The 57,671-nt window shown below is 47.9% G+C and carries 48 protein-coding genes (1 of these 48 running past the window's edge); 17 read left to right on the plus strand and 31 right to left on the minus strand.

Annotation, left to right across the window (positions count from 1 at the left end):
- The 8 genes from K7G70_RS17360 to K7G70_RS17395 form a co-directional block, all read right to left on the minus strand.
- Window positions 1-226: hypothetical protein (locus K7G70_RS17360; protein ID WP_223789927.1), on the minus strand; the 226-nt coding region annotated here is incomplete at its 3' end.
- A gap of 513 nt (window positions 227-739) precedes the next feature.
- Window positions 740-8,284 carry a PKD domain-containing protein gene (locus K7G70_RS17365; protein WP_223789928.1) on the minus strand — a complete coding sequence of 2,515 codons (7,545 nt, stop codon included), beginning with the start codon at window positions 8,282-8,284 and terminating at the stop codon, window positions 740-742.
- Between the two features lie 115 nt (window positions 8,285-8,399).
- Window positions 8,400-9,398, minus strand: coding sequence for a hypothetical protein (locus K7G70_RS17370; protein ID WP_223789929.1), 999 nt, complete (start codon window positions 9,396-9,398; stop codon window positions 8,400-8,402).
- Window positions 9,391-11,532: a TniQ family protein gene (locus K7G70_RS17375; RefSeq protein ID WP_223789930.1), complete on the minus strand. Its 2,142-nt coding sequence runs from the start codon at window positions 11,530-11,532 to the stop codon at window positions 9,391-9,393. The genes K7G70_RS17370 and K7G70_RS17375 overlap by 8 nt, the downstream gene beginning before the upstream one ends.
- The gene (locus K7G70_RS17380; protein WP_223789931.1) at window positions 11,525-12,490 is read right to left on the minus strand and encodes a TniB family NTP-binding protein; all 966 of its coding nucleotides are present in this window, start codon (window positions 12,488-12,490) and stop codon (window positions 11,525-11,527) included. Before K7G70_RS17380 ends, K7G70_RS17375 begins: the two co-directional genes overlap by 8 nt.
- 1 nt (window position 12,491) lies before the next feature.
- Window positions 12,492-14,435, minus strand: a complete 1,944-nt coding sequence (locus K7G70_RS17385) for a DDE-type integrase/transposase/recombinase (RefSeq protein ID WP_223789932.1) — start codon at window positions 14,433-14,435, stop codon at window positions 12,492-12,494.
- Window positions 14,432-15,145: a Tn7 transposase TnsA N-terminal domain-containing protein gene (locus K7G70_RS17390; RefSeq protein WP_223789933.1), complete on the minus strand. Its 714-nt coding sequence runs from the start codon at window positions 15,143-15,145 to the stop codon at window positions 14,432-14,434. Before K7G70_RS17390 ends, K7G70_RS17385 begins: the two co-directional genes overlap by 4 nt.
- A gap of 342 nt (window positions 15,146-15,487) precedes the next feature.
- On the minus strand, window positions 15,488-15,742 hold the full coding sequence (locus K7G70_RS17395) for a hypothetical protein (RefSeq protein WP_223789934.1): 255 nt from the start codon (window positions 15,740-15,742) through the stop codon (window positions 15,488-15,490).
- Window positions 15,743-15,877: 135 nt separating this feature from the next.
- On the opposite strand from K7G70_RS17395, the gene K7G70_RS17400 reads away from it, so the two are divergent.
- Window positions 15,878-16,801: a hypothetical protein gene (locus K7G70_RS17400; RefSeq protein WP_223789935.1), complete on the plus strand. Its 924-nt coding sequence runs from the start codon at window positions 15,878-15,880 to the stop codon at window positions 16,799-16,801.
- Window positions 16,802-16,866: 65 nt separating this feature from the next.
- A complete protein-coding gene (locus K7G70_RS17405; protein WP_223789936.1) occupies window positions 16,867-17,682 on the plus strand; it encodes a hypothetical protein in 816 nt (271 codons plus the stop codon).
- A 41-nt stretch (window positions 17,683-17,723) separates the two neighbouring features.
- On the opposite strand, the gene K7G70_RS17410 is transcribed toward K7G70_RS17405, so the two are convergent.
- A complete protein-coding gene (locus K7G70_RS17410; RefSeq protein WP_223789937.1) occupies window positions 17,724-18,194 on the minus strand; it encodes a PH domain-containing protein in 471 nt (156 codons plus the stop codon).
- 64 nt (window positions 18,195-18,258) lie between these two features.
- On the opposite strand from K7G70_RS17410, the gene K7G70_RS17415 reads away from it, so the two are divergent.
- On the plus strand, window positions 18,259-18,492 hold the full coding sequence (locus K7G70_RS17415) for a helix-turn-helix domain-containing protein (protein WP_223789938.1): 234 nt from the start codon (window positions 18,259-18,261) through the stop codon (window positions 18,490-18,492).
- A 169-nt stretch (window positions 18,493-18,661) separates the two neighbouring features.
- Here K7G70_RS17415 and K7G70_RS17420 read toward each other — a convergent pair whose 3' ends face one another.
- The 3 genes from K7G70_RS17420 to K7G70_RS17430 are packed head-to-tail and all read right to left on the minus strand — an operon-like array spanning window position 18,662 to window position 21,008.
- Window positions 18,662-19,798: a hypothetical protein gene (locus tag K7G70_RS17420; RefSeq protein ID WP_223789939.1), complete on the minus strand. Its 1,137-nt coding sequence runs from the start codon at window positions 19,796-19,798 to the stop codon at window positions 18,662-18,664.
- A gap of 7 nt (window positions 19,799-19,805) precedes the next feature.
- On the minus strand, window positions 19,806-20,666 hold the full coding sequence (locus K7G70_RS17425) for an ImmA/IrrE family metallo-endopeptidase (RefSeq protein ID WP_223789940.1): 861 nt from the start codon (window positions 20,664-20,666) through the stop codon (window positions 19,806-19,808).
- Window positions 20,667-20,681: 15 nt separating this feature from the next.
- On the minus strand, window positions 20,682-21,008 hold the full coding sequence (locus K7G70_RS17430) for a helix-turn-helix domain-containing protein (RefSeq protein WP_223789941.1): 327 nt from the start codon (window positions 21,006-21,008) through the stop codon (window positions 20,682-20,684).
- A 147-nt stretch (window positions 21,009-21,155) separates the two neighbouring features.
- On the opposite strand from K7G70_RS17430, the gene K7G70_RS17435 reads away from it, so the two are divergent.
- Genes K7G70_RS17435 through K7G70_RS17445 form a run of 3 tightly spaced genes read left to right on the plus strand, consistent with a single transcriptional unit; the run spans window position 21,156 to window position 22,163 of the window.
- On the plus strand, window positions 21,156-21,419 hold the full coding sequence (locus K7G70_RS17435; protein ID WP_223789942.1) for a DUF3892 domain-containing protein: 264 nt from the start codon (window positions 21,156-21,158) through the stop codon (window positions 21,417-21,419).
- 17 nt (window positions 21,420-21,436) lie between these two features.
- Window positions 21,437-21,676 (plus strand): DUF2188 domain-containing protein, encoded by a 240-nt coding sequence (locus tag K7G70_RS17440; protein WP_223789943.1) that lies wholly within the window; start codon window positions 21,437-21,439, stop codon window positions 21,674-21,676.
- 43 nt (window positions 21,677-21,719) lie between these two features.
- The gene (locus K7G70_RS17445; protein ID WP_223789944.1) at window positions 21,720-22,163 is read left to right on the plus strand and encodes a hypothetical protein; all 444 of its coding nucleotides are present in this window, start codon (window positions 21,720-21,722) and stop codon (window positions 22,161-22,163) included.
- A gap of 218 nt (window positions 22,164-22,381) precedes the next feature.
- Here the strand turns inward: K7G70_RS17445 and K7G70_RS17450 are convergent, their stop codons facing one another.
- From K7G70_RS17450 to K7G70_RS17460, 3 genes are all read right to left on the minus strand, one after another.
- On the minus strand, window positions 22,382-23,635 hold the full coding sequence (locus K7G70_RS17450) for a ribonucleotide-diphosphate reductase subunit beta (RefSeq protein ID WP_223789945.1): 1,254 nt from the start codon (window positions 23,633-23,635) through the stop codon (window positions 22,382-22,384).
- Window positions 23,636-23,844: 209 nt separating this feature from the next.
- A complete protein-coding gene (locus K7G70_RS17455) occupies window positions 23,845-26,730 on the minus strand; it encodes a ribonucleoside-diphosphate reductase subunit alpha (RefSeq protein WP_223789946.1) in 2,886 nt (961 codons plus the stop codon).
- 247 nt (window positions 26,731-26,977) lie between these two features.
- On the minus strand, window positions 26,978-28,330 hold the full coding sequence (locus K7G70_RS17460; protein ID WP_223789947.1) for an MATE family efflux transporter: 1,353 nt from the start codon (window positions 28,328-28,330) through the stop codon (window positions 26,978-26,980).
- Window positions 28,331-28,397: 67 nt separating this feature from the next.
- Between K7G70_RS17460 and K7G70_RS17465 the strand changes: the two genes are divergently transcribed.
- Complete coding sequence (locus K7G70_RS17465) at window positions 28,398-29,414, plus strand: NAD-dependent epimerase/dehydratase family protein (protein WP_223789948.1); 1,017 nt, start codon at window positions 28,398-28,400, stop codon at window positions 29,412-29,414.
- Window positions 29,411-30,118, plus strand: a complete 708-nt coding sequence (locus tag K7G70_RS17470; RefSeq protein WP_223789949.1) for an HAD family hydrolase — start codon at window positions 29,411-29,413, stop codon at window positions 30,116-30,118. Before K7G70_RS17465 ends, K7G70_RS17470 begins: the two co-directional genes overlap by 4 nt.
- Before the next feature lie 945 nt (window positions 30,119-31,063).
- Here the strand turns inward: K7G70_RS17470 and K7G70_RS17475 are convergent.
- Complete coding sequence (locus K7G70_RS17475; RefSeq protein WP_223789950.1) at window positions 31,064-31,633, minus strand: hypothetical protein; 570 nt, start codon at window positions 31,631-31,633, stop codon at window positions 31,064-31,066.
- A 165-nt stretch (window positions 31,634-31,798) separates the two neighbouring features.
- On the opposite strand from K7G70_RS17475, the gene K7G70_RS17480 reads away from it, so the two are divergent.
- Both K7G70_RS17480 and K7G70_RS17485 read left to right on the plus strand, forming a co-directional pair.
- A complete protein-coding gene (locus K7G70_RS17480; RefSeq protein WP_223789951.1) occupies window positions 31,799-32,113 on the plus strand; it encodes a hypothetical protein in 315 nt (104 codons plus the stop codon).
- Window positions 32,114-32,246: 133 nt separating this feature from the next.
- Window positions 32,247-32,837: an ECF-type sigma factor gene (locus K7G70_RS17485; RefSeq protein ID WP_223789952.1), complete on the plus strand. Its 591-nt coding sequence runs from the start codon at window positions 32,247-32,249 to the stop codon at window positions 32,835-32,837.
- Between the two features lie 120 nt (window positions 32,838-32,957).
- On the opposite strand, the gene K7G70_RS17490 is transcribed toward K7G70_RS17485, so the two are convergent.
- The 11 genes from K7G70_RS17490 to speD form a co-directional block, all read right to left on the minus strand.
- A complete protein-coding gene (locus tag K7G70_RS17490) occupies window positions 32,958-33,494 on the minus strand; it encodes a hypothetical protein (protein ID WP_223789953.1) in 537 nt (178 codons plus the stop codon).
- A gap of 14 nt (window positions 33,495-33,508) precedes the next feature.
- A complete protein-coding gene (locus K7G70_RS17495) occupies window positions 33,509-35,248 on the minus strand; it encodes an OPT family oligopeptide transporter (RefSeq protein WP_223789954.1) in 1,740 nt (579 codons plus the stop codon).
- 976 nt (window positions 35,249-36,224) lie between these two features.
- A complete protein-coding gene (locus K7G70_RS17500; RefSeq protein WP_223789955.1) occupies window positions 36,225-37,175 on the minus strand; it encodes a hypothetical protein in 951 nt (316 codons plus the stop codon).
- Window positions 37,165-38,517: a hypothetical protein gene (locus tag K7G70_RS17505; RefSeq protein WP_223789956.1), complete on the minus strand. Its 1,353-nt coding sequence runs from the start codon at window positions 38,515-38,517 to the stop codon at window positions 37,165-37,167. Before K7G70_RS17505 ends, K7G70_RS17500 begins: the two co-directional genes overlap by 11 nt.
- Window positions 38,514-39,185 (minus strand): hypothetical protein, encoded by a 672-nt coding sequence (locus K7G70_RS17510; RefSeq protein WP_223789957.1) that lies wholly within the window; start codon window positions 39,183-39,185, stop codon window positions 38,514-38,516. Before K7G70_RS17510 ends, K7G70_RS17505 begins: the two co-directional genes overlap by 4 nt.
- 214 nt (window positions 39,186-39,399) lie before the next feature.
- Window positions 39,400-40,746: a hypothetical protein gene (locus K7G70_RS17515; RefSeq protein WP_223789958.1), complete on the minus strand. Its 1,347-nt coding sequence runs from the start codon at window positions 40,744-40,746 to the stop codon at window positions 39,400-39,402.
- Between the two features lie 100 nt (window positions 40,747-40,846).
- Complete coding sequence (locus K7G70_RS17520) at window positions 40,847-41,704, minus strand: substrate-binding domain-containing protein (protein WP_223789959.1); 858 nt, start codon at window positions 41,702-41,704, stop codon at window positions 40,847-40,849.
- Between the two features lie 93 nt (window positions 41,705-41,797).
- On the minus strand, window positions 41,798-41,992 hold the full coding sequence (locus K7G70_RS17525) for a hypothetical protein (protein ID WP_223789960.1): 195 nt from the start codon (window positions 41,990-41,992) through the stop codon (window positions 41,798-41,800).
- Between the two features lie 155 nt (window positions 41,993-42,147).
- Window positions 42,148-43,347 carry a type III PLP-dependent enzyme gene (locus tag K7G70_RS17530; RefSeq protein WP_223789961.1) on the minus strand — a complete coding sequence of 400 codons (1,200 nt, stop codon included), beginning with the start codon at window positions 43,345-43,347 and terminating at the stop codon, window positions 42,148-42,150.
- Entirely contained in the window at window positions 43,344-44,189 is an 846-nt protein-coding gene (gene speE / locus K7G70_RS17535; RefSeq protein ID WP_223789962.1) for a polyamine aminopropyltransferase, read from the minus strand. Before speE ends, K7G70_RS17530 begins: the two co-directional genes overlap by 4 nt.
- Window positions 44,186-44,668, minus strand: a complete 483-nt coding sequence (speD, locus tag K7G70_RS17540) for an adenosylmethionine decarboxylase (RefSeq protein ID WP_223789963.1) — start codon at window positions 44,666-44,668, stop codon at window positions 44,186-44,188. The genes speE and speD overlap by 4 nt, the downstream gene beginning before the upstream one ends.
- Window positions 44,669-44,954: 286 nt before the next feature.
- Between speD and K7G70_RS17545 the strand changes: the two genes are divergently transcribed.
- Complete coding sequence (locus K7G70_RS17545) at window positions 44,955-45,707, plus strand: type 2 periplasmic-binding domain-containing protein (protein ID WP_223789964.1); 753 nt, start codon at window positions 44,955-44,957, stop codon at window positions 45,705-45,707.
- A 16-nt stretch (window positions 45,708-45,723) separates the two neighbouring features.
- Here K7G70_RS17545 and K7G70_RS17550 read toward each other — a convergent pair whose 3' ends face one another.
- Together K7G70_RS17550 and hemL are read right to left on the minus strand one after the other, a co-directional pair.
- Complete coding sequence (locus K7G70_RS17550) at window positions 45,724-47,619, minus strand: DedA family protein (protein ID WP_223789965.1); 1,896 nt, start codon at window positions 47,617-47,619, stop codon at window positions 45,724-45,726.
- A 2-nt stretch (window positions 47,620-47,621) separates the two neighbouring features.
- On the minus strand, window positions 47,622-48,896 hold the full coding sequence (gene hemL / locus K7G70_RS17555; protein ID WP_223789966.1) for a glutamate-1-semialdehyde 2,1-aminomutase: 1,275 nt from the start codon (window positions 48,894-48,896) through the stop codon (window positions 47,622-47,624).
- Between the two features lie 104 nt (window positions 48,897-49,000).
- On the opposite strand from hemL, the gene K7G70_RS17560 reads away from it, so the two are divergent.
- The 6 genes from K7G70_RS17560 (at window position 49,001) to K7G70_RS17585 (ending at window position 55,975) form a co-directional block, all read left to right on the plus strand.
- Window positions 49,001-50,416, plus strand: a complete 1,416-nt coding sequence (locus K7G70_RS17560) for a gamma-glutamyltransferase (RefSeq protein ID WP_223789967.1) — start codon at window positions 49,001-49,003, stop codon at window positions 50,414-50,416.
- A 72-nt stretch (window positions 50,417-50,488) separates the two neighbouring features.
- Window positions 50,489-52,150: a hypothetical protein gene (locus K7G70_RS17565; protein WP_223789968.1), complete on the plus strand. Its 1,662-nt coding sequence runs from the start codon at window positions 50,489-50,491 to the stop codon at window positions 52,148-52,150.
- 168 nt (window positions 52,151-52,318) lie between these two features.
- On the plus strand, window positions 52,319-53,497 hold the full coding sequence (locus tag K7G70_RS17570) for a coiled-coil domain-containing protein (protein ID WP_223789969.1): 1,179 nt from the start codon (window positions 52,319-52,321) through the stop codon (window positions 53,495-53,497).
- Window positions 53,494-54,666, plus strand: coding sequence for a heme biosynthesis HemY N-terminal domain-containing protein (locus K7G70_RS17575; RefSeq protein WP_223789970.1), 1,173 nt, complete (start codon window positions 53,494-53,496; stop codon window positions 54,664-54,666). The genes K7G70_RS17570 and K7G70_RS17575 overlap by 4 nt, the downstream gene beginning before the upstream one ends.
- On the plus strand, window positions 54,663-55,331 hold the full coding sequence (locus tag K7G70_RS17580; RefSeq protein WP_223789971.1) for a thioredoxin domain-containing protein: 669 nt from the start codon (window positions 54,663-54,665) through the stop codon (window positions 55,329-55,331). The genes K7G70_RS17575 and K7G70_RS17580 overlap by 4 nt, the downstream gene beginning before the upstream one ends.
- Complete coding sequence (locus K7G70_RS17585) at window positions 55,328-55,975, plus strand: CAP domain-containing protein (RefSeq protein ID WP_223789972.1); 648 nt, start codon at window positions 55,328-55,330, stop codon at window positions 55,973-55,975. Before K7G70_RS17580 ends, K7G70_RS17585 begins: the two co-directional genes overlap by 4 nt.
- A gap of 793 nt (window positions 55,976-56,768) precedes the next feature.
- Here the strand turns inward: K7G70_RS17585 and K7G70_RS17590 are convergent.
- On the minus strand, window positions 56,769-57,233 hold the full coding sequence (locus K7G70_RS17590; RefSeq protein WP_223789973.1) for a hypothetical protein: 465 nt from the start codon (window positions 57,231-57,233) through the stop codon (window positions 56,769-56,771).
- A gap of 26 nt (window positions 57,234-57,259) precedes the next feature.
- Window positions 57,260-57,671: the 3' portion of a hypothetical protein gene (locus tag K7G70_RS17595; RefSeq protein ID WP_223789974.1), read on the minus strand. The gene runs 53 nt beyond the window's last position; 412 of the gene's 465 nt are visible here — the last part of the coding sequence; its start codon lies beyond the right edge, outside the window — the gene reads right to left on this strand; it ends in the stop codon at window positions 57,260-57,262.

Raw genomic sequence — 57,671 nt, forward strand, 5'->3', positions numbered from 1 at the left:
ACGCATACAACGGAGGAATGACACCCAATGAGTCAGAGCGAAAGTTCTGGCGTGAATCTAAAACCGTGGCCAAAATTACTTGACCACTACAATCTGATATTAAATAGGGCTTGATTTCATTAGAATCTTTATTTTTGTTGATTGTGGTTTTTTCCAAAATTTGATAAGTAACCTCGTTATTCCTAGGAATGCTGTTTTCGAAAAATGGATCTGTTGATATTTTCATAAAAAAAGCTTTTCTTAAAAAAAAGCCTGTGATTTCACAGGCTTTTTTTGGATATCCTGGCGCGTCGCGGCCAATGAGATTTTTGTTCTATATAAATCAATCGTTTACAAAAAGTCTCTTTAAAGTAAATGAGATTTAAAGTCACAATCGATGAGATTTATTCATTTTTACAGCACAGTTGTTGAGATTTTATGTCACTAAAATGGGTAAGAAAACCAAAACAATTTGAACGCTCAATCATTGAAGTTACTTTTCCGGTGTTCTTAAGCCATTAAATTTTTTAAAAGCATAAGATTGTCTACCCAAAAAAACGGGTTTGAATAATATAGATAAAAACCCCAGAGTGACTATCTCTGAAAATATCAAACCGTAAATGTTGTATCTTTCAATATTGATAATAAACGTAATACCAACATACAAAAAGAATAAGAATAGAATTGAGCAAAGCACTCTTGTCCTTATTGTTAATTTATCAGTTTCTTTTGCATCACTATTCATAATCTTTCCAGTTTGTTAATTAGGTATACAGACATTTTCTTTGGCAGGAGGACAGTCGCCACTACCTGAGCAAATGTATATCATTAACCCATGTTCATGATCACCTTCAATCGTATGCTCTTCAAGCGTGGCGGCTTCAGCTGTAGGCACAAATACATTAGTATCAAAGATTAAAGTCAAACCAACATCCAATGCGATTCCACCCAGTACATCAGAAATCTCTGCTGTAATCTCTCCAAGTGCTTTACCAGGATTTGCTCTCGAAAGTTTTAACACCGGAAGCGCTCCTGAAATAAAACCTGCAACAAAGCCACTTACAGCTGAGCCAAAATCATCAGTTGCATTATATGTGGCAATTGCTTGCGTCAAACCAATCACTAATCCGCCAACTACCCAATTTGCTATTTCACCATCATCATCACGGAAATTAACAGGGTCGTTAAAAACATATGTGTAAAGGTTTGAATCCTTACCGTTAAATAGAAGGGGATCTTTTGAGAGCCACCTACCTACATAAGGATCATATTCCCTCATACCAAATCGAGTTAAGCCTGTATCAGAATCATACAGACCTCCAGCAAATCCAAATGGTTGAAAACCTGGATTACTGTCGGAAATGATATTGCCCCAAACATCGTATGTGATTTCCTGTGCAACAACCCCTGTATCCACGTCAATTACCATCCTAGGAGATCCAAGGTGATCACTGATAATTCTATAGGTAGAACCATTGTTTATCATATAACTTGGAACATTGGTTTTAGTTGCATAAATAAACCTAGAAACAACAGAGCCAACATTATCTAATTCTGCTACAGGCTTTAACCCATCAAGATATAACCAGCCTTTAATCAGGTTTCCATTTAATGATTTTCCAACTCGTCTTCCCAGACCATCAAGTAAATACTGAACCTCAGTTGAATCAGGTAAAGTAACTGACCTTAACAATCCTTCTTCATCAAATGAATAGGATGTGACATCAGCATTGTCAATTTTAGTTTCCAACTCTCCATTATTGTTATATGTGTAAGTGTATTGTTTATATGTTAATAGCCTATCTTGATCATCATATGTAGCAATCAAAACCCCATCTTCATGCGTCCTGTTTCCATTCGAATCATATTGCCATGACTTGTTAACAGCGCCATTTATCTTCACCTCATTTAGTCTTCCAGATAAATCGTAGTCATAGTCATATGAAGTTATAAGTGAATCAATTGTTTCAACACTAGTATCTACTCTTCCGAGCTTGTCCATTGTGTAATCAATGTTAAAAATTGAAGTAGAATTATATTGGACATCAAACAAATCAAGTTCAGCAAAGTCTGTATAAGTATTGCTAGTTACAACGTTATTGAGTGTTGTTCCATTGACCATGCCACCCTTTTGAGTTTCTCTATTGATTGACATTGAGCCAGCATTAGTTAACAAATTATCATTATCATATTGATATAGAATTTCGTCAGCATCATTAATCATTCTTCCGGTGACTCGGAACAAGTTGTCGTAGGTACGTGACACTTTTCCATTAATTGTTCCTGACCAAGTTGTTGATGTTGGAAGAAAACCATCATACTCGTAAGCAATGTCAACTCCATCTGGTGAGGTTATTGAGCTCAACTTGCCAGAGACAGGGTCATATCCATAAACATAAGTACCAACGGACAGGGTTTTGGTTTCCATTTTTCCTGTGACACTGTTGTATGTGATGTTTACCTCTCTTCCATCAGGCGTCGTGATCTTTGTTAATTGCTGGTCAGTGTTATATTCCTTTCCAGTGGTGGCTGAAATTACACCAGCAACTAGCGGTGCTGAATAATTATTCAGTTGATCCACACCATTGTAACCAAAGTTGTGAGTTGGCCTTCCTGGCGGTGTTAAGCTAGACAGATTCCCATTTGCATCATAAGAAAATATCGCTTCTCTCGAGTCTGGAAAGATTTTTTTGGTGACTCGTCCATTGTTGTCATATTCAAATGTTGAAACATGGCCCAAAGGATTTGTAATGGTGTGTACCTCACCATTCATTGGTCCACTATCGTAGTAAGAAAAAACTGTCTCTCTCAGTTCTTGCCCAGTTCCGGTGTACATCCTCTGAACTCGACCAAATCCATCATATTCAATGTTGTAATCATTAAATCCATTTAAAGCATAGCTAATGACTTTTTTGTTATTGTTAAGCAAAGTTAGATTGGTTCGTAACTCAGGAGTGATGTTTCTAAATCCACCATCACTACCGAAGCTTTGTTTGTATTCAGCTACCCAAGGTTGGTTTTCAACAATGGAAGTTCTCGAGTATTCTGGTACAGGTGTGATTACTGCCGGAGGGTTTCCATCATAGTCATTCGCAAAAACATTCCATGTATGTTTTCTTAATCCTGATGGTGTAATAACTTCAATATCATTATCCCAGTGGTATTGAAAACCAAATCTAGAGCCTTTTGAATCTCCATTTCTGACTATGGTTCCATCTGGATATGTGGTGACGTCCTTAATTGAGTCGTGGATTTTTTCTACATGCGAAATTACTGTGCCATCTGGCTTAGTGTTTTCAAGTAAAACATTTTGGCCTAAGTATGGATATGAATCCTTAAGGAAAACATATTCACGACCTTCACCAGAAGTCATCACTACTTGATTGACACCTTCAGTATCTCCATCCGTAGAGATTAGCCAACCTCCACCAATCGGATTGGCATCAGACTCTAATAGCCCAAATGATGAATAAGTGTAATCAAATCTATTTTCGTTTCTATCGATAAATAGATTTAATTGGTTATTAGTACTGTATCCAAGATCCCAATGATTTTGCTCAGGGTCAGTTACTTTTTGTAGTTGCCCATTGGGGTAATATTCGAGCTCGGTTCTTTTACCATAAGAGGAAACGATTGCGTTTACATTAGTTCCAGAAGTTCTTTCTAATTGAGTAAGCAAGCCATTGGAGTCTCTTATGCTTGTTAGCCTTCCTGAGGCATCATAATTAAATTCTTTGTAAACCCTGCCAGTTGTTGAATCAATTGTTCTTTGGTGAGCACCCTCGTCTGAAAACTCATATATCAACTTGCCATCTAACGACACGACAACCAATGAATCAGGTAAGAGTATTGATCCACCTCCAGCAATATTTTTTTCTTTCTGAGTCAAATATGACTCAATCGGAGCTGGTGGAGTTAATGTTTGTGAACCACCTGCAATCGTATCGATAATATTGTATTTATCAACTTTTCTGATGCGGTCATTTTTTGAGTCTGCAATTAATATCTCATCGAATTGGTTTAATGAAAAGTTTAGTGATGTATTCAGCTGAGCATTGTTTAACAGTCCACCATCTCCTGAAAATCCATGCAAGCTATCAAGTAAAACTTCAAATTGTCCATAAGGGTGAACCCTGACAATTTTGTTTTGATCTCCTTGCCAATCATACATACTGTCTAGAATATAGATCGCACCGTTTGAATCAATGTCAACAGCTCTTGGTGCTGACTCAGGGATATGGCCTCCACCACCGTCCCCTCTGTTTAGTTCCTCATAAAAGCAATCAGTGCTTCCGTTCACAGTATATATCCACCCATCAGGTGTTATTTGTCTAACGCATTCGTGCCCAGTGTCAGCAACAAAAATTGAACCAGCATCAGAGATGACAATCCCACTTGCATTGAACATGGCAGTTTCAGTGGCGAGCACATTTTCGAAAACTGCTTCATCACCTGGGAAAAACTCTGACCCTCCAGCCACCGTTTGAATGTTACCATCTGAGTCTACTTTACGAATGCCCCAACCTACAGAAATGAAGAGTGTTCCATGTTTGTCAAAAGCAATGTATCTTGCTTCAACTTCAGCACTGGTTGCAGGTGTTCCATCAGGACTGCTACCGTATGACCCATTCCCTGCTACTGTTGTGACAATACCATCTCGGTCTATTTTTCTTACCCTTCTATCGTAGACATAATATATGTCTCCATTGGGTGCGATTTTGATGTCCTGGACACCAGTTAAACACACATCCAATGCTGACTCTTGTTCAATCGGTGTTTCATTACAGGATGGGAAAAACTCATGAATTCGTCCAGCGACTCTGACTGCATTTCCATCAACATCAATTTTAACTATGTGTCCTTTGTTCCGATCAGCAAAGTAGATTTCATCATTTGGTGCAACTTCAACTGCCCAGGTTTCGTCAATTTGAGAAATATCTGTTGGTCCTGGATGATTACTAACGTTTGGATTATCTACTTGAGCTCTGAACGCTTGAACTTTTCTCTTAAACCCATCACCCTTCAGAAGAACCCTTTGATACGTGTTGTAAACATGATGATCTTTTATGGCCCAACCACCAAGGTTTAATTGTTCTTCTCTAACAGCTTTTCTGTCCGCAGAATTACCAGCTCTGTTAACGTTGGAGTTTGCAAATGTATTGTACTTCCTATATAACTTAATTTTATTGTATCTCGAAACACGTAATTCAATTTCACTCCTTACTCGTGTATATAATGGATTCAGATTTAATTCCTCATAAACTCCAAAGGAGCGATCAAACTCAGCTTGAGATATACCAGGTGAATAGAGCAATGGAAAATAATAATGCACATTGTAGGATGTGGTTTTTGAATGATAAGACCGGTCGTAATGATCTGTACCATCCCAAACATAGGTATAAGATAAATTTTCACTGGGTTCAAACTCTAACACCTCTCCGTCAATAACCAGTTCTACTCTCAATAATTCTGCCGGAACTGTATCTCCAATTAAAGGAATAACAAACTCGTCAAATCCTGAACTTGGAAAGACAGAATTTGAACTGTAGTACAAACTGTGGTCAGTTCCAACAAGGGGTATTTCCTCTTCTAGTGTTCTGTTTTGAGCATTAATGATACAACCAGTACAGTCTGTATTTAGTTCAAGGTCTTCAGGCTCATCTTCTGGTGAGTCATCTTCAACAATTTCTGGATTATCTTCAGGTTGTGGTTGTTCAGGTGGTTCTTGTAATGATGGTGGTGGGATGTAGGGCCAGTTAATGTCCCAAGGAGTAAAGTGGTTAACTGATGTTCGCCATAATGACTGACCCGCCTCATACATTTGAGCCAATTGAGTTAATTCAGCATTTGTAATACCCAGCTCATCCAACTCAGCTTGTGTGGCATCATTTACAACATCATCATTAGTGACATCAAGCACCGCAGCTCCATTCTCAATTCTGTTGATTGAGATTACCAGTCCAGCTAACTCAGGAATCCAATAGGCGATTTGCCTGTCATAAGAGGCCAGGGGAGCTTTGGTACCTGTAGGAAATCCGATGAAATTTTCTAAATAAAGTTGAATGTTTTGGTCAAAATTTACACGAATGGCTTCTTGATTGATCGCTTCATCAAGTGAAAGCTCAACTGCATAAGTATAACCAGACGCTGGAGGTAAATGACTGGGCATTCTTTGCATTCCATATGAGCCTACAGTGAACTCTGTAGCACGAACGCTAATGTTTGAAATTGATTGAGTTGTGCCATCTTCAAACTCCAAACTTGCTTGTATTCCAGAAGGGAACAACATGGTTGCTTGCCTGCTGCCATCGCTATCAGTTACTTCACTACCTCTTACAACCTGATAGTCATTTGTGGTGTCAGTAAGGTCTAGTCTGGTTACTTGATTATCTAATCTGACTAAGACAATATCTTCAGAATATACGAAATCTTCCCATGGCGTTTGAATGTCTCTTTGAGAGGTAATAAATCCACCTTTAGTGAAGTTCACTGTTAAGGTGCCACCACCATTTACAACCAAATCATATTCACCACTGCCTCTGGAGTAAGTGTAACCATACTCAGGATGATTGTTGATTGACACTTTCACACCTTGCAAGGGATTACCATCAGCATCCAATACTCTACCTTTTACGATTGCGGCTCGATAATCCTGGATGGTATCTACTGTCATTCCTATTTGTACTGGTGGTACTGATTCATAGAGGAAATTGACAGTCTCTATGAAAGGTACAAAAGATGTTTTGCTCAAAGCTGGTGCAATATCATTTGGGTCGGGTGGTAGTTCAATAACCTCAATGGTGAACAACTGTGTATCAGTTCCACCAAAGCCATCATCAACGTTGACCTCGACTGAGAAGTTTCCAGCTGCATTAGGTGTCCATGTAATCAACCCGTTATTATCAATACTCATTCCTGATTCAGGATTAATCAGTTGGAAAGTAATGGGGTCACTATCAGCATCACTGACCACAACCTGATACGAGTAATCCAAGTCCTTCTCTGCACTGCTTATTGGAAATGATTGAATTTGAGGTGCATTATTTACAGTTACGTCAATGTCATAGCTTTGGGAGTCTGTAGAGTTATACTCATCTGTCACAACAACGGTTACTGGATATGTCCCTTCTCCCAGTGATTGCCAGGTCATCAGACCATTTGAGTCAATTGATGCGCCAGCAGGTGAGATTGATAAATCATAATCAAGGCTGTGATTTTCTGGGTCTGTTGCGACAACTTGATAGCTGTAAGCCTGAGACTCTCTGACAGTTGTATCTGGTGATGAAGTAATTGTGGGAGGTTGATTGACTGAGATTGTAACCAAAGCGCTGTCTGGATCTGAGTCCAGACAGCCATCATTAACGATCAGCTGAGCCACATAATCGCCCACCAAATCAGGGGTCAGGCCAGCTTGCATTTGGTCGTCATTATCAATCACCGCTGTACTGCCATTTGGCGCAGTAAGTAATGACCAGGAGTAGGTCAGGGTATCCAGGTCAATATCACTGGAAAGTGAGCCATCTAACTCAATGGCTTGGCCAATGACGCCCGTGGTATCCGGACCAACATCTGCAACTGGTGCTGTATTAGTGAATAAGCCCTCGAATCCATCAAAAAAGATACGATCAAGAACACAACCAAGTGCTCTGTTACTGCGATCAAAAAACTCAACTGCGTGGACTTTAAACAGATTACTTTTAATGATGTGCTTGTTGTCAGAAACCTGAAGTCTGATGGAGTACTTTCCTGGTCTATCAGTGATTATCGTTGCGCTTTCGGAAGTGGGGTTTTGAATCTGGGCAGATGATCCCATTGGTGATTTTTCAAGATCCCAGAACATCAAGATATCATCACCATCTGGATCAAATGCATCTTGTATCTCCAATTCAGCAATTTCGCCAACCAGCACTTTCTGGTCTTCTATTTTGCTTAGTTGAGGTTTGGTTTGCTCGGTATCAATCAACAAAGTATCTGATGATGTCACGTGTAGCCCATCAGAAACCAAAAGCTCAATTGTGTAAGTGCCGGCTTTATCAAGAGATAGAAAAGTTGTGACATTATCATCATCCTGAACCTTGGCTAAACTCCCTTCAGGCCTCTCAATAATGATCCATTGATAGGAGAGTGGGTCACCATCTTTATCTGTCGAATTTGAGGCATTTAATTTTACTGTTTCATTGATGTTAGCAAACTGGTCAAAATGAGCATCAGCTTTTGGTGGGAACTGATTTTTGTCCAGTGCATCAGCACCTAATGATTGGAAAAGTAAAAATACACAGATGAAGGCAAGCGACTTTAAGTCCATTTAAATACTCCTTGAGAGGTTACTACTGGCCTGATTATATGAGTTTGTACTCTGATTGCCAATTTTTCTGGTAGTTTGTAGAGACATCATGCAAAAAAAACAGTAATTACCGGATTTAATGGCTCTTAGGTTTGTGAATTGTCATTGAAATGATGCCATCCTTGATTGTATAAACAGTGTTATCTTGGTCTCCTTTAATTTTTACATAGTTGTTATCTTTGATACTGAAAAGTAGCTCGAGCTCTTTGCTGAGATTTTTTTCATCTAAAATGTTTGAAGGTAAATCAGTTGAATCGATAACATACCTAAGCTCCTTTCCTCCTCCCATATTTAATTCATTCAATAAGTATTTGCCAACAAATGAGCCTGAAAGGTTTCTCATAGAAAAAACCAACATGGTTACCATGACAACCATTAAAAAAACTTTAAACCGAAATTGTGACTCTTTAACAATTGACAGGAAATGCAAGATAAGTAGATAGATAAGTATAGGCACTAAAAATATGTCTGGGTTGGGAGTGAGCTTCATCAGTATCAGACCTGAAACTCCAACTAAGAAAAAAAACCAGAAAAATGCAAAAATCATAACTCCAAACATATTTTTAAAATAAGTTTTAGGTGATATGTTGCTTATGCGATGACACTTTTTATATGTTAGAAAGTTTAAAGTTAAGCTGGCAGTAATGAACAATGAAGAAATGACAATGTAATAAATGTTGCTATCTACAATCAGAATAAGTGTTGTAACTGGTAAGACTGCTATGAGGCCAAGGTATTTGTAGATCCGTTTAAGAATTGACTCATCATCACTGATGCCGATGGCTTTTCTGAATTCCTGGTCAAATCTTTTGGGTATGAAAAAAGCAGGCAATGTGATGTAAAGATACAGGGATCCATTTAGTAATAATGAATAGAAGGTGGTTATTAAAAACAATGCGTACAGATTAATATCTAGTGGAAATGGAATTCCATATTCAGACAAGTAGTTATTGACTGTGTTGAAGCCGATCACCATAGCAAATATGGTGATCGGGAGGATGTAATCTTTGATGTTCTTGGTCAGTTCGAAAAACTTATTAACAGACAGTTCAATTGGGGTTTTAGTATTATCCATGGTTCACTCTCTTAAAACTAAATTCATTATTGTACACAAGGTTTTTCACATCTGTTATTGAGTAAAACTTAGTTTTAATGCGTTCATTACCTAGAATCTTTGCGGCCTTTATTTTGCCAAGCCGTTCTTGATTGGGAAGAAAAGTTCGGTTGGTATTTGTTAATTTGCCGCCTTCCTCTGAAGTAATGAACTCACTTTTGAATTTCTTAATTCTGTTGAGGTCGTCTTTACTGATAAACTTCATGAAACCAACATCAATCAAACGAACGTAATCAGTATTGATCCAACGCTTATAGAATGCTTGTATTGATTCACCAGTTACTTTACTGGCTTGTGAAATTTCAACCGTTTCTTTTGAATTCAATACCTCAAGGATGTGGTTTAGAGATTTTTTAGTTATTCTTAGCTCTCTTTTAGTATTTTTAAGTTCTTTTAGGGTGCCAGTTGATAACAGCCCCAGTACTTTGCTGTTTGAGATATTGAGTTTTTCACTTACTTGTATGATTGAAACTGAGTCAGTGCATTCAACCTTCTCTCGATCACCTGTTTTTCTACCAGTACGGGTTTCATAATCAGAAAGGTTGGCCAGATCTTTGAAGTTAATCTGTCTTATATCCTTTCTATTAAATACATAAGTTAGACCGCCATCAATATCTGGCCCCGAAATTGGCCGAATCCCAAGTGACATTATTTTTTCTGAAATATTTGTGTGGTTTAGGCCATGCTGTTTGGCAAGCACGCCAGCAAATACATAGCTTTTATTGAATGCTTTGGCCACTTTTTCATCAATGAAAATTGTGTTGCCTTTTGTCTTTTTGGGGTCAACTTTTTTTATGACTCCTGCATGTATGGCAAATCTAATATTTTCATAATGAACTTGGCATAAATCAGCCACATCATTAATTCGTAAAAATTTACTATTAACTTTTATTAGAACTTTTTCAACATATGCACTAAGAATACCTTCTCTGTTATTCATAGCCTGAAAGTTGATTTTCTTATTTGCTATCTGTTTTATCGTTTCAATAAAGTTACCTCTAACATTATGTTTGTGAGATATCTTTTCTAATTTGATTTTGTTTTTCAGAGTACCGTTACCTTTTGATAAATACTTGAGTAACCGATTTACAGAATTTGCTTGTATTTGCCACGGCTGATTGTTTATCCTTTCATCAGCTTTAATCACTTGATGATCAATTAATTGTTTAACAAGAATGTATGAAATACCGAGCACCGATGAGGTTTCTATCATTCCAAGCGGTCTTGAAAAGTCAAAGCTATCTTTTGTGTTAATGTGACTATTTGCACTCTTTATAACTTTGAGGGATGTGTCATTCAAAACTCTAACTTTTGAATTGAGTAGTGAGGTTAAGCTCAGTCTTGGATGAACACCATTTGACCTCATGGCTTTATGAACGGCATGTTTCAATTTTGATTCAAATTTCTTTGGAAACTTAGTCGCTAAATATGCCTGGAATGACAAATCATATTCACTCAGTGTGATTCCGTTGAAATGATAAAATTCACTGAGAGCATCAATAAGAGTTGTGAAAAGCTGAAGTTTCTCAGAGTCATAGTTACTGAATAAATCTTCAATAAAGAAAGCATAACTATCAGGTACTTTTGGGGAGTCGGTGACATTAAATTCTTCACCACAATTGCATTTATTTAAGTTGTTTCTTTTCCAATTGATCTTGCTACCACAGGCTTGGCAATAGTCAATCAGTGGTACTTTATGTTTGTAACAAATATGAATAGATCGATGGTCCCAAATTGATTGAGCATAACCATCTTCTTTAAGGCAATGCGGACAAATCGAGGTTGTAGTTACTCTCAAGTCATTTTTAAGAACCCGCAATCCTTTAAAGTTAACATAAACTTTTTTGTTTTTAACTGGTTCCGATAAGTAAAAGCCTTTTTGTTCTACCTTATTTATACCGATGGTTTGTAGTACATGCGACCAGTGTTCATAACTTGTCACAATTTTGTCCAGACTGGTCTTCCAGTCGTAGATATGACTACCGGCTAAAAACTGAGCAATTCCTTGCCACCCATTTGTTTCTGATGCCCGTAGTAGATAGCCTATAGGAGATTCATCCTGTTGGATTATTGGTTTAATAATTAAATTACGCATACATACCCCCTGAGATTTTGTTTATGCTTTTTACTAAATCAGAATGATTTAAACGGAAAGGGTTAGTGGATAAACTGTCACTATTAGGGAGCGCTAAAGTATCGAAAGCTTTTGTAATGTGATTATATTTAACCTCGTTCATACCGTCTTCAAAAGCTATTAATGTGGCTTCTTTGAAAATCCTCACAATGCTACTTGGGTTTCCACTTGTAGCCACATACAAAGGTGCACACTTTGAATATGAATTGAAATTTGGAAACCCATTCAAGCCAATTTTTTTAATAAAAAGTGTCCTTAATGTTGAAGAAAACTTTGTTAACTCGCCTCGTTTTTGAGGTGTGCCCAGGTTTAATGAGGTCAACTGAGTTCGATATTGAAAACGCCTTGATAGCTGCGTTTCTTCATTGATTATGGTTTCACATTCTGGTGTTCCGACCAAAACAATAGGAACTTTAAACTCATTAATGATTGATTTAACCCAATCTCTAACGTCATTACTTTTTCCAAAGTCTTTAGCCAATAAGTGCTGGAATTCATCCAAAATAATTACTTTGGTTTTAAACTCTTTAAGTAAAACGCCCAGTCTATAAGTCAAATCAAGGGCACTGCCTTTGCCAGGTGAAGGGGCCCCCAGAGATTTAAGCATTGAAGAAGCTATTCCCTTGATGGTAACTGGGTTAGGTACAAGAGAATAAAATGCATTAACTACTGGCACCTCTTTGTTGTCACGAATAATGAATTCTTGTGATTCAGATTCGAGTATCGATAAAATTGCATTGCAAACAGTTGTTTTGCCGGTTCCCGCTGGGCCTGTAAGCAAAAAATTAACAGGTTCTAGGGCAGATTCAGATATAAGTAAACACCTTTGAATCATGTCTATAGCCAATTTGATTTTTTGATGTGGAATGTATGTATGATCAATGGCATTTATCTTTTGGTAAATTTCAGGATTTAACATTTCAGAACTCCACTGCTTCATATTGTTCATCATCGTCATCATCGTCAGTATTCGGCTCAATGAACGACTCGTCATGAGTTTTAAATTCCGTTATAAATAACTCTGGAGATATTGAATTATCCTCATGCTCTTTGATAATAGAGTTATCTTGTTCTTGATTTTTGGCTGACTCCTTTAATCGAGCAATTTGCTTAGCTGCATACTTGTCACCCATGACAATTAAGTCTTGTCTGAATTTCCAACGTGCGATAGCAAGAGCATATTGATCCAGTTTTGCAAGGTCTTTTTTACCTCGTGATTTAAGTTTCTCCTGTATTTTGTTGTGTTCAAATAGGCTTAGATTTCTTGTGTATTTAGGAGTGGTTGAATCAGCTTGAATAAAAACACCGTCATCATCAGGATCACGGATAAAAACTCGATCCAGGTTCAATGTATCTACATAAACATGAACCATGGGGTTCTTATTCTTGTTACGAAACTTGTGCTCAATGGTTTTTAGAGCGTGAGAAAACCATGAAAGATTAAAAGCTTTGATTCGTCCCCCGTTTATCGTTCTTGTGTAAACATTTCTTGCTATTTGATCAATATCTTTATAATCATATTGAACAATGGGCGTTTTTTTCTTGCTCTCATCCCATAGAGCTTCAGGAGTACGGCCATGACCACGGTGAAGGGTTTTATGATAGTAAATGTCTAACCATTCTTTAAATTTGTTTTTAAGCTCATCTAGGGTAAAACAAGCATATTTTTCTGATTTGTAATCACCCCTCTTGGTCGGACTTTCAAAAGTTGTACCTCTTAAAGTGTGTAAAAATTGACAATTAACTCTACCAAAGAATCGTTCAACATTGGGTTTGGAATCAGGATCTCTGGGGGAACCAAACTCAATCATAATTCCTAGATGATTACAGAAGTTTTTTAGAGATTTACTGGTGTAATCTGAACCATTGTCAACACATAGCTTTTCAAACAAGCCCCCAAATGTAGAGTAGCTGCTACTCACCGCCAGTTTCATTGCTTGAAGAATTGTGGCCGCAGAAAATGGATCCATGGTTATTACTGCAGAAATCACACATCTAGAGTAGTGATCAATCAGGATTGTTGCATATGGCCTTCCGACCACTTCGCCAGTATCAGGGTCAACAACCAATACATCCAGCAAGCTACCATCGGCTTGCACGCTTTCCAGTATCCGTTCGGTGTAGATACTCCTGCCAGCAGCTTTAAAGGCTTTTTTGGCAGCATACTTACCGCGTCTTGTTTTGGTTCTTATGTAAGGATCAATTTTGGCAATTCTTCGTTCAATTGTGCTTAGAGATGGAATGCTTAACCCTGAAGGAATTGAATTAGAATCACCATATTCAGATAAGATTTGAGAAACGATATTTTCATGAACATGTTTCATGGTGACTTGTTGATCGGTTAGATAATCTTCCTTAATCCTTTGATTAACAATTTGCTCAATTTCAGGGTCAAACTTCAAAGGCATTATTCCCCGGCGTGAGAAGTTAGGGGCCAGGGAAACCGGGTCATATTTCGACTCCACATAGCTTTTTGCCCAACGTGCAAAAGTCGAAAATGCTGGTGGGTTCTTATCATTAATTGTGTTTGAGTATACAGCCAGAATAGGTTCGACTATGGTTGCAGAACGGCAAGAATCAGTTTCATTGAACACGTATCTGATGTACCTTAAACGTCTGTTCATTTCTTTGATTTGATTTTCTGTTAGATTTGATGGGTTGGGTTTTTCAGTTTTTTGTTGTTTGATTATTTTTATTTGGCCATCTCGCTGAAGGGATAAAAACTTGTCTTTGGACAATGTGAAAACATTACCCCCAGCAATTCTTGCGGCTCTTAATTCATTTGGACCAATGAATACAAGTTCATGTTCATATCCATGGACTGCAAAATGATCTCCAACGCTCATCTCAAAAATAGATTTCATGCTTCATCTCCTATTGTCCAGACAAGTGATTTTTCATTTAAGGGTAGTTGGGTTTCAAACTGAACATGACCTTGAAAAATTGCCCAATCTGCAATTAAAGGATTAAGTCCATGTTCCATGCAGTCATTACGAAATTCATGAAGTGAGCAACCAGTGCCCTTTGTATCTATAATCGATAATGCTTCATTGATTTGTAGTTGATGGAACTTCAGGCGCGCACTGCGATATAGGTACTTTCTATTTTGGCAGTCGGGAAAAAGATTCAGTACTTTCTCAGTGACCACTTCAAACCTAAAGCCTGCCGTAGCAAATATTGAAGTGATTTTGGTAAGACGGTCATTAAGTTTTCTGGACTCAAGTGAGCCTGAGAACTTAACTTCTCTAAAAGTGTATTCTCCATTTTCATCAGCCATCACCACATCCGGTGTATAGCTTTGTTTGCGGTTTAATCGAAGAGTCAATGGTTGTGTACGGTAACTCAGGGTAGTCTTCTCAAACTCGATTGCAAGGCAGTGCTCCGCCTCAAGCTTGCTCTCACATGGCATCAAAGATTGGTTCTTTACACTGGGGAACAAAACTGTGTTTTTATTGGGGAGTCCTTTCCAGATTTTACGATTTCCATATTGCATCCCTTCGATTGGATCCTGACTGAATATAGTGGCTAGCTTTTGATGGACATCCTGGATATCAATGATTTCGATTGGGTTCATGATACATACCCTCCTGGGGCATTGAACCCAGTTAATTTTGAAGCTACATGAGGCTTACTTGTGGATTTTATTTCAGTGGTAAATTCAACCAGGTGTTTACCTATTTGCTTGATTTTATATTTCATATTTTTTCTCTAAAATTAGAGAGGTCACCAACCATTCCTCTCAAGCTCCAGGCAAAAGGGTATCGTTAGCCCATTATTAAAATAGACTGTTTTACTTGCACAATACGGTTAGATGAAATAGAATCAGGTCAAAGCTTGAAAACTTGAGCCGATTACTAAAAAACCTGATGGTTGCAGCCATCGGGTTTTTTTATTTCTCCTTCTGCAAATTCTTAACTCATTTATTCTTCTCCAAAGAATCAAATCTATTGTTTGTAATCCACTCAGCCACGTCAGAAGAAACAGCATATTTCCCCTTTCTGTTTTTGAATGTCATTATGGGAAGTTCGATGGTTCCACGTTCTATTGCTTTCCTGAATGCAGCAATTGATTTAAAACCAAGCGCTTTCGATAAAGGCTCCCCTGAGATGAGAATGCCATATTCAGCGATTAATTTTTGCTCGATATGTTTCTTGTATTCGCTCTTAGTCACATTCAGTCTTCAATTTCGTAGCCTGTGATCCTAGGCTTAAACCACTCATTTGTGAAGATGTATTTTTAGTACAATAAATCAATATAATAATATTTTGTTATTGATATTAAAGGAAAATCTATATATTTTATTTTTATGGATATTATCAAATTAAGAACCAAGCTATGGATTTACATGGTCATGCGTATTGGCTACTGTGAAAATGGTCACCAAATAATGGCCCGCATAAATTATGGCACCGACTTCCATCCTTTCCTCAAGTCGATAACGGGCAAAAGAATTGCTTATAACAAAAAAAGAAAATCTGAATTATTTTCCGCATGTAACAAGTACCAAAAATATGTCAATGACGACAATCCACCATGCCCAAACGATGAAACCCTTAGAGTCACGAATATATTCTTTAAGGATTCAATAAAATATTTTGAAATGCCACTTTGGGATGCCCTCACTGCCAACATTAATAATATTTCCGACATACATAAAATTGGAATAAACATGGATAGCTTTACTGTCTTTTCAGAACTATTCCAAAAGAGCGACCAACCCAATTCCAATGATGAAATCAGCTTGCAAGATCAAGTCAACAAATTCACTTTTAACTTTTACGGCCTTTATAACGAGCTCACAGCATTCGTATTGTTGCTACTCAAAGCAGAATTAGATCACGATGTAATTGCCCGAGATATTTTGCTGGTTGAATTACATAAGCATCTAACTATTTATTTTGCTTTGAATGAAATCTCCGACGAACTTATTTATCTTTTTCTGATAATAAAAAAAAGGTTTACTAACAAATGGAACAGAGGGGCTCAAAGCAATATTGTTGTGCTAAAGATTCCAGAAGAAGTCAAAAGGACTTTTCGAGAAAACAAACGTGTGCTGAGGTTTTTAATTGATTCATATCCAGAAAACCAAATAAGACCTCATACTGAAAGGAGTAAATATTTTGTTATAAACTCCTACATGCAAAAAAATTATGAAAACCTATCTCACCACGCGAAGCTATTTTATAAAGATAAGTTTGTACTGAAGAGTATTATGCATGGATCAGGCTAGTGGTGGTTTAGCAAAACAGACTGGGAAAATATAAGTCCAAAATCTTTTTTATTTAGGAAATAAACATGATTAATAATGAAGATACACACAATCGAATTTACAAAATCATTGGAGTCAGCTTTCTAGTTGTTTTATCCATATATCTATTTCTTGGGATGTTTATAGATGATATCTTGCCTAATCAGATCTTTAGAAAATTCACATATATATGGCTTTGGTGGGTATTAATAGCCTGTTCAATAGCATTCGTGCTTGAATTTTATTATGAGAACAAAAAGCATACGATCAAAAAAATCAAGTCAACTTCATTCAAAATTGTTTCAGCCATTACGGCAATGCCTATATTGGTCTTCACAAATATAAATATTGATCAATTTATTAATAATTATACAGAACTTGATCCTAGCTTATTACCTAATGCCGCCTTGGCTCTAAAAATGATCTTTGTGCCCTTATCCTGGCTAGTAATTTTGACTGTTATCCTGTTCGTTATGATGATCAAAGAGAATAAAAAATTGGATAAATCTGAAAACGAGCCAACATTAATTGAAGTCTTTTTTTCTGAGAAAAAAAACACAGCTGAAAAGAAACATGAGGCTTTCATCCATCTTAAAAATTTTTTAAGAGTAATAGGGATAGCTGGAACCATATATTTTTCTGTTTCAATAGTTGAAAGTGTGCAGAAAAAAAACGGTTTGTTGAATATGTTTGCAAAAGCTCTGGTATTGAATACTGAATATTTTAAATCCTCAAGCTGCATAGACTTGGAAGACTATGAATTAGCCGCCGATATTGGTCGTGGATTTATCTCCGTTTATCATTTAAAAACTGGGGAATTCGATGTAACTAAGTGTACTTATCCAGTTGATATTTCAAGCTAACAAACGACTGATTAGCTTTTACCAAACCTTCCCTATTGGTATTAATTACTTTCAAAGTGTGCTTTAGTCTCTAAAATCTTTTTTCTGATTAAAAATGGGTCATCCAGGAAAATCATTGATACTCTTGTGGTTCCTGTACCTGAATTACTGATTCTTCCATAATTAAATATTCGACCTAATATTGATTGATCAACAACGAGCCCCTCACCTTGAGAAATTGGAATCTCGACCGTTTTACGAGAAATCAGCCCTGATTTGCCTAGCACTCTCTCATTTGTAATAACGAGCTCCGATGATAAAAAATATATGAAAGAATAAATCACATATCCAACCCATGGTGCCATCCAAATGTAAAGAACTTTAGCTGTCCCCCCAATAGATTCAATAAAGGTTATCTGGAGAATTGTGATCACAACATATGCAATCATTGGCTTATTAGAAATGCTTGCAACAAAATTTACTTCTTCATTTGCTTGAAATTGTTTTTTTAGAAATGGACTAACTTCTTGCATAGTTTCCCTCATCGTAAATGTCTCTAATTTCGAGACATTCTATCTTGTCTCTATTATAGAGGCAATGTTGAAGTCTATTTACACAAAAGAAAGTGATACTTTGCGAGCTTGGCTGAAAACTAAGCGAAAAGAAAAAGGTTTGTCGCAAAGAAAGCTGGCCAACCAGTTAGACATTCATCATTCGATTATTGGCAAAATTGAAACAGGCGAGAGACAAGTTAATGTTGTTGAACTGATCATTTACTGTAAAGAGCTTGACGCTGACCCAATTGAAATAATAAAACAGCTCAAATCTTAACTAAGACGTGAGGAAAAAGGAAATATTCTATAATCCGAGAAGCTCTGATTTAAGTACTGGTAAATTCAAGATTATTGCTAAAAATAACTTAGCTATGAAAGCCTTATCTGAATTAACATGATCTTCTATTAAAAATTTTGACTGATTTTCCATATTTTTTTGACAAAAGTCATAAAAGTTTATCTATGGTGAGGCCAAATCCCCCATCATCAGTATGTAATAGTAGGTTGAATAATACTCTGCTAACTTGTGACTGCTGTAGACTGTACACCCTTCTATATGCTGTAACTTCCCAGTCATTAGCCTCTGCTCTTTCAATTTGACGTTCAATGCTTCCTACTACAGTATTTGCTGCTTGTTTTTTAGGCACATGAGACCTCATATAATATGCAGCAGCGTCCCTGCCTGCTCTCCAAATAAAATTATAAACCTGAGAAACTGAATATCTTTCTAAAGCTTTATTAATAGCAAGAATGGTTTTTTCTCCTGGGTTGAAGTTCAATTGATGTTTTGAAAGAACAAAATTCAAATACCCAATACATTCTTGCAAACTGACTTCTTTACAGAGTTCAACAACCTCCTCGTATGCATCGTCAATGAAGCTCATTGATGTAATGGAGTTGTCTAGTTCGCTGATGAACTGATTCATGTTTTTGTATGCATTGCTTAATGGCAAAAACCATTTAACTCTGTCAATGTAGTATTGAAAACCGCCATTTTCTAGAAGGGTAATGTGCTCTAATTCAGAGTCAGGGTCGATTAAGATAGTGTCTTGATCGTGCAGTTCCTTTAAAACTTTTATACTGTAATCCTTATCTGGTGAAAATAATTCAGATGTGTTCAACCTAAATTCATTTAAGCCAGTCAGGTTCTCATTGGCAGAATGTCGAATCAAGGCATACAAAAAAACAGCCTGTTTTACTGTTAAAGCACCTACTGATAATTCATAATCGTTGTTATCAATAATTGCTTGAATGGCAGCTTTTTTTCTTAAGCTTTCTGATTGTTGAGCTTCATTGATACAATCTTCACAGGTAATGTTGCCATTGTATTTTTGTTGATTAATGTAATCAGATCGGTTTGCGTAAACGTATGCTTCACCACAACAGTCACAAAAAACAGAAGTTGAAAATGCACAACAATTTGACTTTACTATTTTCAATAGCTCTGCACTGGATATTCCAAAATTTTCAGAAATTTGTTTAACTGAAAGCTTAAACTCCCCCTCATCGTCAAAGCCCCAATAGAGTTGGCAAAGCTCTGCATTTGGTGACTCCAAATCAAATATATCAAGTTCTAATGACATTTCATTCTTATCTTTTAAAACGGGGTGTCCACGATTCTTCCAGTTCTTTATCTTCTTCCAACTCATCCAAGTCTGGCAATTCTGAACCAGTTAGTACCGTGAGTGTCTTCCCGTATGAACCTAAACCAATCACTTCTTCATATAACTCACCTTCAGTCGAACCTCCAAACCATGTGTTAAAGCCAATTGTTCCGCTAATCTGAGCAGAACTTTTAATATTCTGGCTATCTTTGTTAAACTCATAGGTATGAGTTTCTCGTGGTAAAAGAGATTGTTTCTTGATCCACGTAAGTTCAGGGTATTCAGTTAACTCATCCGACATAAAACAATAGCTAACTCTGTCACCTGTCGAAACCACAATTGCAGCAGGGTCAGGCGTTCTTTGTGCATACCTTATTGCAGTTGCAGTAATGGATGTATTACAAATTTCAGAAAGTTGAACAATTGCATCTAGGCCAGAAGGTAGTTTTTCAAGCTCTCTGTCAAACAAGAATGAGGGCATTAATAAACCTGTAGCAAAATTGTCAGCTTCAATTTCGTGTTTATCACTTGATACAAATCCAGACTTTGAAGTATGCATATCACTTGTAGAAAAAACTATTTCTGGATGGCCAGGTAAGAAATAGTGGCCTAACTCATGACAAATACTGAATCGTTGAAAGCCATCGTTTTCGATATGGGTAGCATATAAAATGCCATAGTTATCTTTTACTTTCACAATCATCCCAGATACACCGCCCTGTTTTGAGGGCATATCTTGTACATCAATTTCATACATGCTGGCGATTAAAAAAGGATCAACTGGAAGTTGATCAATACCAATTTCTTTTAATAAATTTTCAGCTTGTCTAGTTGCACTTGGTTCCATGTGTTATTTGGATATTTATTTCTTTTTAGAAAGCATGGCAATAAAGTCCATTGCCATTTCACGTTGATCTGATGATAGCTTTTCATATCCATGACGAAAAGCCACATCAGATTCAGCAAACCCCTCTGGATCATCTGTACGTCCAAGCAAATAATCAGCTGTAACGTTCAAAGCATCTGACAAGATTCTTAAATTATTGAAAGATGGTTTTCTTTGACCAGTCTCAAAATGTGAAATTGCCGCTGGCTTTAATCCAGACCTTTCTGCAAGTTCACTTTGACTAAAACCTCTTTTATTTCTTGCCAAAACCAATCTTTTTTTAAAAATATCATTTTTATCCATTGACAACTCTATACGATATAGTATTATTGTGCATGACGAAACGTATTTGGCCGAAAGGCTTTTTTTTGAAACCAGGCCTATACGACTTCGTAGGATTATACATTACGTGTAATAAAAATCAACCATTAACTTTGAAGGTATAAAACGATGATAGACAGAGCAGTATATAAAACAAAAAAAGACAATGACGGCGATATCCTTGCCTTGTGCAACTCAGGTCAGTATTGGTCTCCCAGATCAAAAGCTGATGCAATCAGAGATATCGAGTCAGGCACTACTCGCTATTACGTGCCATGGAGCGATGGTACTAAAACTTTTATCAAGGTGGTGCCCGGTGCAAGTGGCAAATACTTGAGAACAGATAAAGACCAAACATCAAGAAACAACCTGGATGATTTACCAGATTGTTAATTAACAGGAGAAATGAAATGAGTAAAAAGAAAAACGTACATGTAGTTCCGCATAAATCAGGTGGCTGGGCTACAAAGTCATCTGGTTCAAGTCGGGCTGGTTCAGTCCACTCCACACAGAAAGAAGCTATCAAACAGGCACGTAACCAAGCCATTCGTGAAAGATCAGAAGTGGTTATCCATCGAAAGAATGGACAAATTCGTGATAAGGATAGCTATGGTAACGATCCACATCCACCTAAAGACACTAAATTTTAATAGTGAGTTAGGTGTAATTATCAAAACAAAATGAGGTATATGTATGGTAAACATTCAAATGGTAACATTTGCGATAGCAGTATTAGGTGCAATTCTTGGTATCATTAACACGTGGCACAATCTGAGCCAGAGAAAGGTAAAACTGAAACTAAAACCTGCTCATGCGATTCCGGTTGGAGGTGTTGATCCAAACATACAGTTTTGCATTGAAATTACTAACTTGAGTACGTTTCCAGTTACTATTGAAGAGGCTGGTGTTTTGTTCAAAGGTACTAAAGATAGAGGGATAATTCCACATCCTATCTTCACAGATCACGACAATAAATGGCCTAGAAAACTGGAATCGAGAACATCAATTACAGCATACAGTCAGCTTCCCAGTATTGGTGTAAACCATCGTATCAAATGTGCGTATGCTAAAACTCAATGTGGTGTAATTGTCAAAGGTACCAGCCCAGCTCTAAAACAAATATCAAGGGAACAATAACGAGGACAGCCACTCCTCTCTGGAAAATATCATTAGGTCTCATCAGTAATTTGCCAATGCTAATTGCTTATGGTGGAATCACTAAACATATGTCCAAAAAAAGGCCCTGCAATATAATACAAAGCCTATTAATCTCATTGAGTTTGACGTTAAAATCTCACTTACTTTGACGTAAATCTCAATGATCTTGACGCATCAGGGATATTCAAAGATTTAAATCAATCCCAACTCAAAGCCCCGCCGGTCTGGTATTCAGTCACTCGGGTCTCGAAGAAGTTCTTTTCTTTTCTGAGGTTGGATTGTTCGTCGAGCCAGGGAAGGGTGCATTCGGCGCCGGGGAAGGGTTCGTCGATGCCGAGTTGTCTGGCTCTTCTGTTGGCGATGTAGCGGAATTGTTCGATGTGGTCTTCGGCTGAGTAGCCGAGGATCGGGCGGCGCAGCAGGTATTTGGCGTAGCCGGCTTCGGCGGCTTCGGATTCGTCCCACATGTGGCGGATCTTGGCCGGGTCGAGGGTGATTTTTTCTTCTTCGATGATTTGTTTGCACACGCGGATGCCGAAGGAGGCGTGCATCACTTCGTCGCGCATGATGTATTGCAGCTGTTCGGCGGTGCCTTTCATCAGGCCGCGGCGTTGCAGGGCGAAGATCGGGCTGAAGCCGTTGTAGAACCAGCAGCCTTCGAAGATGGCGCCGAAGAACATGTAGGCCAGCACGAAGTTTTCCATTTCATCCGGATCGTTCAGATCGATGTTGGGGCGCAGGATGCTGTTCAGGCGGCGGTTGGCCACTTGGATTTTTTGGTTGATCTCGGGGACCACGCGGTAGCGGTTGTAGATTTCGCCTTGGTCCAGGCCAATGGTCTCGATGCAGTGCTGGTAGGTCCAGGTGTGCAGCGCTTCTTCATACACTTGGCGGGCTTGGTAAATCTGTAATTCGGGCGCCGACATTTTTTCCATCACCGCCAGGCCGATGTTGCGCATCGCCAGGATGTCCGAGGTGGTCAGGTAGGACAGCACGTTTTGGTAGACGTGTTTTTCGTCTTCGGTGAGGGTCTTGTTGTAGTCGATCACGTCCTGGGTCATGTTGATGTCCAGGGGCGTCCAGTGGTTTTTGTTGGCGTTCAGGAAGAACTTCCAGGCCCAGGGGTATTTGAACGGGGCCAGTTGGTTCACATCGGTCAGGCCGTTGATCACGCGCTTGTCTTCGGCGCGCACGGGCTCAACACCGGTCAAAGCATTTTGGTGGGTGTTTTCTGGTGTGACATTCAATGGTTCAGCCGGCGCTTGGTCGGCTTGGTAGGCCACCGCCGCTTCTTTGACTTGGGCCGGTTCATCCTCTGATTTTGCTTTGGGCCGGGCCACACTGGCGGTGGCTTTGCTGGCTTCTTTCTCAGCGGGTTCTGGTTTGACCACCGGGGCTTTTTTCTCTTCTTGCTTGTCGCCCAGGCCGAGTGGATCGTCCCAATTCATCATGATGTGTTGCTCCGAAATTCGTTGTTAATTATGAATGTGTTTTGTTGATGGGATCCCTGCACACGCAGCAGCAATCACATCGCAGTTATTGGGTGCCGGTGTGCTCTCCAAATCACCGGACCGTTTTCTGTCCCCCACAACGGACAGGTTGGTGCCTACAGGCTCATCTGATTCTGTTGAATCAAAAGAGCCCGCAGGACTTTTTTTGATCATTGACAGGCTTCGCAGTCAGGATCCAGGATCGAACAGGCCAAAGGCGCTTGTGATCCGGGTTGGGTGTCGACTGGGGGTGCCTGGTTCGAGCTGGCGTCCACGCTTTTCTCCACGTGGGTGGCGCCAACCGAGCGCAAGTAGTAAGTGGTTTTCAGGCCGCGGACCCAAGCCAATTTGTACAAGGAGTCCAGTTTTTTGCCTGAAGGCTCGACCATGTACAGGTTCAGTGATTGACCTTGGTCGATCCATTTTTGGCGGCGTGAGGCCGCTTCCACCAACCAACGCGGATCCACCTCGAAGGCGGTGGCGTATTTGGCTTTCAGGTTGTCGGGCACGCGGTCAATCGGTTGCACGCTGCCGTCGAAATATTTCAGGTCGTTGACCATCACGTCATCCCACAGGTCCAGGGCTTTCAAGTCTTCAACCAGGTAGGGGTTGATGACGGTGAATTCACCGGACAGGTTGGATTTAACGAACAGGTTCTGGTACACCGGCTCGACCGATTGCGACACGCCGGAAATGTTCGAGATGGTGGCGGTCGGCGCAATGGCCATGGTGTTGGAGTTGCGCATGCCTTGGTTTTTGACTTTCTCGCGCAGCTCATCCCAATCCATGCTCATGCTTTGGTCCTGGTCGATGAATTGGCCGCGCTCGTCTTTCAACATTTGTACCGAATCAATCGGCAAGATGCCTTGTGACCACAGCGAACCGTCATACGATGGGTAGGTGCCGCGTTCTTCGGCCAGATCGCTGGAGGCGTTGATCGCGTAGTAGGACACCGCTTCCATGGTTTGGTCAGCGAAATCAATCGCCGCTTCGGTGGCATAAGCCAGGTCCTGGATGTACAGGGCGTCCTGGAATCCCATCAGACCGAGGCCAACGGGACGGTGCCGCAAGTTCGAACGACGCGCTTGTGGTACCGAGTAGAAGTTGTAATCGATCACGTTGTCCAGCATGCGCATGGCGGTGGTGATGGTTTTCTGCAATTTCTTGTGATCGATGCCTTGTTCATTCACATGGTGAGGCAGGTTGACCGAGCCCAGGTTACACACCGCGATTTCTTCATCGGAGGTGTTCAAGGTGATCTCGGTACACAGGTTCGATGAGTGGACCACGCCGACGTGTTGTTGTGGCGAACGGATGTTACAAGGGTCTTTGAAGGTGATCCAGGGGTGACCGGTTTCGAACAACATGCCGAGCATCTTGCGCCACAGGTCGTTGGCTTGGATCACTTTGAAGTTTTTGATTTGGCCGTCTTGGGCCAATTGCTCGTATGCTTCGTATTTTTCTTTGAAGGCTTTGCCGTACAGGTCGTGCAACTCAGGCACTTCTTCCGGCGAGAACAGGGTCCAGGATTCGTCTTTGGCCACCCGCTCCATGAACAAATCTGGGATCCAGTTGGCGGTGTTCATGTCATGCGTGCGGCGGCGGTCGTCACCGGTGTTTTTGCGCAGTTCCAAAAATTCTTCCATGTCGACGTGCCAGGTTTCCAGGTAGGCACACATGGCGCCTTTGCGCTTGCCGCCTTGGTTCACCGCCACGGCGGTGTCGTTGGCCACTTTCAGGAACGGCACCACGCCTTGTGATTCACCGTTGGTGCCTTTGATGTGTGAGCCGAGGCCCCGCACGCGGGTCCAGTCGTTGCCCAGACCGCCGGCGTATTTCGACAACAGCGCGTCGTCTTTGATGGCGCTGAAGATGCCGTCCAAATCGTCGGGCACGGTGGTCAGGTAGCAGCTGGACAGCTGTGGACGCAAGGTGCCGGAGTTGAACAAAGTGGGTGTCGAACTCATGAAATCAAAGGAGCTCAACAAATCATAAAATTCAATGGCGCGGGCTTCGCGGTCGATCTCGTTGATCGCCAGGCCCATGGACACGCGCATGAAGAAGGCTTGGGGCAATTCGATGCGGGTTTTGCCCATGTGGATGAAGTAGCGATCGAACAGGGTTTGCAAACCGAGGTAGGTGAACTTCTTGTCACGCTCGGGTTTGATCGCTTGGGCCAGGCGCTCGATGTCATAACGACCCAGCTCGGCGTCCAACAGGTTCAATTCAATGCCGCGCTGCAGGTATTTACCGAAGTAATCAGGATACACTTCGGCCATGTCTTTTTGGGTGGCGGTTCTGGGCTCACCATAGATAAAGCTCAAGGCCTGGGTGCGGATGCCGTCCATCAACAAGCGGGCGGTGACCTGTGAGTAGTTCGGGTCTTTTTCGATCAACACCCGTGCTGACATGGTCAGTGAGGCGTTGACGTCTTTTTCGGCCATGCCGTCGAACAGGTTGCGCCGCACGTCTTTGGCAATCAATTCTTTGGTCACCCCTTTCAAGCCCCGGGTGGCATCGGTGATCAGCGTGTCGATGCGCTCAAAATCCAACGGCTTGCGGTTGCCTTCGCCATCGATCACGTGCAACACGTCTTCGGCTGGTGCTGGCGTTGCTTCTTTTTTCGCGGCTTTGGCTTGGGCCCGGGCGCGCTTCTCGTTTTGTTTCTCGCGATACAACACATAGTTACGGGCGGCCTTGTGTTCGCCGGCCCGCATCATCGACAGTTCGACTTGGTCCTGGATGTCTTCGATGTGTACGGTGCCACCGTCTTCCATGTGTCGGAACAGCGCGTAGTGCACCTGTTCAGCCAATTTTTCCACGGTTTCGCGGATCCGGCGGGAGGCGGCGGCTTGTCCACCTTCCACGGCCAGGAACGCTTTGGTCATGGCCACTTGGATTTTGGATTGATCGTATTCAGTCACTTTTCCATTGCGACGAATCACCTTAAATGGCGATGATTTTGCGGTGGCTGAAGTTTGATCTGTTTGGGGGTGGTTGGTTTCTTTTCCTTGAATTTGGCTGGCTTGGTTCGACTCTTGATCAGTTTGTTGCATTTGAATGATTACACTACTTCTTAGATTACACTACACCGGTTTGTGCCATCTTGATGTGACACTTTTTGGTACCCGACACGACTCTCTCATTCAGTTGATAATATCTTACTTTTTCAATCGCTGGCAAGGAGAAAATGGCTTTAATTTTTTGCCCAACCAAATATCAATGACTTAGCAAAATGTCTTCATTTTTGCGTCGAAGTTCGGTTGAAACTGGTGGCCCATTTTAGCCGAATTCGCATTCGATTTATGTGACCGGTTGGGGGTTTTTCAGCGCGGTTTTGAAACGGAAGCGCACGGTGTTCAGCACCGCCGCTGCGGTCAAGCCAACAATGATGCCGATCCACAAACCCGGGGCGCCCATGCCACGCTCGAAGCACAGGTACCAGGACACCACGAAACCCAAAAACCAGAAGGAAAAGATGTTGGAAAGCATGATGAAATTCATGTCCTTGATACCGCGCAAAGCCCCGGCTGACGCCACTTGGATGCCATCGGACAGTTGGAACACAGCGGCGTAGAACAGCAGGTTGATGGCGATGGTGGCCACCGCCACATCGCGGGTGTACAGGGCCACGATCTGCGGCGCGAACAACACCGTCACGGTGGCCGCGAACACCTGGGTCAACAGCACCAGCGAGATGCCGAAAAAGCCGGCATTTTTGATGTCGTAAGGATTCTTGCGCCCCACCGCATTGCCGACCCGAATGGTGATGCCCATCGACAGTCCCAGGGGCACCATGAACAACAAGGAAGCGAAGTTCAATGCGATCTGATGGGCGGCCACCACTTCGGTCGCCAAAGACGAGGCCAGCAGGGTGATGATGGAGAAGAATCCAACCTCGGCGAACATCGACATGCCGATCGGAAAACCGAGTTTGAAAAAGCCCCAAATCTCACCCCAATGTGGTCGGTCGAGTTGCGCGAAAACGCGGTAGCGGCCGATGATTTTGTGCTTGTGGGTGATGACGGTGTAGCTCACCATTTGGATGAACAACACAGTGGCGGTGGCATAACCGCACCCTTGGGCACCCAGTTGTGGGAAGCCCAATTTGCCGAACATCAAAATGTAGTTCAACGGGATGTTCAACAGCAGCCCGAGGAAACTGACGTACATGGTGGTTTTGGTCACCGACAGGCCATCGGCCAAATAGCGAAAGGCCACAAAAAAGGACAAGGGCAAGGCGCCCCAGGACAGTGCATGCAAATAGGCGGTGGCCTCAGGAATCACCTCGGCCTGGGTGTTGAACAGGGCAAACAAGGGGTCCATCATGCGGATCACCGCGGTGAACAACAAACCCAGGATCAGGGCCAACCACAAAGTCTGGCGGAAGAACGGCGCGATCTGATCGTGTTCATCGGCCCCATCCATGGCCGAGATCACCGAGGGGATCGCCATCAGAATACCGAACACGAACAAAATGGCCGTGGCCCACAAGGAACTGCCGACCGCCACTGCCGCCAAGGTCACCGAACCCAAGCGTCCGGCCATCACCGTGTCGACAAAAGTCATGGCCACCACGGTGATCTGGCTGATGATCAACGGCAGCGACAGCTTGATGGTTTGGGTGATGTGCCGTTTGAACGGCATCGGTTCCATGATGTTTTCAATGACCTCTTGTGGTGATTCGATTAAACTGTTGGTATTCTTCTGTGGGATTCAGACCATGACGCAAACAACGGCACATTCGGCGACCGATACGGCAGCACATAAAATGGCTTTTGTGACGGGTGCCACCGGTTTCCTTGGCAGGCATTTGTGTCGCCAGTTGGTAGCGGCCAATTGGCAAGTCACGGCGATGTGTCGAAGCATACCAGAAAATGCCTTGGAAGGGGTCAATTATGTCACCGCTGATTTGTTGGATCCGGCTTCCTTGGAGGCCGCGGTGCCTGCCGGGGTTGATGCCATCTTCCACACCGCCGCCGACACCAACACCTGGCGCAAAAACAACCCCCGACAGATTGCCACCAATGTCGGTGGCACCCACAACCTGATCAACGCCGCCGAAGCCCAAGGGGCCAAGCGTTGGGTGCACGTTTCATCGATCACCACCTATGGGGTCGACCACGAGGGCATGATTGACCTCGACGATGACAGCGAGCAGCATGGCCTGGACAGTTGGGTCAATTACGTGCAAACCAAAAGTCAGGCCGAACGCCTGGTGAAGAATCACACCCAAGCGTTGAACGTGGTGGTGGTCAACCCGACCCACATCATCGGCCCGGATGATCAGCACAATTGGATCCGCTTGTTCAAAATGATGATCAACGACGCCCTGCCGACGGTGCCGGTGGGGGCCGGTTCTTTTGTCGATGTCCGCGATGTGGCCGCCGGTTGCATCCAAGCGGCCGAGCAGGGCCAGGTCGGGGCCAATTACATCCTCGGCGGACACAACCTGAATTTTGATCAGTTCATCGATGCGGTGGCCAAGGCGTTTGACTTGACTGTGACCAAACGCCGCAAACCGATGGGCTTGATCAAACTGGTGGCACAACTGCAATCACGTTTCGCCTACCTTACCGGCAAGGAACCGGATTTGACCCCCGAGTCCTTGCAGATCATTTCCCATGAGTACCGCACCGACAGCCCAGGGGCCAAGCAAGATTTGGGCTATGTCATCACGCCGCTGGATCAGACCTTAAATGACATCAAGGTCAATTTGACCGAGCGGGGCATTTTGTGACCGCCAAGGCATCACCCTATCGGCACCAACGATTGATCTTCGATGCCGACAACACCTTGTTTGATTTTGATCAGGCCGAAGCCCATGCCTTGGTCAGCACCTTGCGGCATTTTGCCATGCCCACACCCGAGGGCCTGATCGACCATTACCGCCAGATGAATGTGGCCCTGTGGCAACAACTGGATGCCAAACAAATCGGCATCGCCGAATTGAAACAGCGGCGCGCGGAAAGTGTGTTTGATTTTGTCGGCGCCGCCCACACCGACCACGAAACCTTCAGTGTCCAATACCTGGATGCTTTGGCGGAACAGCAATGTTTGTTGGCGGCGGTAAAAGAAACCCTGGCGGCACTGTCGGCCCATTGTGAGATGGCAATCATCACCAACGGTTTGGCCCGGGTGCAAAAACCGCGCTTTGCCAACAGCGAGATCCAACACCATTTTGGCGCGCTGGTGATTTCCGAAGAATTGGGGGTGGCCAAACCCGAACCAGAAATCTTTGAGCACACCTGCGACCTGATGGGTTGGAGCGATCCGGCCCAAGTGTTGATGGTCGGTGACAACTACCGCTGCGACATCCAAGGCGCCGCCGATTTCGGCATGCAAACCTGTTGGTTCAACCTGCGCCAAATCCCCCACAGCCACCAAGACCACAACCACGAAATCCACCACTTCGGCCAGTTGTTGGATGTGCTCAGGGTTTGAGTTTTATATGAAGTGATTGCGTTCTGCGAATTGGCTTCGACAAGCTCAGCCACCTTAAAATTAAGCTCACTGAGCACTTCGTCAAGCTCAGCATAACACCTGTCGAAGTGATGAAAACTTCAAGCATCCTCTCAACCCAACATCGACTGAAGTCGATGTGCCGGGATAGATGATTCGATGCGCCAAGGCATGACATTGGAGCGTCGGCTTCAGCCGACGATATGGCGGATGGCCATCCGGCATCACATAGTGGCACCCAATCAAGTTGAGTATAGGCTTTGGCAGGTGTCGTGCTTTTCACCAGGCTTCGACAAGCTCAGCCACCTTATGATTTAAGCTCACTGAGCCTGAAGTGATAGAAACTTCAAACATCCTCTCAACCCAACATCGACTGAAGTCGATGCTCCGGGATAGATGATTCGATGCGCCAGGGGTATGAATTGGAGCGTCGGCTTCAGCCGACGACATGGCGGATGGCTATCCGGCATCCCAATGGGTTCTTGGGTATTCTCAAACATGGCTTCGACAGGCTCAGCCAGCTTATGATTTAAGCTCAATGAGCCTGTCGAAGCGCACAGCCTCCTTATTAAACCATACAGAAAACATCAAAGATCACTGAGCTTGTCGAAGTGAAAGAAACTTCAAGCATCTTCATGGCCCAACATCGACTGAAGTCGATGCTCCGGGATAGATGATTTTATGCGCCATCATTCGAAGGCGCGGACGCTTCAATCTATGTCGTTGGGAGTCTGGAGAACCCATTTCATGGCGTTCCTGAATTAACCAATGCTCAGGATTAAACAAACAATAATTTGTCATCCTGAGCGAGTGGATCGAGTCGAAGGATCTCCTTAATTTCAATGGTTGGTCATCATAATGAGCAGCCTGGCATCAAGAGATCTTTCGACTTCGCTGCGCTGCGCTCAAGATGACCATTTAAATTATTCACCCCGCCGCTGGCCACAGCCAGGCGAAGGTGCCGGCGGCCACTGCGGCATAGATCAAGGCGTCCAACAGGTAGCGCATGGAGTTGGACCAGGGGTGGCCATACCAAATGGAAAACGGCAACAAGCCCCAGCCGTAGGTCAAAAAGCCCACCGCCATCACCAAGCGGAACACCACCAGGTAATCAGCCCCGGTGGGCAAAGCCTGGGTGGCGACATAGGCCATCAACAGACAACCCACAATGAAGAACAGGATTTGTTGGCCCAACAGCTTACCCATCGGTGGCATGCCTTTGTTCATCACCGTGACCATGGCCACGGGACCCTGGTTGAACTTGGCTTGCATCGACTCTTCGGCCATGTCCTTCATGTCGTGACAATAAGGCATGGAATACAAACCCGGGGCCGGGTCACCCGCACGCATGGCATCGGACACCTGGTCTTCATTACCCAGCGGCCTGTAATCGGCGTTGTGATATTTCAACACCATGTGAATGATGGCGCTGGCGATCCAACAAAACACCCCAGCCAGAACGATTGGCAACCACAGTTGCAACAAAGTAACAGACATAAAGACCTCCTCAATGGTTTTTTTATTCAGTATACGCCTGTGTGTGGAAATGTTCAAAAAGTTTAATCAATTCAGTCACCTAAGTCCGCATCAGATCCACGTCGTCAGGGTTGAACCCATTCCTGTGATAATATGTATGGAGTCACATTAAAAAGGAGTTTATTCATGAAAAAGTATTTGATCTCTGCCACCTGCAGTTTACTGATGGCTACCCTGTTGCCTTTCGTGGCGGTGGCAATGTATGAGCCAATGAACCTGTCTGAGGTCACAGCGCCCATTCTGGAAACGGCCGTGATTGATGGCAGCGAGCATGTCACTCACAGCAGCCAGTCAGTGGGGATCGCCGGTCAGTTGGCATTTTATTTTTCCAGTGCCGAGACTTTTATGTATTACCTGAAAATGGTACTGACTTGGTTTCTGCCCATGTTCATCGTGGCGACCCTGTCAACCTGGATCAACGCCCGCACCATGGACCGGTGAATTGGTTTGGTGGTCGGGACATATCTGTGAGGTCGATATCAAAATAAGTACCAAAAGATTGTCTGCAGAAGGCCACTTTGGTTAGAATCGATTCTGTTGCGAACCACCTACCCGAGAGGTCACCGCCCCCATCATGTCAGCAAAAGACAGCCACATCACCGAAGATGACGACGCTTTCAAAGTGCTGTTGGCGGCGTGGAAAAACGGTGATCGGGAGGCCGAACGGCAGTTGATTGAGCTGTTGTATCCGCAGATTCACCGCATCGCCAAGCATCAATTCAAGTCCAGACAGGCCAGTGCCATGCAAACCACTGAAATTGTCAATGAAGCCTTCATCAAGTTGCAAGCGGCCAAGGGCTTGGAACTCAAGGACCGGTCACACTTTTTTGCCCTGACTGCACGGGTCATGCGCCACGTGGTGGTGAATCATTTTCGGGACGAGACCCGAGACAAACGGGGTGGGGCGGATCAGTTGTTGACCATTGACCGGTTTGCTGAAGTCATTGAATCGCCAGAATCGTCGGTTTTTGATTGGTTGCAAGTTGATCGCTTGTTGACCGATTTATCCGGCATTGATTTTGATGCTGCCCAAGTGGTGGAGTACCGGGTGTTCGCTGACCTGACCATTCCAGAAGTGGCAGAGGTCATGAACACCAGTGAATCCACCGTGTCCCGAAATTGGCAGTTTGCCCGTTTGTGGCTGTTGGCCCAATTGAATCACTGATCCCATTGAGTTTTTGTATGGGGCAAGAAAAAAGGCTGCAATCAGCAGCCTTTTTTAATGGAATGACCCATGCCAGTGGGGAGACTCCTCCGCTCGCTTGGCTCGGTCTAAATGACTGCCCTATGCGCCGTTGAGGGCCGCGTCGAATTCCTCTTTGGCGTGTTGGAATTGGGACAGGGCTTTTTCGACGTACATCATCACTTCATCGACGTAGCCGTCGGTGGAAGCCGACCAGACGCGGTTGATGTAGCGTTCGCCGGCGGCGAAGCTGGACATGATGTCGGCGTAGTGTTGGATGCTGAACAGGTGTTTCATCGATTCGCGGGCCTCGGCGAAGTTCATCAGGTCTTCGCGGAACAGCTTGTCGATTTCAAAGCGCATTTCGTAAGTCGGCACTTTGTCTTTGCGGCCATTGAGGGCTTCGAGGTTGGTCAACACGTTGTTCAAAGAATCGATCAAGACCTGCTTGTTGTTTTGCAACAAGTCGCCGTGCTTGGCGGCGGCATTGGACTCACGTTTGTAGATGATGGCGGCGATGATACCGACCAACATGATCGGTAAGAAATACGTCCAGTTCATGGTCCGCTCATCCAGTGAAGCCATATAGGCGCCGGCCAGGAAAGCCAGGATCACCAAAATAAATGCAATGTTTTTCATGTGTGTTCTCCTGATTAATTGGTGGCAATGACGTAAACGGCGTTACCCACCCCAACCAGGGCTTCGCCCACGATCAGACCGGCGGCAATCGGTATGCCTTTGGACTCTGACCAGGATTTGCCTTTGGTGCGGTCAACGATTTCACGCAACAAGGTACCGATCGCATAGGTCAGCACGATGTTGAATGGCAGATAGAACCCCAATCCGACGGTGATGCCCAAGCCGGCTTGTAACAAAGACAACAGGCCACCAAGTAAGGCACCGGCGATGTATTTTTCGGTGGGCACATCACCACCAGTGATGCCTTGTACCATGGAAGCCAACGCTTGGCCTTGCGGCGCGGGGAATTCGTCACTGCCGAGCCCAAAGGCTTCATGCAGAACAAAAATCAGGATGATGACCACAATCGGTCCCAACCAGGCACCAAAGAATTGGCCCAGTTGTTGTTTGCGGGGGGTGGCCCCCACCAGGTAGCCGGTTTTCATGTCCAGCATCAGGTCGGTGGCTTGTGACATCGCCACACAGGTGGCGGCGCCGACAGTGATGGCCGCGACGATGGCTGAGCCGGTGCTCATGCCGCCGAACAGTTGGGTGATCATGATCAACAAGGTCACCGCAATCAAGGTCATGCCGGACAAGGGCGACCAGTTGGTGCGGCCGATGGCTTCGGACAAAATGATGCCAGCCATCCAGATCCACAAGGTGCCGAGCACACCCATCATCAAGCCATGCAACAGGCTGACTTCCTGGGCCGAGGTCACCGCCATCACACACAGCAATACGGCGGCAGCGGCCACGGCAAAATACAGCAGTTTAATCGGCAGTTCGTCTTTGCTGATGGCGGCTTCACTCTTGGCCGAAGATTGCATCGACTTGACCGCCGACTTGATCAACGGCAGGGCAAAGATCACCCCAACGATGGCGCCACCGATCAGCATGCCAATGCCCGTTGGTCGAAACAGCATCAGACGCAAAGAGTCGGGGTCCGAAAGCACTTGACCGGCTTCATTGACCGGAAATTTGCCTGTGACATCGAGCAAAGGGGCGATGACCCAATAACAAACAAAGCCCCCGATGATGAAGGCCACACCACCACGACCGGCGATGAAAGCCACCCCAATGGTCATCAGCGACAGGTACCAGGTGCCATTGAGGTATTCCGGCAGGGCCAACATTTCGAATAAATGCAGGTCATGCCAGTCTTGCCAGATGGTCACCACATGGAACAAGCCCGAGACCACCATGGCCCCCAACAGCAGCATGGCTTTGTTGATGCCGGCGCCGGGTGACTTCAGGATCGAGGCCACCGCCACCCCGCCAGGGTAGGTCAGCCGTTCGTAATCGATCATTTGTTTGCGCAAGGGAATGATGAAAGCGATGCCCAAGAACGCCCCGGCGATGGCGCCGAAGGTCAACACATAGGGATTGAATTCGGTGGCGTAGCCCAGAATGAAGATGGCCGGCACTGAGAACATCATGCCCGATGAAGCGCCGTTGACCGCGGAGGCCACGGTTTGGGCCACGTTGTTTTCGATGATCGAACGGCGACGCAAGATGCCGCGCAAGATACCAAAACCCAAAATGGCGGCCAGCTCCGATCCTTCGATGGAGAAGCCCAGTTTCAATGCGGCGTAGCCGATGGACACGGCCAGAATCACCCCCAAGAAATAACCCACAATCACCGCATGTGGCGTCAATTCCGGATAGGCGCCACGGGTGATGGGGCCTGTTGCAGCGACCTGCTGATCAGACATACATTGCTCCCGTATAATTATGGTTATTGGGGCCGAGTGGCCCAGTTGGGCGAAAAGTATACCACAGTTACCCGGCCTGGCTTTCCATAATGTGGGAGTCCTCTCGATGGGGTATTGCTGATGAAGCCTTGATGATGTGAGACGACATCAGCAGCAATCTACACTGCCGCAATGTCCTGCCCATCAACAGGCTTCGACAGGCTCAGCCAGCTTGGGTTATAGATCACTGAGCCCGTCGAAGTGCTGGAGACTTCAAGCATTTTCTCAGCCCCACATCGACTGAAGTCGATGCTCCAGGGGGCAATGCGCCAGGGTGCGTCAATTGGAGCGTCGGCTTCAGCCGACGACATGGCGGCTGTGAAGCCGGCATCTCAAATGGGCACTTCATCAAGTTGTCTACAAGCTTTGGTAGATGTCGAACTTTTCGACAGGCTTCGACAGGCTCAGCCAGCTTGAGTTTAAGATCACTGAGCTTGTCGAAGTGCTCAACCAGCTTACATTTCAAGATCATTGAGCTTGTCGAAGTGCTGGAGACTTCAAGCATCCTCCCAACCCAACATCGACTGAAGTCGATGCTCCAGGAGTATTTGTCGATGCGTAAGTGGTTTTGTCGATGCGCCAGGGTGCGTCAATTGGAGCGTCGGCTTCAGCCGACGACATGGCGGCTGTGAAGCCGGCATCTCAAATGGGCACTTCATCAAGTTGTCTACAGGCTTTGGTAGATGTCGTGCTTTTCGACAGGCTTCGACAAGCTCAGCCAGCTTGGGTTAAAGGTCACTGAGCTTGTCGAAGTGCTCAGCCAGCTTGATTTAAAGATCACTGGGCTTGTCGAAGTGGTGCCTGAATCAAGCATCCTCTGAGTCCCACATCGACTGAAGTCGATGCTCCCGGGTATTTTGTCCGTGCTCCAGAGGATATTGTCGATGCGCCAGGGTTTTTGACGACGCTTCAAGGGGGGAGGCGCGCCAATGGTGGGTTATGAACCGTACTGGCTGAAATGGGCCACCAGCCGGTCGATGTCGCGGCGCATGCCAGGCAGGGTGGACAGTTCAAGCCAGCTGGGAAAATCCAGGCCACAGGCGCCCGGGGTTTGTGAGCACATGGCGATCATGTAAAACGAGGTGGGTTCGCAAGAACGGCCGCCTTGAAACTGGCAAGACAACAACATCAAGGCCAGGCTGCTCATTTGGTTGATGTATTCATGGTCGCGGCTGCCCAACACCTCGGCCATGGCTTGATTGGGTAAGGAGCCAAAGCGGGTGACGAACACCGCATCCAACAAGGTCGCGCCATTGCGCTCTTTGATTGACTGGGTGAGAATCGCCGATGACAGTTCGGTGCGGTCCAATGGGGTCAAATCGTCGTCATTCAGTTGTTGCAACATTTGTCCCAGGCGGCTGGTGGGCGCAAAAGCTTGGGCCAGCTGTTCATGATCTGGGTAGCTGAAGTATTCGGGGTACTGTTGACGCACATGTTGGCACTGTTGTTGTAAGGTTTGAGCCAGGTCCTGTTGGGCCTGATAAAACGGGCCACTGCCGACAAACAAGCGGTCAACCACGTCTTGATCACGACATTGTCCCAGCACGTATTCCAAGGAACGGATTTCGACAAAAGGGTCGTCACTGAACAGGCGGGGGCTCAACTCCTGCAACAACTTTTCCTGCCAATCGCTGCCCGGGATCGGGGGCTGGCCGGTCTCGCTGTTGGTGCTTGTTTCGGTATTTGCTTCGCCGCTGTCTTGGGCTGTGGTGATGGGATCGTGTGCGAGTTCAGTGGCCATCGCTGATTGGTCTTTGGTGGCGCCATGGGTGGAATTTTGGGTGTCGCTGTGGGTGACGTCATCTGGCCCGCTTCGGAGCGGGCTGAACCACCACCCCACAGCGGCCAGCAGCAACACCAGCAGCAACCACCACCCTTTATGCGGCATACAAACTCCGCAACATGTCCAGCACCCAGTTGACGTCTTGCCATTGGTTGTCGTTGAGGCGGTGCTGACGCAAATAAGTGGTCAGGTCGAGGTCACAGCTGATGGCATCAATTTCGTCGTAGCTGGCAAAACAATAATACTCAATCCACTCACTGTCCGGCCCGCAATCGGCACCCAGTTCACAATGGTACAGCTGGGTGGCGTGCTGGATCACCAGGCGAAACACGTCGGGGTCGGTCATTTCCAACGCTTGCATCACCACATCTCCGGGAGAGACGTATTCAATCAACGGCATTTTGGCACGGTATTTGCCAATGTCTTTGTAGGGTGAATGACCAAAATACTGGGTGCGGTTGGTCTTTTCCAAGGCCATTTGGGTTTCAAAAAAGACATCGGGATCACGACTCGATAACTGGTCATACAGTTGGTCACTGAAGGCGTCGAAAAAGGCCAAATGTTGAGCCCGTTTGTCTGGGTCGACCCAATTCAGTTCATTGATTTCTGCTTGAATTTCGTTGTACTGTTGTGACAGGTCACCCAGTTGGTCTTGCAACAATTCTTTGTCCTCGGTTTGGCGCATTTGTTCCAAGATGTCATCCATTTGGGCTTGCACCTGGGCCGCTTGTTCATTGAGGGCAGCAATCGCCTCCGGGTGTTGGCTGTCATCGCCAATCGACACTTGAATCAAGGCATCAAAGTGGTTGTTCCAGGCTTGTTTCAGCCGCAAGGTCTCGGCAATGGCTTGTTCTTTGGCGGTCTTGGGGCGGGTTTGAGCCAGCCACATTTGCAGGGCTTCGCGCTTTTGTTTGAACAGGTCATCCACATGCGGTGAGTCGTTTTCTTTCACCGCTGATTCCAAGCGGTCGATTTCGGCCAACAAGCGGGCACATTGTTCGTGGTGGGATATAACAGCCGCGGTTTGTTTGGCGGTTGGCTGGGGGCTGATTTGATTGGCCGGGGTCAGTCGATTCAGCTTGTTTTGCAATTCATTCAATGGGTCGTGGTTGGCGTCGCGCAAAAACCGATAAATGGTTTGGCGGCAACGGTTGAACAAGCGGGTCTTGCGGTAGACGTCCAAATAGGTCAATGCCGACGGCTCGTCCGCTGCGGCGGTCTGTGCCCCCGTCACCACGGTGGTTTTGGGCCCGTTTGACTGGCTTGATGTGTGGGTCGGGCGGTTCGATTCCTGAGTCGGGCTGGTGTTCGGCTGGTCTTGTCGTGACACCACATTCGGTGCGCTCATTGGATCGGCCGTTGACGCCCCATCCGTGCCCTTGTCGCGCGGCCACAACCACCACAGCAACAACAGCAGCAACAACAGAACAGGCAAAACACGATTCATTGACTCGTTTCCAACAAATATTCAGCCATCAATTCTACATCTGATTGCATCCCTGGCAAGGTGTTCTGGCGATACCAGGTCATAAAGTCCAGGCCACAGGCGGCGCTGTTTTTGACACAGGCATTTGCCATCAGCCCTGATTCCGGTGCGCAGGCAAAACCATCCTGCATCTGGCAGGCCAATTGGGTGCTGGCCAATTGCAGAATTTGGAACACATATCGGTGGTCTTGGCTGCCGATGGCTTGGGCGTAAGGGCCTGTATCAATGATGATGTGTTGCAACATGGTTTTTTGCCGCAAAATCACAGCGCTGTTTTGCGCTTTTATCCCGGCCTTAAGGCGACCCATGTGATGTTGAAACCGGTCCAAGTCATTTTCAATGTGGGGTCGGTTTTTGATGCGTCGGCCCAATTCGGTGGTTGGTTGTACCGCTTGCAACCAATCGCCTTGGCGCATGGTGGTCAGGATGTTTGGGTAGCTTTGGTGGTGCTTGGCACACCATTCGCTCAGTTGTTTTTGCCACTGCAACTGTGGTTGTTTGGCGCCGCCATAAAGGTCAAAAAAATCGGTCATTCGTTCAGGATCGGTACAAGGCCACAACACCGCATCGAGTGACATCAGTTCCAAATAAGGATCCCTGCTGAACAAAGGATCGGCGATTTCGGCCAACAGCGGGGCATGTGTTTTATCATTCTCATCTATTCGCTGGGACTGGGAGTTTGGCTTGGCCTGACTCGGATCCAAGCCGGAGCCAGACGGGGTCTCAGTCGCAGGTGTCGATGAATCCGTGATTGGTTTGGGGCCAGGTGACCTGTTGGCTGGCCAGTCGGCAGTCCATGCCATGATCATCAACACGCCGACAATTGCCCCTGCCACCAAGCCGCTAAGGCGCATACAACCCCCGCATGGTTTGTCGCAACTGTTGTGTGTCCAGCCACTGATTGGGGCTCAAATGCTGGTGTTGCAAAAAGTCTGGCAGATCCTGTGAGCAGCTGTCGGCATTCAGGCCCCAATAACCGGCGAAACAATGTTGCTGGTTCCACTCGCTGTCAGGGCCACAATCGGCACCCAAATCACACAGGTACAATTGCACCGCATGTGGGGTCAAAGCAGCCAGCCAGGTTGGGTTGTGCAGATTCAAGGCTTGATGCAACACATCTTCTGGTGGCACGTATTCGACAAAGGGGCGTTTCAAATTAATCAGGTCACTGGTTTTGTGCGGATGGTATTCGTTGAATGACAAAATGCGCCGCCGCTCCAGGGTGGTGTGGGCTTCATAAAACACATCGGGATCCTGGCTGTGCAGTTGTTGATTGAGGCGGTCGTTGAGGGCCATAAAATCTCGCATCACCGGTCGCAAGGCCACCTCATCGACCGCCGTCATTTGTTTGATCTTGGCTTGGGTGCGCATGATGGCGTTGGTGAGTTCTTTGAATCGGGTTTTGGCCGCGGTATCATTGGTCAGGTCGTGATTCAAAGTCAGCTTTTGCAACTCTTGATTCAAAGCCCTGAGGTCCGCATTCAGGTTCATCTTTTCAATGCCGGGATAGGCCACGGTGCCTTGTAAATGAGGCAGCACCGCTTTGAATGCCGCGACCCACTCCTGCGACAAGCGCAGGACGGCAAACAAGGCCTGTTCCTTGGGTGTTTGTGGGATCATGCGCAACAGCTGACGTTGCAAGCGGCGGTTGGTCAGGTGCGGTTCGCTCAGCTGCATGCCGCGAGGCAGGCCGGCGTCGGGCAATGCCATTGACTGAAAACGCTGTTGCAGCTGGATGCATTGCAAAGCGTGGTGGTGTAAGGCCGCCACCTGGGCCTCGGTCGGTGCGCCTGGCCATCGATTGAATTGCCACCGGTCTTGCAGGTGCTGGCGGGCGTCGAAGGCTGGGTTGGTCGACACATATTGACTGTAATCATCGCAGGTGCGCCACAGGCGATAGAGGCGATACAAGGCCATCATGCTGATTGGTTTGGCGTCGGGGTTCTGGCTGTTTTCGACAACCGCAATGGTGGTCGTGACAGGCTGGTTCGCTGGCTGATGGGTGGTGTCCAGGCCGGGTGTACCCTGTGGGCTGGTGGCTTGAACCAAGTCTGGCTGATGACTGACCACGTGGGGCGAGCCTGTGCCTTGGGAGGCAGTCGGGCTGGGCCGCACCAACCAATGCTGCAACAACGCCACCGCCAACAGCAACAACACGGCCATGGCCCACAACGATGATTTCACCGACATCGCGGCTCCTTGAGGCGCATCCCAAACTCCCAATCAACTGCCATATGAGTCAGATCAATCGCCGCAGCGAAAGTTCAATGTCGTGCCATGGCTGGTGGCTTCAATCAAACTCGTGGTACAGTTTTTTCGGGTCGAACTTTTGGTAGACCAGGCCGAGGTCTTTGAGGGTGTCGGTGGTTTCGATCAACACGTCTTTTTTCAAGTCGATGTGCTCGGACCAACGGGTGTAGGACAGCCATTCTTCGACATCTTCGGGCAGCAAATCGAATTGTTGGGCAATGATGTTGACGCGGTCTGGATCTTGGTACAGTTGTTGGGCTTGTTGAAAGGTTTCTTTCAGTAGGATTTTGACCTTGTCGGCGTGCAGGGTCAGGGTTTGGTGGCTGGCCACCACCACAAAACAGGACCACGGTGTGGGACATTCGCCGATGCGCCGGAATTCACCCGAATCGACATAGGGTTTGGTGGTGAACTTTTCCCAGAAGAACACATCCGCTTGTTCCTCGCGAAAAGCCATGCGGGCCCCGTCCAAGTTGTTGATCACGCGAAACTGCAGCTTGTGCACCGGCCAGTCTTTGGCCCGGGCGTGGACATAGGGCATCAAGTGCGATCCTGAACCGTAGCGGCTGATGGCATAGCGGTGGTGGTAGATTTCATTGACGTCGGTGATGTCCGAAGCGGCCGGCACGTGGATGCCCCAAATGATCGGTGAGTCGGTGTAAAACGACACGATTTTGTAGTTGGCGCTGCGCGAAATGCCAGAAATGGCCCCTTCGGTCAACAACACCGCGACATCCAGTTCATCGTTCTTAATGGCTTGGATCATGCCGCCGGTGCCTTCATAAAAGTCGGTCCATTCGGGCTTGATGCCCTGGGCTTGCAGGGCGCCCGATTTGCGGGCCATGTGCCAGGGCAGGTTGTAGTGTTCTGGCACGCCGCCAATGCGCAATCTGATCATGGTCTGTGTGGGTTGGAAAAGGGCCCATTGTAACACCACCACTGGGGCCTTTGTTTGACCCTGATCACAACCCGTGTCGAATGGTTGAAGGGTTTATTTGGGGTAGAGGGTGAAGACCACTTCGGGCTCTTCGGAGCTCATCACTTCGTCGTAGACTTCATCGATGTCCAGGTCCGTGTGGCACTGGGTGCATTCCATGGCATGGGCGTTTTCCAGCCATTTCAGGGTTTTCTTGAATTTCGTGTCACAATCTGCGCATTGCAGGGTAATTTTGTCATGCTTGTTCATCACATGTCCCACCATAAAGCGGTTAAAGATTCACCGGTCACCATCTTTGCATTGTGACCATGGCCACCGGCGCAGCCGTGCACCAGGCACGGTTTTCCCTGAAATGAATCAGGAATCGATTATTTTATCGAGTTGTGGCGCGGTTGAGCAACTGTTTATTGCGCCATTAATTGGCCGTTTAAGCACAACACTTTGGCTTTGGGGTAGAGGTTGAAATCCGTCGCCGAAGCCAGGGTGTAGGCGCCCACTTGGGTGGCCACCAGGTAATCACCGACCGCCAAATCGGGCAGCACCATGTCATCAGCGATCACATCGATGCTGTCACAGGTGGGGCCGGCCAACACACTGGGTTTGAGGCCTTGGGTCATGTCATGCTGCGCCAATGGGGTGATCGGGTAGCGGGCGTGGTCGTACAGCATGCCACTGAAGGTGCCGTACACGCCATCATCCAAATAATACCAGGTGTGCGCGCCACGCTGGGCTTTGCCCACCACCGACAACAATTGGATGGCGCTGGGTCCGGCAATGAAACGACCCGGTTCAGCCAACAGCTCGATGTCGGGATCGACTTGTTGCAAGGCGGCATGGATTGGGGCACAAAAATCAACGATGTCCAGTGCCGGTCCGTTGTAAGCGATGGGGAAGCCACCACCGATGTCCAGCACCCGCCAGTCGACCTGGGGCAGGCTGTTGAACACGTCGATGCATTGTTCAATGGCGTTGACATGGGCCACCGGGGCCGGTACTTGTGAGCCGACATGGAAGGACAAACCAACGATGCGGATGCCGGCCTGTTGGGCCTGCTCAATCAAGTTGGGGATGTGAGTCAGTTCACAACCGAATTTACGCGACAAATCAACCACCGCATCCTGGTGTCTGAAGTTGACCCGCAACAACAGCTCAACCCGGTCTTTGTGGGGCACAAATTTTGCCAATTCATGGCTGTTGTCCACCACAAACAGTCGGCAGCCAAAGTCAATCGCTTGGCGAATTTCAGCGTCTTTTTTGATCGGGTGGGTGTGGATGGTTTGTTTGGCATCGATGCCCAGTTGTTGCAGGCGTTGGATTTCTCCACTGGTGGCCAAATCAAAACCACAGCCCAAGTGATGCAGGTGTTCAATGACTGCGGGGTGAGGCAAGGCTTTGATGGCATAGCGCATGTTGACCCCAGGCAGGGCCGCTTGCAGGCTTTGGTATTGTTCGGTCAACACATCCCGGTCAATGATCAGGGTGGGGGTGCCATGAGTGGCGGCCAACTCAGCCAACTTATGGCGTGAATAACGGCCCAACTGATCCGGGTAAACCTGTTCGGCAAAAAGGGCTTTGAGCTGCCCGATGGGTTGCTTTGGTCTCATGAGTCGACCTCCAGCTGATCCAAGATGTATTGGGGCAATGCAAATGCCGCCCGATGGATCCCCGCATTGTGGTAGCGGGTGGTCAAAGTGTGCAATCGCTGGGGGTCCAACTCGGCCTGCCGCAAAGCTGGATTGTGTGCCGCCCAGGCAAAGGTCATGATGCCACCCACATAGGTCGGCACCGCCGCGCTGTAAAAAGTGACGTCCTGAAAATGGGGCGTCAAGCGTCGGTGGGTGGTGGTCACCTCATCCAACTGCATGAAACTGACGCCGTTTTGGGCAACAAATATCCCGTCCTCGGTCAAGCATTTGGCCACGCCTTGGTAAAACCGTGAGGTGAACAACGATTCGCCAGGACCGATGGGATCGGTTGAATCGGAAATGATGACATCGAATTGTTCGGTGCACTCGGCCACAAAATCCACCCCGTCACCGATCACCACCTTCACCCGCGGATCAGCAAATGCCCCTTGTGAGTGATTGGGCAGGTGTTGGCGGCACATGTCAATCACCGCTTGATCGATTTCCACCTGGGTCACCGTTTCGATGCCGGGATGCTTCAGCACCTCACGCAAAATACCGCCATCACCGCCACCAACGATCAACACCTTCTGCGGCTTCGGGTGCGACAGCAAAGGCACATGGGTCATCATTTCATGGTAAATGAATTCATCGCGCTCGGTGGTTTGCACCACACCGTCCAACACCATCACCGTGCCCCATTGCTGATTCTCAAAGATCACCAAGTGTTGATGGGCCGTCTGATGCTCAAACAGCACCCGATCCACGGTGAAGGTTTGGCCCCACTGGGTGTACAGGGTTTCGGTGATGGCTTGGCTCACTTGATGGTTCCGCGTCGCAAGTTATTGACTTCGGTGCGGCCCGGTGTGAAGTGCTGTTGGAACACATCAATGGCTTTTTCCGGGGTGGCATCGCCACACATGAACACATCAAAAGCGGCAAAGTTCTTTTCTGGCCAGGTGTGCACACTGATGTGTGATTCGGCCAGTACCGCCACACCAGAAATGCCACCATTGGGGGTGAAATGGTGTAAATGAATGTGCAACAAAGTGGCCTTGGCTGCTTTCACGGCGGCGCGCATGGCCGCTTCCATGTGGGCCAGGTCATCCAAGCGGTGGGCTTCCCACAGATCAATGATCAAATGGGTGCCAGCAAACACGTGGCCATCGCGGTGGATGAAGTGATCCAGGCGGTCGTCGTTCTGGTCTTGTTGAAAGCTGGGCCAAGCAGTGGTGGCCGGTGGTTCCCATTGACCAATCACATCGGCCTCAGGGCGCTGAGAGTAGGGGTTTTTTAACATGATTTTTTCCACTCAAAAAACATTGCTGACTTGGGGTCAACAATAAAAAAAACGGCCCAGCAACCACGGCAGCCGGCCTCGCAAGAAAAAACTGCCCGGTATCACCGCGCAGAAAAAGTGCGCGAATTATTCACAAAATGAGTGGCTTTGGCAAGCATTTTTTTTTTGGCGCCGATGAAATCAGTGGTTCGGTATCCGAATCCTTCAGCAAGAATCGTCCCATACACTGTTCATCCAGTCCGACTTCATGCCGCTGGGTGCGGTCTTGATGTGCTAAAATCAAACCATGAAATGGGTCTTGTTTTTGCTCTGTCAGGTGTGGGTTTGTCATGCCGAAATTGACTTGTTGGTGGTGGGTGACAGCCAACAACCGGTGCAGTTTGTGGTGTTGCCTTTCACCTATGAAGGCAGCCAGCTCAGTCCGGCGGTGACGGTTGAAAGCCACCTCACCCAAGCCTTGTCCAGCACCGGCTTGTTCAGCATGCCGTTCCGTTATGAGGCACCGGCAGATGTGGACAACATGTTGGCCTGGGAATTGGCCGGCATTCGCTATGTGATTGCTGGCGAGTTGGTCGAGCAAAATGACTTGTTGGTGTTGCGATTGACGATCAACGACACCTTGGGTTTGCAACCGACTTTGTCCAGTGTGTTGTTGAACCCCCGACAATTGGAATTGAGCAGCCAGATGTTTGCGGACCAAGTATACCGCAGCTTGTTTTATGCCACCTTCACCAACGACCCTGACAAACAATACCTGAACAATGAAAACGCCACCCTGACCCGCTACTTGAATCAGCTGGTGATGTTGTTCAAAGGGGCCTGGGAGCACAACCAGGTGCCCGGCACCTGCACCGTCGACATCCAGCAAATGCCTGGCGGGGTGCCATTCAAAAGCACCTTACAAGTGGATTGTTTTGAGCAACCGGCCTTGGCCGCTGAAGTCCAGGCCGCCCTGGAGCGGGTGGATGTGTTGCCTTATGAGCATTACCAGGAGGTGTTTGCCCGGGATTTGGTGCTGCACTTTGTCAGCATGCTGTGATGGGAAAATAAGCCGATTATTTGCGCTTTTGAGTGATGCGCAAATGACCATCGGCGCCTTGGTCAATGACAAACCGCACCCCGTCCAAAGCAGCCAGCAACTGGCTTTTGTCTGCTTGGCTGTCGGCATATCCCCAATGGTGAAACAGGTACAAATCGGTGTCGCGGCGATGCCGGGTTAAGGTGCCTTTGAAGCGGTCATCGGCAGCCGAGGGTTCGTGCCAAATGCGCAAGGCAATCAACGCATCCCCATCCGGGAAACTCATCAACAACTGTTCCACCTGACCGCGGTGCACGTAGGAAAACAAAGGCAGTTGTTCGGCTTCAGGCTCGGCCTGCATGGCGTCATACACATTGCCCCAGGTTCGGGGTTGGTGACTGTACCAGCCAGCCTGTAACAGCTGTTGTTCGAGCACGGTGAGGTCGCCGGTGATGTCGATGTCCAGTTGTTGTTCGCCGTTGTTGGCCCAACCGGTGGTTTTGTCGGTGATTTGTTGTTGCAGCCATTCGGGCTTGGTGACCACCGTGCTGCTGGAAAACAACAACCAGGTGAACACCGGCACCAACAACACGGTGGTGATGAAAGTGATTTTCACCGGCAGGCCGAGGAATTGTTTGCGGTTGCGGGTGCGAAAGGCGATGCCGATCACCATCGACCAAATGCTGGCACTCAGCACCGACAGCACCACCATGGTCAGGTTCATCTGATAAAAGAACAGGGTGGCAAAACCATGCAACAGAATCAACACGCCGGCCAGCACATAGGGCCAACTGCGGAATTTGATGGGGTAGGCACCGGCCACCAAAATGGCCCAGAAACTGGACACGGCGGTGAACCAGAACACGTGATTGGCGCTGAACCACTGCCATTCTTCGTGTCCGGCGCGGCCGATCAACACCGAGAACACATAGGCAGAAACCGACACCAGCAGCCAATGGTTGAGCACCAGGTGCATGCGCCGGTACAAAAACCAGGCCGACACCGTCAGGGTGATGGCCAACACCGTCAGGTCATGGCCCAAAAACAGCAGCCACTTCATCGGCAACAAGGTCCAGGGATTGTGGAACGCATAAAAGAACGATTCGGTGCTCTGATTCCAGCGCATCAAAGTGTCATTGATGGCGGCAAACCAAATGGCCGCCACCAAAAAAGCCAAGAGCAACACCGCCAACATGGCCAGCGAGCCCTTTTCGGGTTGGCGGGGGTCGACCAAACCAGAGGTCAGGCGTCCCAGGGTGGGGTGTCGCTGGGTCCAGGCCAGCAGGCTGCTGAGCCAGCGATAGGTGCGCGGCATCAACAGTTGGTAGAAGATGTTGATCAGCCAATAAGCGACCCACACCAGCACCACCAAGACCACCACCAAGACCGACAATTTCACCGCCACCTTGGCCATGGTTTCCATGGCCGAGCCAAACAACATGCCTGGCAACAGATAAAACGGCGCCCACAAAATCGAGGCCACTAGGCTGATGATAACGTATTTTTTGACGTTCATGCCCATCATGCCACCGATGGCCGGGATGATCGGGCGCACCGGTCCCACAAAGCGACCGATGAAGACACTGATGCCACCGTATTTCTGAAAAAACGTCTGGCCTTTGTCAATCAGGTCTGGGAATTTATAGATGGGCCACATTTTCAGCAGCCGCTGTTTGTACTTATGCCCGATCCAAAAACTGATGCCATCGCCCAGGAAGCCTCCCAGTGAAGCCCAAATCCAGGCGGTGTAGAAGTCCAACACCCCCAGTCCAATCAAGGCCCCCAGGCTGACCAAAAAGGCGGCGCCAGGAAAAATGATGCCGACCAACAAAATGGATTCGGCAAAGGCAAACAAAAAAATCAGGATGCCGGTCCAGTTGGGATTGGCTTGAATCCAATCGTAGACGTCCTTGACCCAACCGGTTGGTTCCATGCTCAGGCCTTGATCGCGTTGTGGGCGGCAGCGAGGGTTTGTTCGATGATTTCATCGCTGTGTGTGGAACTGACAAAACCGGCTTCATAGGCCGACGGTGCCAGGTACACCCCAGCTTTCAACATGGCATGGAAGAAGCGTTTGAAATGGGCTTCATCACACTGGCTCAAATCATCAAAACGGTGCACCGGTTGGTCGGTGAAATAAAAGCCAAACATGCCGCCTTGATGACAGGTTGAGAAGGGCACCCCGGCGGCATCGGCAGCGGCTTGCAAGCCCTGGGTCAGCTTGGCGGTTTGGGCACTGAGGTGGTCATAAAAACCGGGTTCAGAGATGATTTGCATCATCGCCGAACCGGCGGCCATGGCCAGGGGGTTGCCTGACAAAGTACCGGCTTGGTAGACCGGGCCGCTGGGTGCGATGTGGCTCATGATGTCATGGCGGCCACCGAAGGCACCCACCGGCATGCCGCCACCAATCACTTTGCCGAAGGTGGTCAAATCAGGTTGCACCCCGTACAATGCCTGGGCGCCGCCTTGGGCCACCCGAAAACCGGTCATCACCTCGTCAAAAATCAGCACCGAGCCGTGCTGATCGCACAGTTGCCGCAGGCCAGCCAAATAACCCGGCAAGGGCTCGATCATGTTCATGTTGCCGGCAATCGGTTCGACAATGATTGCCGCCACTTCATCGCCGACTTTTTGCATCACCTCCGTCAGGCTGTCCAGGTCATTGAAGGGCACGGTCAGGGTCAAATCGGCCACTGCATCCGGCACGCCGGGAGAACCGGGGATGCCCAAGGTCAGCACCCCACTGCCGGCCTTGACCAGGAAGGAATCGGCGTGGCCGTGGTAACAACCTTCGAATTTGATGATCTTGTCACGACCGGTGAACCCCCGAGCCAGGCGGATGGCGCTCATGGTGGCCTCGGTGCCGGAGTTGACCATGCGCACCAAATCAATCGATGGGATCATGTGGCAAATTTGTTCGGCCAAGGTCACTTCCGCCTGGGCTGGCGCACCAAAACTCAAGCCCCGGTCGACCGCGGCATGCACCGCCGCCAACACTTGTTCGTTGCTGTGACCGGCAATCATGGGGCCCCAACTGCCAATATAGTCAATGTAAGACTTGCCGTTGACGTCATACATGTGCGGACCTTTGGCCGAGGCAATGAACAGCGGTTCGCCGCCGACCCCTTTGAAAGCCCGGACGGGGGAGTTGACGCCGCCTGGTATGAACTTTTGCGCTTGGGTGAATAAATCGTGGTTGTGGTCCATGGTCAATGTTGGTGCCATACAAATAAACCGCCATTATAAATGTTTTGCATTGGATTTGGCATGACATACAATGGTCTATTTGGTCCAAACTGAGCACGAGCCACATGACATTGAAAAGACCCCATGCGATCGCTGCGGGCCATCCCGAGACCGCCACCGCGGCTGCCCAAATCTTGCAACAAGGTGGCAACGCCTATGATGCCATTTTGGCGGCCATGATGATGTCATTTGTGGCCGAACCGTTGTTGGCTTCTCCCGGTGGTGGTGGTTTTTTGTTGGCCGCGGGCCCCGGCCAGGAACCCAAACTGTTGGACTTTTTCTCGGACACGCCCTTGCTCCCGGTGTCGCAGATTGACCCCGAGGCGGTGGACTTTTACCCCATCATGGGTGATTTTGGGACCCGCCAGCAAGAGTTTCACATCGGCCGGGCCGCGGCCGCGGTTCCTGGTGTGCCGGCTGGCATTTTCACCTTGCATGACAAACTGTGCTCTATGGACTTGCCCGATATCGCGGCACCGGCCATTCAGGCGGCCCAACAAGGTTTGGTGGTGAACCACCAGCAAGCCTACGTGGCGATGATCCTCAAGCCCATCATCGAGGCCTCGGCTGAGGCCCGCACCTTGTTCTCCGGTCTGGTCTCTGGGCAGCAGTGGCGCAACCTGCAGTTGGCCGAATTTTTAACCACTTTATCATCCTCGACAGCCGATTGGTTTTACCAGGGGCCGGTGGCTGCAACCGTGTGTCAACAAGAACAAGGTTTGTTGACGGCGGCTGATTTCGCCCAATACCGCTGTGACATTCGCCAGCCTTTACAACTGTCGATCAATCAACACACCCTGTACACCAACCCACTGCCGTCCAGCGGTGGTTATTTGATCGTGGAGCAACTGCGGCGATTGAAATCACGACACGATGAACTGGCGGTGTTGGAAGCCATGCAACACGCCGATGACCTGAAACGCCACCGCATGGCTGAAGTGTGCCGTGGCACCACCCACATCAGTGTGGCAGACCAGGACGGCAATCTGGCCAGCCTGACCCTGTCCAATGGAGAAGGCAATGGCCATGTGGTGGGGGATTATGGCTTCATGATGAATAATTTTTTGGGTGAGGAAGACATCAACCCCGATGGCTTTTTTGCCTGGTCCGAACCGCAACGGCTGCGCTCAATGATGTCACCCACCGTGATCATGCACCCCGAACGCCAATTCGCCATGGGCACCGGTGGGTCCAACCGCATCAAATCGGCTTTGTTCCAAGTCATCAACCACCTGGTCCACGGTGGCCAGATCCTCAAACACGCGATCGAAGCGCCGCGCATGCACTTTGAAAACGGTCATTTGGACGTCGAACCGGGGTTTGCGGCCCCGGCCCTCAAGGCCATGCAAAAACAGTGTCCGATCCACACCGAATGGCGCAACCACAACCTGTATTTTGGCGGCGTCAATGCGGTGCAAACCGGCACCACCACCGCCGCAGTGGCCGATTTTCGCCGTCATGGCTGTGGCATGGTGGTGTGATCTGGAGCCGATTGATGTAACCATTCGGGTGGCTGCGTCGTCTATTTATTTTAAGGTCAAACAGAGGTGAGCATGCATCGATTGTGCATAGGAATGATTTTGTGTTGGTTTGTGGGGTGGTCAAGCGCCGCAACGGTGCAGGTTGATGTGACCCAAATGCAAGCGGGTGCTTGGACCGTGACTTATCAATTGCCAGCGCCGGTCAAACGGCTGTATTTTTATCGAGTGGGCGCCTTGCAAAGAGATGCCTGGCAGCTGTCAGACCCCGATCTGCAGTTGGGCCAAACCGATGCTGGCCAAGATTATGTGGCATCCCAGTCCGGGCAAGCATTCACTGAGATGACCATCCATTTTGCCTCTGATCAAAGGACCACCCCCAAAGATTATGAGTTGAATTTCGCTTTCAGTGATGGCGCTGAACTGCTGTACACCGGACACTTGCTGGTGGCGCTGACCCCCGAGGATAAAACCGAGCACCAATTCACTTTCAACACAGCCGCTGATCAATTCATCATCGTTGCCGGTCAACGGCGTCAGCAACAACAGCAATGGCTGGATCAAACCTTGCGCGGCACCTACGTGTATTTTGGGCAACAAGAACCGGTGCAATCGGACGCCATGTTGGGTGTGATCGATCCGGGTTTGCCCGCTTGGGTGCAGCAAAAATTGCAACAATACCTGCCACAGTTGTTTGATTATTATGCCGCCAAGACCGGCTTGTCGCTGGACTTCACTCCGGTGGTGTATTTCACTTACCGCGACAGTGACCTGAGTGGAACCCAATATGACGGTGGTGTGTTGCCAGGTCTGATTCAATTGAATTTGGTGGGCCAAGATTGGCAACAAGAAACACCTGAAAACCTGACCGGCTTGTTGCATTTTCTGGCCCACGAAGCGGCCCATTTGTGGAATGCCCAGCTGGTCATGAGTGATTCCCGCCGCGAGCACAGCTGGCTGCATGAAGGCGGGGCCGATGCCTTCGCTGTGCGGGCCCTGGTACACCTGGGGTTTTGGGATGCCAATGATGCCCGACAGGCCCATGTCCGCTATCTGAATGCCTGTCTGGATGATTTGCAGGGCCATGCCATCACCGACCATGGGGGTCATCAAAATTTTGCGGTGTATTATGCCTGTGGCGCGACCCTGGCCTGGTTCAGTGAATTGGCGCTGCAAGCGCACCAGGCGGACACCGATTTGTTTGATTTGTGGCGCGATGTGATGACGCGGGTCCATGCCAAACAGCTCAAGCTGACGCCGGAACAGTATTTCATCAGTTTGTTGCAACACAGCCAGAACCCAGCGGTGATGATCCACATCCTGACCTGGTTGACCGAACCACACGCCCAAGCCAACGAGGCCATGGCAGCGGCTTTTGCCGCCGTTGGGCAGCCCCTGAAAAGCCAGTCTCAGCATCCCAAGCAAGCCAAACAGGCGGCAGCCAGCGCCTTCAAACACCTGATGCAACAAGACTGCCGGGGTTACAGCTACCACCGCACGCCCCAAGCCTATGTGGTGGGCGAGGGGCTGAGCTGCGGGCAGCTGAAAAGCGGTATGGCAGTGACCCACATCATGGGTGAATCGGTGGTCGATGGCGGTCATGCCATCCTGGAACAGGTGCGCCGCCGCTGTCAAAGCCAACAGCCCATAACGCTGCAGGCCGCTGAGCAAGCGTCGGTGTCGGTGGCTTGTCAGACCGCGCCTGCTGCCATCAGGCCTTGGCTGGGTTTGCCATGAACGGTCCTTGGTTGCTGGTGGTTTACAAAAAATGACAGTTCTTTGTCTGCCTTGATCGGTGAATCAGTTAAAATGTCCAAAACAGGTCTTCTGAGCCACTGACTGGTTGGCAACCAGCCACCAAACTGGGTTCAGGAGTCAGACAACCCCAGATCAGCAGACGACACCATGGATCAAGAACCCAAAGACCCCAACGACGCCAACGACCAGGCACCAACCGACTCAACCAGCGACCCGGTCACTGATGAAGTGACTGCTGACCCTCAAGCAGCGGTGGACCGTGAGGATGGGCCAGCCGCCGCCCCTGTGGTGGTGAAAAAATCTGGCGGCACCTTCGGCTTGCTGTTGGCCTTGGTGGCGCTGGTGGCAGTGGCCTATTTGTACTATCGCGATTGGCAAAGTCAGCCTGGGAATGCCGAAGGAGGGGCACTGCAGACCTTGGTGGATCAAACCAACCAGCGCCAAGCCGAATTGCGCCAAGCGCTGGACCAAGCCAAACAACAGACCGCAACGTTGCAAGCACAAGTCACCACTTTGCAACAAGCCATGGACCAAATCAACAACCGACCGGAGCCGGATTCCGTGGTGGTGGCCGAACCTTTTGACAACAGTGACAACGAGGCCCAGTTACAACAATTGACCGATCAACTGCAGGACCAGAATCAAACCCTGGCCACCCTGCAACAACAAATCAGGCAGCTGGCGGCCAATCCAGGTACGGCTGAATTGAGCCCTGACTTGTTGGCTGGTTGGGACCGTCAATTACAACAAGCCATGGTCCGGCAGTCTTTGCAATCGGCCCAGATTTTGCTCGACAGCGAACAGACTGCAGCGGCCATCGCAGCCATTGAGCGTTTGTTGGCGGACGGTCAACTGGCGGCGACGACCGCGCGACCATTGCGACAGGTATTGAATCAATTGCGTGGCATTGAACAACCCGATGTGCCGGGTTTGCTGCAAGCCTTGGATGCCTTGACCCAAGAGATCCAGGATTTGACTTTGCCGACCACCGAAACCGCCGAGGAGGCGGCCTGGTATGACCGCTTCATCAGCGTCAAAAAAATCGACACCACCGGTGGCTTGGCCTCGACCCAGGCTTTGATCGATTTGAAAACCGAACTGCAGCAAGACCTGTACCAAGCCCGCTCATTTTTGCGACTGCAGCACCAAACCGCTTGGCAAGCCACCTTGGAACAAGCGGCCGCTCGCTTGTTGGCACAGTTACCGAAACAACAGGCCTTGGCCACTCGGCTCACCGCATTGTCGCAACAAGCGGTCAGGGCTGAGCTGCCAGCAACAGTCGATTTAACGGCATTGATTGCGTCCTTGGAGGACCCCCAACCATGATGAAAATCATCAAAATGGGCTTGTTGGTGTTGCTGTTGTTGTTGGCCGCTTGGCTGACCCCGCAACTGTTGCAAAACCCAGGCTTGATTCAAATTGAGTTGTTGGGTTATCAAATACAGATGACCGCGATTGCAGCGGGCATATTATTGCTGGTGGTGTTTGTGGCGATCTGGGTGATTTATGGTTTGCTCAAGGCCCCGCAAAAAGCCATGAAGCACTTGTCAGCGAACCACAGCCGCAAAAAATTCGCCCGTGGTTTGTTGGCCCTCAGTGAAGGCAAATGGGCCCATGCCGAAAAATTGTTGTTGGCCTCAGCGACCAAAAGCCCAACCCCGGAACTCAGTTACATGGCGGCCGCCCGTGCGGCGGTGGCGCAAAATGATTTGACCCGCGCCGAAGCGCATTTGGATCATGCCGAAGCGGTGATCGACAACCCGTTAACCGTGGACTTGACCCGCTGTGAAATTTGGATCAAGTCCGGTCAGCCAGAGAAAGCCTTGCCGTTGTTGGATCTGATCTTGAAAACCTATCCCAACAACCCCCGGGCGGTCCATTTGCTGACCGAAGCCAGCCAGTTGACCCAGGATTGGAACCGTTTGTCAGCGGTCATCCCCAAAGCCGAAAAACTGGCCTTGATCAACCACCAAAAAAGCAATCAGTTGAAACAGCAGGTGACCTTGGAACAGTTTGCCGCCGCGGCCAGCCAGGAAGCCTTGCAAGAAATTTGGCAGGGTTTGAACAAGAAGCAACAACAACGATACAGCCACACCTATTGCGAAAACGGTTTGCGTTTGGGCGCTTACCAAGACATCACCAGCCACATCGAAAAAGCCCAGAAATACCACTTTGATGATCAGCTGGTGGCTTATTGGTCACAACTGCCCCACAACCTCAATCACCGCTTGAAAGTGGCCGAGAAATGGTTGGTCCAACATCCCAGAAGACCAGCGGTGCTGTTGTGCAATGCCAAGTTACACATGGCCAAGAAAAACTGGGACAAAGCCGAAAGCCTGTTGTTGGAAGTGTTGAAGCGCGCACCCAGTGCCGAAGTGAACCAACTGCTCGGTTTGATTTACCAAGCCACCGGGCAAGCCGACAAAGCCTTGAGCCACTTCAGCGAAGCGGTGGTGCCCAACAACCAAGCCATCCGGGTCATCGAAGAATCATGACGCAGCGCCAACGGTTGTTGCTGGTTTTGGCCCTGTGCATTTTGTTGGGGTCAGTGGCCTGGGCACAAGCCAAGCCCATTGATCAATTTCCCGCTGCGTTGGATCCGAATTGTCGCACCGGCACCGCCCAAATTTATGACGAGTGTGGCAGCCAGGCCAAGATCTTACAGGCCGCATTGGATCGCGCGGCGGCCACAGGCAAGCAGGTTTTGGTGGTGTATGGCTCAGAATGGTGCATCTGGTGTCACGTGTTGGACCAATATTTTCATGGCACGTACCACCAATTTGACTACGCCTGGGAAGTGGAGGGTGCGGTTGAGCAGTGGACCATGTATGAACGGGACAACCCCAAGGCTCGGATCCAGGCCACTGTGCTGAATCGATTTGTGGCTGACACCTTTGTGGTGGCTCACATCGAAGGCACGTTTTCGGCAGATGGCATCGATGTGATGGCCGACACCGGCTTTGACATATACGGCTTGCGGGCCATTCCTTTGGTGATGGTGGTCGATGCCCAAGGACAATATGTGGCCCACATGGCGGACTATGACCAAGTTGAGGGCTTGGAAATCCGCGAGGACAGCGGCGAAGAATTTCGCGGTTTCAATCGCCACTTGTTGCTCAAAGAATTGTTGCAACTGAGGAATGCAGGGGCCCAACCATGAGCGGTTTCATGCGAGTGATTTTACCGATGTTGGCCGTTGCGCTGAGCCCGGTACTGCAAGCGACCGAAGAGCCGGTGGCTTGTGGTCAGAATGCAGCCGCCCAGGCCTTGGCCGAGGCCATCATGGCGCATCCCGACCAAGCGCGGCCTGAGCTGGTGTGCAATGAACAATTGGCCGCAATCGCCCAACAACGGGCCGAGTCCTTGGCCAAGAACGCGCATGATCCGGACATCACGCCGAACCAAATTGTGGTGGATGGGGGCTTCCGGTTCCCCAGCTATTACCCGGTGTCAGGCAACCAGGTGGAAGCGGTGGCCCGCGACACCCGCGAGGCCAATGCCGCGCTGACTTATTTGACCGAAAGTGGCAAGCACCACGACCAAATTTTGGGCAAGGTGGAGTTTTTTGCCTTACAAAGTCAATTGGGGGTGGGCTTTTACGCCGATGACGACCCCACCAACCACCCACAATGGGTGGTCCTCACCGCCGAGCCTTGGTTACCACCCAAAGTGGTGTTCAAGACCGAAATGAAAGCACCCAAGCCGATGAAGCAGGACTGCGACACCGATTGGCAGCGCAGTGACAATGAATTTCTCAAGCGCAAATGCAGCCGCTTGAAGCAGTCCAAACGCAAACGGGATTGAGTTTACCTTCCACCGCATCCTTTTCTCACCCCGTCATTACTGCGAAAGCAGGAATCTATTGGTATCGCTCAAGACCAAAGATTCCCGATCGGAGTCGGGAATGACGTGACTTCGTCGGGAATGACGTGACTTCGTCGGGAATGACGTGACTTCGTCGAGAATGACGTGGCTTCTGTGAGTTCGGTGAAGACTTGATACCCACCCCATCATTCCTGCAAAAGCAGGAATCTACAGCGTCTCATGCCAGGCACACCTTCACCGCTGCGAAGGGGTCTCCTCGTGGAAACATGGGCAAGAATGTGTTGGTGTCTCTCAAGGCCAAGATTCCCGATCGGAGTCGGGAATGACGTGACTTCGTCGGGAATGACGTGACTTCGTCGAGAATGACGAGGCTTCGTCGGGAATGACGTGGCTTCTGTGAGTTCGGTGAAGACCTGATTCTCTGATTCTCACCTCGTCATTCCTGCAAAAGCAGGAATCTACAGCGTCTCATGCCAGGCACACCTTCACCGCTGCGATGGGGTCTCCTCGTGGAAACATGGGCAAGAATGTGTTGGTGTCTCTCAAGGCCAAGATTCCCGATCGGAGTCGGGAATGACGTGGCTTCGTCGGGAATGACGTGACTTCGTCGAGAATGACGAGGCTTCTGTGAGTTCGGTGAAGACCTGATTCTCACCCCGTCATTCCTGCGAAAGCAGGAATCTATTGGTGTCGCTCAAGACCCAAGATTCCCGATCGGAGTCGGGAATGACGTGACTTCGTCGGGAATGACGTGACTGATATGCTGAGCTTGTTATTTGGACACCAAGCCATACCATTTGAAGGCGTACTGTCTTTGGCCCAGCTCGCCCAGGGCCGATTGGAAACTCTGAATTTCACCGGTGGTGCCAACGATGGCATGCCAACGGCTTTGGCCGGAGGCGTCCAAGGCCATGCGTCGGCGGGTTTCGCGGTCTGGGATCTGGCGGATGATGCCGGGCAGTTGGGCAAACACTTCGCCGTTCATCACGGTCAAAAAGCCGGCATCGGCCACATGCACAAAGTCCGGCCTGATCGGCCACACAAGGCGGATCGGTCGGCCTTGATTGATGGCGTCGATCAAGGCTTGTTTGTCACCGCTGATGGCTTGGCCGGTGGCATCGTGGTGGTACAGCAGTTGCCAGTCAGTTCGGTTGGGGTGGGCGGTGGTGGCGCAGCCACTCAGCACGGTCAGCAGTGAGACCAGCAGCAAAGCCAGCAGCTTATTTCGATGGGTCATGGTGTCATCTCCATTGCGATCAAGCGTTAATCAAATTCAGCAAACCATTTAATGGGTACCCGTTGTGGCATGCGGCGCACCACTTGCCCCGAGCCGCGGTCATACCACACGGCCATGAAACGGCCGGTGGTTGACAACAAGCCGCGCCAGACCACCGCAGGGGCATTGAAGTCTTGCAGTTCGGTGTCCCAATAACTGGTTTGGCCAATGTGCTCAGGGGTTTGTACAAACACCTCCTGGTCACTGGCATTGGTCACAAACGCCGGCTCGATCACGTGCTCCACAAAGGCAGTGGGGTCGTTGCTGCGGCTGGCGCGCCACACCACCCGCAGTTTTTGGCCATCGCGGATGGCTTGGAACAAGGCGTTTTTTGAGCCTTTGAGTTGTTGGCCCTGGCGGTCATGTTCATACAACAATTGCCATTCGGCGTGGGCGGTG

Source organism: Marinicella meishanensis, assembly GCF_019931145.1.
Classification (GTDB): Bacteria; Pseudomonadota; Gammaproteobacteria; order Xanthomonadales; family Marinicellaceae; genus Marinicella; species Marinicella meishanensis.

What these genes read in the sequence shown, in the direction of transcription:
- K7G70_RS17485 (WP_223789952.1), top strand. Translation starts at nt 32,247, where the DNA reads ATGTCAGCAAAAGACAGCCACATCACCGAAGATGACGACGCTTTCAAA.
- K7G70_RS17580 (WP_223789971.1), top strand. Translation starts at nt 54,663, where the DNA reads ATGACGCAGCGCCAACGGTTGTTGCTGGTTTTGGCCCTGTGCATTTTG.
- K7G70_RS17590 (WP_223789973.1), bottom strand. Translation starts at nt 57,233, where the DNA reads ATGACCCATCGAAATAAGCTGCTGGCTTTGCTGCTGGTCTCACTGCTG.
- speD (WP_223789963.1), bottom strand. Translation starts at nt 44,668, where the DNA reads ATGTTAAAAAACCCCTACTCTCAGCGCCCTGAGGCCGATGTGATTGGT.
- K7G70_RS17505 (WP_223789956.1), bottom strand. Translation starts at nt 38,517, where the DNA reads ATGAATCGTGTTTTGCCTGTTCTGTTGTTGCTGCTGTTGTTGCTGTGG.
- K7G70_RS17495 (WP_223789954.1), bottom strand. Translation starts at nt 35,248, where the DNA reads ATGTCTGATCAGCAGGTCGCTGCAACAGGCCCCATCACCCGTGGCGCC.
- K7G70_RS17520 (WP_223789959.1), bottom strand. Translation starts at nt 41,704, where the DNA reads ATGATCAGATTGCGCATTGGCGGCGTGCCAGAACACTACAACCTGCCC.
- K7G70_RS17385 (WP_223789932.1), bottom strand. Translation starts at nt 14,435, where the DNA reads ATGAAATCTATTTTTGAGATGAGCGTTGGAGATCATTTTGCAGTCCAT.
- K7G70_RS17450 (WP_223789945.1), bottom strand. Translation starts at nt 23,635, where the DNA reads ATGATGAATTGGGACGATCCACTCGGCCTGGGCGACAAGCAAGAAGAG.
- K7G70_RS17375 (WP_223789930.1), bottom strand. Translation starts at nt 11,532, where the DNA reads ATGCGTAATTTAATTATTAAACCAATAATCCAACAGGATGAATCTCCT.
- K7G70_RS17530 (WP_223789961.1), bottom strand. Translation starts at nt 43,347, where the DNA reads ATGAGACCAAAGCAACCCATCGGGCAGCTCAAAGCCCTTTTTGCCGAA.
- K7G70_RS17560 (WP_223789967.1), top strand. Translation starts at nt 49,001, where the DNA reads ATGACATTGAAAAGACCCCATGCGATCGCTGCGGGCCATCCCGAGACC.
- K7G70_RS17370 (WP_223789929.1), bottom strand. Translation starts at nt 9,398, where the DNA reads ATGGATAATACTAAAACCCCAATTGAACTGTCTGTTAATAAGTTTTTC.
- K7G70_RS17365 (WP_223789928.1), bottom strand. Translation starts at nt 8,284, where the DNA reads ATGGACTTAAAGTCGCTTGCCTTCATCTGTGTATTTTTACTTTTCCAA.
- K7G70_RS17545 (WP_223789964.1), top strand. Translation starts at nt 44,955, where the DNA reads ATGAAATGGGTCTTGTTTTTGCTCTGTCAGGTGTGGGTTTGTCATGCC.
- K7G70_RS17570 (WP_223789969.1), top strand. Translation starts at nt 52,319, where the DNA reads ATGGATCAAGAACCCAAAGACCCCAACGACGCCAACGACCAGGCACCA.
- K7G70_RS17565 (WP_223789968.1), top strand. Translation starts at nt 50,489, where the DNA reads ATGCATCGATTGTGCATAGGAATGATTTTGTGTTGGTTTGTGGGGTGG.
- K7G70_RS17490 (WP_223789953.1), bottom strand. Translation starts at nt 33,494, where the DNA reads ATGAAAAACATTGCATTTATTTTGGTGATCCTGGCTTTCCTGGCCGGC.
- K7G70_RS17435 (WP_223789942.1), top strand. Translation starts at nt 21,156, where the DNA reads ATGATAGACAGAGCAGTATATAAAACAAAAAAAGACAATGACGGCGAT.
- K7G70_RS17405 (WP_223789936.1), top strand. Translation starts at nt 16,867, where the DNA reads ATGATTAATAATGAAGATACACACAATCGAATTTACAAAATCATTGGA.
- K7G70_RS17465 (WP_223789948.1), top strand. Translation starts at nt 28,398, where the DNA reads ATGACGCAAACAACGGCACATTCGGCGACCGATACGGCAGCACATAAA.
- K7G70_RS17430 (WP_223789941.1), bottom strand. Translation starts at nt 21,008, where the DNA reads ATGGATAAAAATGATATTTTTAAAAAAAGATTGGTTTTGGCAAGAAAT.
- K7G70_RS17550 (WP_223789965.1), bottom strand. Translation starts at nt 47,619, where the DNA reads ATGGAACCAACCGGTTGGGTCAAGGACGTCTACGATTGGATTCAAGCC.
- K7G70_RS17460 (WP_223789947.1), bottom strand. Translation starts at nt 28,330, where the DNA reads ATGGAACCGATGCCGTTCAAACGGCACATCACCCAAACCATCAAGCTG.
- K7G70_RS17420 (WP_223789939.1), bottom strand. Translation starts at nt 19,798, where the DNA reads ATGTCATTAGAACTTGATATATTTGATTTGGAGTCACCAAATGCAGAG.
- K7G70_RS17390 (WP_223789933.1), bottom strand. Translation starts at nt 15,145, where the DNA reads ATGAACCCAATCGAAATCATTGATATCCAGGATGTCCATCAAAAGCTA.
- K7G70_RS17455 (WP_223789946.1), bottom strand. Translation starts at nt 26,730, where the DNA reads ATGCAACAAACTGATCAAGAGTCGAACCAAGCCAGCCAAATTCAAGGA.
- K7G70_RS17440 (WP_223789943.1), top strand. Translation starts at nt 21,437, where the DNA reads ATGAGTAAAAAGAAAAACGTACATGTAGTTCCGCATAAATCAGGTGGC.
- K7G70_RS17515 (WP_223789958.1), bottom strand. Translation starts at nt 40,746, where the DNA reads ATGTCGGTGAAATCATCGTTGTGGGCCATGGCCGTGTTGTTGCTGTTG.
- K7G70_RS17380 (WP_223789931.1), bottom strand. Translation starts at nt 12,490, where the DNA reads ATGTTAAATCCTGAAATTTACCAAAAGATAAATGCCATTGATCATACA.
- hemL (WP_223789966.1), bottom strand. Translation starts at nt 48,896, where the DNA reads ATGGACCACAACCACGATTTATTCACCCAAGCGCAAAAGTTCATACCA.
- K7G70_RS17400 (WP_223789935.1), top strand. Translation starts at nt 15,878, where the DNA reads ATGGATATTATCAAATTAAGAACCAAGCTATGGATTTACATGGTCATG.
- K7G70_RS17475 (WP_223789950.1), bottom strand. Translation starts at nt 31,633, where the DNA reads ATGTCTGTTACTTTGTTGCAACTGTGGTTGCCAATCGTTCTGGCTGGG.
- K7G70_RS17500 (WP_223789955.1), bottom strand. Translation starts at nt 37,175, where the DNA reads ATGCCGCATAAAGGGTGGTGGTTGCTGCTGGTGTTGCTGCTGGCCGCT.
- K7G70_RS17575 (WP_223789970.1), top strand. Translation starts at nt 53,494, where the DNA reads ATGATGAAAATCATCAAAATGGGCTTGTTGGTGTTGCTGTTGTTGTTG.
- K7G70_RS17585 (WP_223789972.1), top strand. Translation starts at nt 55,328, where the DNA reads ATGAGCGGTTTCATGCGAGTGATTTTACCGATGTTGGCCGTTGCGCTG.
- K7G70_RS17525 (WP_223789960.1), bottom strand. Translation starts at nt 41,992, where the DNA reads ATGAACAAGCATGACAAAATTACCCTGCAATGCGCAGATTGTGACACG.
- K7G70_RS17415 (WP_223789938.1), top strand. Translation starts at nt 18,259, where the DNA reads ATGTTGAAGTCTATTTACACAAAAGAAAGTGATACTTTGCGAGCTTGG.
- K7G70_RS17480 (WP_223789951.1), top strand. Translation starts at nt 31,799, where the DNA reads ATGAAAAAGTATTTGATCTCTGCCACCTGCAGTTTACTGATGGCTACC.
- K7G70_RS17445 (WP_223789944.1), top strand. Translation starts at nt 21,720, where the DNA reads ATGGTAAACATTCAAATGGTAACATTTGCGATAGCAGTATTAGGTGCA.
- K7G70_RS17425 (WP_223789940.1), bottom strand. Translation starts at nt 20,666, where the DNA reads ATGGAACCAAGTGCAACTAGACAAGCTGAAAATTTATTAAAAGAAATT.
- K7G70_RS17410 (WP_223789937.1), bottom strand. Translation starts at nt 18,194, where the DNA reads ATGCAAGAAGTTAGTCCATTTCTAAAAAAACAATTTCAAGCAAATGAA.